Source organism: Sodalis sp. RH19 (assembly GCF_047324215.1).
Lineage (GTDB): Bacteria > Pseudomonadota > Gammaproteobacteria > Enterobacterales > Enterobacteriaceae > Acerihabitans.
This window is the reverse complement of sequence record NZ_CP178734.1, coordinates 4,489,398-4,547,068: the sequence shown is the minus strand read 5'-3', so window position 1 is coordinate 4,547,068 and position 57,671 is coordinate 4,489,398. Positions and strand designations below refer to the sequence as shown.

Below are 57,671 nucleotides of genomic sequence, written 5' to 3'. Positions count from 1 at the left end.
TTCGACCAGGATCACATCGATAAGCCCGCTGTCCATTTGACCGGCCAGCCAGGGTAATGTCGGCATCGCCAGGTCCGGCGTTTCGGTCATCAACGCCCAGCGCGCCTCGCTTGCCACCATGGTTTGCCTCGCGCCTGCCTTACGCAGTTCATAGCTGTCTTTCCCGGGTGTATCGACATCCACGTTATGATGGGTGTGCTTGATGATGCCCACGCGTATGCCGGCCTGGTTAAGCCGGGGAATGAGTTGGGTCAGCAAGGTGGTCTTTCCAGTGCCGCTGAAGGCGGTAAACGCCAACAAAGGGGGAACGGCATGCGACATAAAATAGTCCTTAGGTTTTTACCCAGTTCTGCACGTCAAGGGGGGTATTGAGATTATGGAAATTCGGGTTTTTCACCGGGAATATCACTCTTTCGGCGGCGATGCGGTTAAAAAACAACATTACCTTGCGTTCTCCCTGCGCCAGGAAGGCCTCCAGCTGAGAAATCAATACCCGGTGGAGCAGCGCAAAAGCCGGATGTTCCCGCCCTCCTGCGCTGGCAAAGGCGGCAAGAGCTTCCCGCTTACCATCCCATAACCGTTGCACTAAATCCCCCGGGAAAACCGGCACATCGCAAGGGGCGAACACCACCCATTGGGTCGGCGCTGCTTGTAACCCCGCCAGCATGCCGGCAAGCGGTCCGGGATAACCGGGCATGCTATCGCTCACAACCCGCAACCCGCTTTGCCGGTAGAGAGCGATATTGCGGTTGGCGTTAAGCAGCACGGTACCGACCTGGGGCGCCAGGCCGTCCAGGACATAGCGATAAAGGGGGATTTGATTGACCATAACCAACCCTTTGTCTTTGCCGGCCATACGTGTTGCTTGGCCGCCGGCCAGGATTACGCCTGTGATGTCCGCTTTTATAATAACTCTCCTCCAAAGCCTAATCATTGATAGGCAGGCTCACATATTAAGATACAATGTTTCACATGTTACAGAACAATCATGTTTATCCTGCCTGGTGGATCTTGATACATTAACACTGGGACCTATAGAGAGGGATTGCGTTATGAAATATCACCGCCTTAATGAGCTTATCGAACTGCTGCATCCGGCATGGCAAAAAGAGCCGGATTTGAATTTGCTGCAATTCCTGCATAAATTGGCGCAAGAGGCCGGTTATGACGGTGATTTAACCGCTTTGTCGGATGATACGTTAATTTATCACTTAAAAATGCGCGGTGCCGACAAAACGCAAGCTATCCCGGGTCTGCAAAAGGATTATGAAGAGGATTTCAAAACCGCGATTCTGCGGGCGCGCGGCATCATTAAAGACTAGGCAAGGGCGACGAAATGAGCGTTTTATGAATATAACCGCATTTAATTTCAAGACGTTGATGCCGGAGCTTATAATGGATGCCCTGGAAAACGTCGGTTTACGCATAGATTCTGGGCTTACCGCCCTCAATAGCTACGAAAACCGCGTTTACCAATTCCTGGATGAAGACAGAAAACGCTACGTGGTGAAATTTTATCGACCTGAGCGCTGGTCGGTTGAGCAGATCCTTGAGGAACATGAGCTTTCATTGGGATTGAACGAGGCGGAAATCCCGGTGGTGCCGCCGATGCTTATCAATGGATCCACGCTTTTGCAGCATGAAGGCTTTCATTTTGCCGTATTTCCAAGCGTCGGCGGCAGGCAATTTGAACAGGATAATGACGAACAGCTTGAATGGGTGGGGCGTTTTATCGGACGTATCCATCGCAATAACGGCGATAAATGCTTCACTACCCGTCCGACTATCGGCCTGGATGAGTATCTGTATGAGCCAAGGCGTGAATTTGAACGCAGCACGCTTATCGCGGGCAAACAAAAAACCGCTTTTTTACAATCCGTTGACACCCTAATAGCCGAAGTTAAGTTATGTTGGACGACGCAATGGCGTCCGCTGCGTCTGCATGGCGATCTGCATGCGGGTAATATTATGTGGCGGGACGGTCCGATGTTTGTTGACCTGGATGATGCCAGAAACGGACCCGCGGTTCAGGATCTTTGGATGCTGCTTAATGGCGATCGTATCGAACAGCAATATCAGCTGTCGCTTTTGCTTGAGGCTTATAGTGAATTCATGGATTTTAATCCGCGCGAATTGGCGTTGATAGAACCATTACGCGCGATGCGGATGATCTATTACCTGGCCTGGATTAGTCGGCGGTGGGGCGATCCCGCATTTCCCTATAGTTTCCCCTGGATGGTGGAAGCTGAGTTCTGGTCACAGCAAACACTCATCTTTACAGAGCAGGTGAAGCTATTGCATGAACCACCTTTACAGCTTATGCCTACGTATTAAACATTTGGAGAATAACTTAATGAAGAAGATTTGGTTGGCGCTTATGGGGCTCGCGTTGGCGTTTAGCGTTTCGGCCGCGCAATTTACCGAAGGGCAGCAATATATCCAACTTGATAAGCCAGCGACCGGTGAGCCGCAGGTATTGGAATTTTTCTCGTTTTATTGCCCGCACTGCTATGAATTTGAACAAAACTTCCATGTTTCCAGTACCGTAAAACAGGCTTTGCCCGCAGGAACCAAAATGATCAAATATCATGTGGATTTCCTGGGCGGCGATATGGGCAAGCAGGTTACCCAGGCCTGGGCCGTTGCCATGGCGTTGGGCGTGGAGGACAAAGTCAGTCCGCTGTTGTTTGACGGTATTCAAAAAACTCAGACGGTGCAAACACCCGCCGATCTGCGTAATGTCTTTATCCAGGCCGGTGTGAGCGGCGAGGAATATGACGGCGCCTGGAATAGCTTTGTGGTCAAATCCCTGGTGGTCCAGCAGGAAAAAGCCGCGTCCGATTTGCAATTACGCGGTGTTCCAGCCATGTTCGTGAATGGCAAATATATGGTCAAGAACGATGGTCTGGATATGTCGTCAAAGGATGTCTACGTCAAACAATTTGCCGACGTGGTAAAATTCCTGCTAACGCAGAATTAAATACTTTAATGTATTACTTCAAAACGCCGGCCATGTCCGGCGTTTTTTATGCAATTGATTAACCTGCCTCACTAAGTTATTTCCCGCGTTGCGCCTGTCGGTCTGGAGGATTTGTGTATATCCTTTTTTAGCCAAAAGCGCTTATCATTTTATGCAGGACTTTAAGCGGCGGGTTATATCCACAAACGCGAAATGCTACTGATAAATATGGGATTAGTGAAAAAATACCCATAACGCACTGATAAAAAAAGGTTTTTTTGTAAATCTCAACGTTATTAAAGATATAAACATATTAGCGGTTTTTTTTACTCACAAAGTTATCCACAGCACGATCGCGCGGATCAAGTCCAATCGCCAGTTTTTTTATCGTCCTTTTGCTACGCAAACATTCGTCTCAGGCGGCCAGCTGTGGCATGCTACCCCCTATGATGGCTGACTAAAAAGATCGAATTACGCTATGGCTCATATTGCAGACAATCCGTTAATCCTGGTTGATGGTTCCTCCTATCTCTATCGTGCCTACCACGCCTTTCCGCCGTTAACCAATAGCGCGGGAGAACCGACCGGCGCCATGTACGGCGTGTTGAATATGCTGAAAAGCCTGCTCACGCAGTATAAGCCCAGTCATGTGGCGGTGGTGTTCGACGCCAAGGGTAAAACTTTTCGCGACGAATTGTTCGAACACTACAAAGCTCACCGCCCCTCGATGCCGGATGATTTGCGCAGCCAAATCGAGCCGCTGCACAGCATGGTCAAGGCGATGGGATTACCCTTGCTGGCGGTATCCGGCGTCGAGGCGGACGATGTGATTGGCACGCTGGCGCTCGAGGCGGCGCGTACCGGCCGCGAAGTTCTGATCAGCACCGGCGATAAAGATATGGCGCAGCTGGTATCGCCGACGATTACGCTTATCAATACTATGTCCAACACCATTCTCGGGCCGGAGGAAGTGCGGGAAAAATTCGGTGTTCCACCGGAACTGATAATTGATTACCTGGCGTTAATGGGCGACAGTTCGGATAACATTCCGGGTGTGCCGGGCGTAGGCGAGAAAACCGCCCAGGCGCTGCTGCAGGGACTGGGTAGCCTGGATAATATTTACAGCGACCTGGCAAGCGTGGGCGGGTTGCCATTTCGCGGCGCCAAGACGTTGGCGCCAAAGCTGGAACAAAATAAAGAGCTGGCGTATTTATCTTATCAATTGGCGACGATTAAGACCGATGTGCCGCTTGATTTGCCTTTCGATAAGCTCATCGTGACCGAACCCGACGCGGCGGCATTGCTGCTGCTGTTCAAGAAATACGAATTCAAACGCTGGCTGGCGGATTTGGAAGCGGGCAAATGGCTGCAAGGCCGCATCAGCTCGGCTCCCGTCGCGCGCACCCCGTTTAATGCCCCGCCGGCCCAGGCCGATGAGGATGTTGAGGAGGCGGTGCAGCTTTCCCAGGAGGGTTACCAGGTCATCTACGCGCTGGCGGACCTCAACAGCTGGATAGAGCGGATAAAACAGGCGGGGCAGTTCACCTTCGATACCGAAACCGACAGTCTGGATACCCTGAGCGCCAACCTGATCGGGCTTTCTTTCGCCATTGTCCCCGGCGACGCCGCTTATTTGCCGGTGGGCCACGATTATCTCGACGCGCCGGACCAGCTAAATCGCGACGACGTGCTCAGGCTGCTGAAACCGGTGCTTGAAGACCCGGCCATTCGCAAAATCGGCCAGAACCTGAAATTCGATCGCGGCGTGTTGCAACGTTATGATATCGAACTGGCCGGCATCGCCTTTGACACCATGCTTGAATCCTATGTGCTTAACAGCGTGTCGGGCCGTCATGATATGGATAGCATGGCCGATCGTTTCCTGAAACACACCACGGTGACCTTTGAAGACATTGCCGGCAAAGGCAAAAACCAGCTGACCTTCAATCAAATCGCTCTGGAGCAGGCGGGCCCCTATGCCGCTGAGGATGTGGACGTGACGCTGCGGCTGCATGAAAAACTCTGGCCGCAGATTGAGCGCGAGGACGGCCTGAAAAAGGTCTTCGAGGAAATCGAAATGCCGCTGGTGCCGGTGCTGTCGCGCATTGAGCGTACCGGGGTATTGATCGACGAGAAGATCCTGGCTGCACATTCGGTTGAGCTGACGAAACGGTTGGGCGAGCTGGAAACCGAGGCGCATGAACTGGCGGGGGAAGCCTTTAATCTCTCCTCCACCAAGCAGTTGCAGGCGATTTTATATGATAAGCAGAAACTGCCGATCTTGAAAAAAACGCCGGGCGGCGCGCCGTCGACCAACGAGGAGGTGCTGGCGGAGCTGGCGCTGGATTACCCGCTGCCGAAGCTTCTCCTCGAATATCGCGGCCTGGCCAAGCTGAAATCGACCTATACCGATAAATTGCCGCTGATGATTAACCCGCACTCAAAACGCGTGCATACGTCTTATCAGCAGGCGGTTACCGCCACCGGCCGGCTGTCCTCAACCGATCCGAACCTGCAAAATATCCCGGTGCGCAATGAGGAAGGACGGCGGATCAGGCAGGCATTTATCGCGCCGAAAGATGCCGTTATCGTGGCGGCGGACTATTCGCAAATCGAACTGCGCATCATGGCGCATCTCTCGCGCGACCAGGGCCTGCTCAAGGCCTTCGCCGAGGGCAAGGATATACATCGGGCCACCGCCGCCGAAGTCTTCGGCCTGGCGCTTGAGAAGGTGTCTAATGAGCAGCGCCGCAGCGCCAAGGCGATTAACTTCGGCCTGATTTACGGCATGAGCGCGTTTGGTCTGGCGCGCCAGCTTTCGGTTGGCCGCGCGGAGGCGCAGCGTTATATGAACCTTTACTTCGAGCGGTATCCGGGCGTGCTGGAATATATGGAGCGTACCCGCAGGCAGGCAGAGGAACAGGGCTATGTTTCCACCCTCGACGGCCGCCGGTTGTATCTGCCAGATATCCATTCCCGTAACGGGACGCGCAAAAAAGCCGCCGAGCGCGCGGCGATAAACGCCCCCATGCAGGGCACCGCCGCCGATATCATCAAACGCGCGATGATCGCCATTGACGCCTGGCTGCAAAAAGACCGGCCGGAGGTGCGCATGATTATGCAGGTCCACGATGAACTGGTGTTCGAGGTGCGGCGTGACGCCGTGGAGTCGGCCACGCCGCGCATCAAATCCCTGATGGAAGGCTGTTTCGCCCTGGATGTGCCGTTGCGGGTCGATGTGGGTATGGGGGAAAATTGGGATCAAGCGCACTAAGTGGCGATACACTAAGCATTTTTCGTAATTAAGCTACATAAAAAGGTGATTTGGGCTGGGATTATGGCGCTGGGAACACCAAAAAAGTGAAATTAAACTACAAAAAATTCTTTTGCACAGCGATAATTTGATGTAAAGTTACAGATGTAGGGTACAGAGGTAAGATGTTCTATCTTTCAGACCTTTTACTTCACGTAATCGGATTTGGCTAAATATTAGCCGCCCCAGTCATTATTGGCTGGGGCGTTTTTTATTGTGCGCCATCCCGGCGCCGCGGGTTATTCCGTATACGGCGGTTCTTCATCCGTCGCCGGCGGGGTTTCACTGAACCAGGTGTCCAGCTTAAGGCGCAGCTTGTCGACGCCGGTTTTTTTCAGCGACGAAAACGCTTCCACCTGTATATCTCCCTCAAAAGCCGCCGCGGCTTCCCGCACCAGGTTCAACTGGGCTTTGCACGCGCCGGAAGCCAGTTTATCGGATTTGGTCAGCAGCACCAGGACCGGGATATCCACCCCAACGGCCCACTGCACCATTTGCTGATCCAGGTCTTTCATCGGATGGCGGATATCCATCAGTACCACCAACCCTTTTAAACTATGGCGCTTTTGCAGGTATTCGCCCAGGGCGCGCTGCCACTTACGTTTCATTTCTTCAGGCACTTCGGCGTAGCCATAGCCCGGCAGATCCACCAGGCGTATTTCCGGCTCGACCTCGAACAGATTGATGAGCTGTGTGCGTCCGGGCGTTTTACTGGTCCTGGCCAGGCTTTTTTGATTGGTCAGGGTATTCAGGGCGCTGGACTTGCCGGCGTTGGAGCGCCCGGCAAACGCGACTTCGATGCCGGTATCCGCGGGCAAATGGCGGATATCGGGAGCGCTCATGACAAAATGCGTCATATGGTAGTTGTATGAGGTGATCAAATTTTCCTCTCCCTCGGGATGACTTATTGCCGCCAATTATACGGGGTAAACGCTAAAAAGCGGTTTTTATCTTTATCCGCAACCGCGCCGCCGCCATTGTTATGGCCCGATGTGAACAACCAGGCCGGTTCACGTGAGTAATCGGCATTTTGTCTTTGTAAGAGATCGGCTCGCTACTCACTAAGCATTCTCGTTTAAATTAGAATTAATTAATTATAAATCATAACGTTAAATAATCATCGCGTTAACAAGAGCCCGTTGGCGCGCGCGGAGCGTATTGCGGGTAAAGCTCATTAGGCTACATTAGCAGACAAGGCATGGAGCGCCTGAAAGTGGCACTTTGCAGAGCGCAAAGCGCCATACTTGGCCCAGTGCTCCGCTTTAGCCCGGCACAAAGCCCTTTTCCTACCTTTCCCAGGGATGAATTCTGCTCAGGATGAGCGCGTAAGGGAATACACCCTAACCAATCCGCTTCGTATAGCGTAGAATAAAACATCATCGCAGCGACGACCCGATACACAGGATGTGGACCGTCAGGTTCATTGCCGTGGGGACTGTTTTTCTCGCGAAGCACCTTTACTTTATGGTGGCAGATTAACTGCCACCTTTTTTATTGGCAGGGTTTCTGATAGATTTCGCCGCAATTCCATACTTAATGACACTTACGACAGAGCAGACAACATGAATCCATCAGCAAAAGGCGGGCGCGGTAAACCCGTCGTCGCCAAGAACAAGCGCAAAAGCCGCGAAGAGTTGAATACCGAAGGGCGCGCCCGCCAGCGTCAGAAAAAACGGCGCGGCCTGGCTTCCGGCTCGCGGGCGCAGGAAGGTAATAAAAGCGGGAGCCGTAATACTCAGGCGCACGCCCCCGATCGCCGCATCGGCAGCAAAAAACCCGTGCCGCTTCTCGCCGACGGCCCCACGGTAAAAAAACCGGTGGCGCCGGACATCGTTATTCCCGTCACCACCGCTATCCTGCCGGAAGTGGAACTGGAGAATCTGGAAAACGACGAACGCCTGGATGAATTATTGCAACGTTTGGAGCAAGGCAAAGAACTGTCGGCGCCCGAACAGGCCTATGTGGATAAGACGCTGGATCGCATCGATGAGCTGATGACCCAACTGGGCATTGAGATTGAAGATGATGAAGACGACGACGCCAAAAATGAAGATATGCTGCAATTGCTCAAGCGCGGCCAGAAAGATTCCTTTTAATCTTTGAACCCGCTGCTGCTGCTGATCGCGACGCCGTTGACATGTTATTTAGTGTGGTTATTGGGTAAACTATGGCGGCTCTCGCGACGTAAAGAACGGTTACGTTTGGCCCGGGTCGCCAGGCGAAAACCGGCCGCGCCCGTAAAACGGCGGGGACGGCGTAAATTTGGTAAGGAGTAAGCAGCCATGTCAGTGCCAGCGATAGAATGGGATTCGGCCCTCATTCAAAAATATAACCAATCCGGGCCGCGCTACACGTCCTACCCCACTGCCCTGGAGTTTAGCGAAGGGTATGGCGAGCCGGCTTTCCTCCAGGCGGTGGCGCGCTATCCCGCCCGGCCGCTGTCGCTGTATCTGCATCTGCCTTTTTGCCATAAGATCTGTTACTTCTGCGGCTGTAATAAAATCGTGACCCGCCAGCCGGAAAAAGTCGATCGTTACCTGGATGTGCTCGAGCAGGAAATCCGGCGCCGGGCGCCGTTGTTCCAGGACCGGCTGGTTACCCAGATGCACTGGGGCGGCGGCACGCCTACCTTTTTGTCGCCGGCGCAAATATCGCGCCTGGTGGCGGTGGTGCGCGCGCAATTCCGCTTTGCCCCCGGCGCGGAAATGTCCATTGAAATCGACCCGCGCGATATCGCGCTGGACATGATGGATCATCTGCATGGCGAAGGGTTTAACCGCATCAGCATGGGCGTGCAGGATTTTAACCCTGAGGTCCAGCGGCTGGTTAACCGCGAGCAGGACGAGCAGCTGATTTTCGACCTGATCGGCCGCGCCAAGGCGCTGGGTTTCCTTTCCACCAATATCGACCTGATTTACGGGTTGCCGCGCCAGACGCTGGCAAGCTTCCGGCATACCCTGGAACGGGTGATAACGCTTAACCCCCAGCGCCTGAGCGTATTCAATTATGCGCATATGCCGGCGCTGTTTGCCGCCCAGCGAAAAATTAACACCGCTGATTTACCCGATGCCGCGCAGAAAATGGACATTTTACAGTATTCCATTGCTGCGTTATGCGACGCGGGCTACCAGTTTATCGGCATGGATCACTTTGCGCGCCCCGACGACGAATTAGCCCTGGCGCAGCGCGCCGGCAAGCTGCATCGCAATTTCCAGGGCTATACCACCCAGGGCGACTGTGATTTGTTGGGGCTGGGTATCTCGGCGATAAGTATGATCGGGGATAGTTATGCGCAGAACCAGAAAGAGATGAAAAGCTATGTGGCAAGCGTTGCGCGCCAGGGCAACGGCTTATGGCGCGGCGTGGCGCTGTCGGAAGACGACTGTCTGCGGCGTGATGTGATCAAAGCGTTGATTTGTCAGTTTTATATCGATTTTAATGTGCTGGAAAGCCGCTATGGCATCGTTTTTAACGAGTATTTCGCCGATGACATCGCCCTGCTGCGGCCCCTGGAGCGCGACGGGCTGGTGGCTGTGGCCGACCGGGCGATTACGGTCACGGCCAAAGGTCGCCTGCTGATCCGCAACATTTGCATGTGCTTTGACGTTTACCTGCGCACTAAATCGCGCCAGCACCAGTTCTCGCGGGTGATTTGATCAGCTGAAAAAGTTAAGCAGCGCGGCGCAAAGAATGGCGGCCAGCGCGGTTTGCGGTGCATGGCCCACCGCGGCGGTCATATCCGCGCCCTGGGACAGCAAATTGATTAATGAATCTAACATGGTCTTCCTCCCGGTCAGCGACAAGATCATACTGTCTGCAATCGGGATGTAAAGGGCAAAATAACGCCGTTTTGCACGTTATTTTGCTTTTTTCTACGCCGCTATTCCGCCAGGTTATAAAACCTGGACTTTTATTCCATGCCCAGCTCTTTTAGCTTACGCGTCAGGGTATTGCGGCCCCAGCCGAGCAGCCTGGCCGCTTCCTGTTTATGACCTTGGGTGTGGCGCAGGGCGGTGGTCAGCAGGGTTCTTTCCATCTCCGGCTGGGCTTCGGAAAGCAGGTTCTGGTGACCGGAACGCAGGGCGCGGTCCGCCCATTGCGCCAGCAGGGTGGCCCAACTGTCCGGCAATGATTGAACCGTGGCGTCCGGCGCCGTGCTTTCAAATAACTCCGGCGGCAGATCCTGGATCAACACTTCCTGGCCGGCGGCCATGACGGTTAGCCAGCGGCAGGTATTTTCCAACTGACGGACATTGCCTTGCCATGGCAGGCGGGTCAGCGCGGTTTCGGTTTCCGGATGCAGGTTTTTCGGTTCAACGCCCAGCTCCTTGGCCGCCACCTGCAGGAAATAGCGCGCCAGGCGGGGAATATCCTCCCGCCGTTCCCGCAGCGGCGGTAAATGCACCCGGATAACGTTCAGGCGATGGAACAAATCCTCGCGGAATTTGCCCTCTTGCACCCGTACCTCCAGATTCTGATGGGTGGCGGCGATAATCCTGACGTCGACTTTGACCGGCGCATAACCGCCGACCCGGTAAAACTGGCCGTCCGCCAATACGCGCAGCAGGCGGGTCTGGACATCCAGCGGCATATCGCCGATTTCGTCCAGGAATAGGGTACCGCCGTCCGCTTGCTCAAAACGTCCCTGGCGTACCTGATTGGCGCCGGTAAAGGCGCCTTTCTCATGGCCGAACAGTTCCGATTCAATCAAATCCTTCGGAATCGCCGCCATATTCAGCGCGATAAACGACGCCTTGGCGCGCGGGCTATGGCGGTGCAGGGCATGGGCAACCAGTTCCTTACCGGTACCGGATTCACCGTTAATCAAGACGCTGATGGAGGAGCGGGACAGGCGTCCGATAATGCGGAAGACGTCCTGCATGGCCGGCGCTTCACCAATGATATCGGTAGTCGGGCCATTAGGCGGCTGCGCGCGCGCCGGCTGCTGCTGTTCCAGATAGTGGCTGACCGCGCGCTCAACCAGCGCCACCGCCTCATCGATATCGAATGGCTTGGGCAGGTAGTCAAACGCGCCCTGCTGGTAAGCGCTGACCGCGGCGTCCAAATCGGAGTGTGCGGTCATGATGATGACCGGCAGCATCGGATGGCGCTGTTTAATCTGTTTGAGTAATGCCAGGCCGTCCATGCCTGGCATGCGGATATCTGATAACAATACGTCCGGAGTTTGGGTGGAGAGCGCTTCCAGCACTTCATTGCCGCCTTCAAAAGTGGCGCAAGTCAGTCCGGCTCCAGTGAGGGCGCGTTCAAGCACCCAGCGGATGGAGCTATCGTCGTCGACGATCCAGACTATCCCTCGTTGCATAGTGACCTCACTGGCGAATAGGCAGGAACACCGAAAATTCGGTATGCCCCGGCCAACTGTTGAATTCAATTTTACCCGAATTTTGATCGATAAGACTGCGGGCAATGGATAACCCTAAACCGGTCCCGCCCTCACGGCCGCTGACCATGGGGTAGAACAGCGTATCCTGTAATTGCGCCGGTACGCCCGGGCCGTCGTCTTCTATATCAATTCGCGCTACCAAACGATAACGAACGCCGTGCAACGTTAACTGGAACGCGGTACGGGTGCGTATCGTGATCGTGCCACCGTCTTCACCCAGCGCCTGCAGCGAATTACGGGTAATATTCAGCAATACCTGTTCCATTTGATCGGGATCGTGAGCCAGTTCAGGCAGGCTGGGATCGTAATCCCGCAGGAGAGTGACGTTATCCGGCTTTTCCAGCGAGACCAGTTGGAAAACCCGCTCGGCCACCTGGTGAATGCTTTGCGTAACGTGCATGCCGGGCTGCTGCGGCCCGAGCAATCGGTCGACCAGGTTGCGCAGGCGGTCGGCCTGTTCAATGATCACCTTGGTGTATTCCAACAGCGAGGGATCGGGCAATGCTTTGGCCAGCAGTTGCGCCGCGCCGCGCAGACCGCCCAGCGGGTTCTTGATTTCATGGGCCAGGCCGCGCACCAGATCCCGTGCCGCCACCTGCTGGGCATGCTGAATCTGTTCCTGGCTGAGGCGGCGCTGATTATCCATCGGCGCCAGCTCCATCAGGAAAAAATCCTCGGGCAGGCGTTGCACGGTAAGGGAAAGGATATGCGCCCGCCCGTCAACCACCAACGTGACCTCGTTATCGGTAAACCCCTGGCCGGCGTTAAGGCTTTCGCGCATCAGTTCGACGTTGAGCGAAAAATAGCCCAGCAGCTCAGGCAACGGCGTGCCAAAAAGCTTGCGCGAGCTTTGCGCTAAAAGTTGTTGCGCCGCCGGATTGGCGTAATGAACGGCAAGGTCATTATCCAGCAGCAATATGCTGTTGATCAGGGAATTAAGGATCTGCCCAGCATCGGGCAATGAGCCTGTAGCCATAAAGCAGTCTCCCGCACTCTACCAGTGCATTTAGTCCGTTATGTCGTCATGCGCATGGCTGCGCGCAAGCTTTGCTGGAGAAAAAAGCCCATCCGAAGATGGGCTGAAAGTTTCCACGGCAACAAAAAAACGTCAAGTTATACGCTGTAATACAGCTCGAATTCCACCGGATGCGGCGTCATGCGAATACGGTCTACTTCTTCCGTGCGTAAGGTGATATACGCGTCGATGGAGTCGTCGGTGAAAACACCGCCACGGGTCAGGAACTCGCGATCCGCGTCCAGCGCCTTAAGGGCTTCTTCCAGCGAACCGGCCACCTGTGGGATTTCTTTCGCTTCTTCCGGCGGCAGATCGTAGAGGTTTTTGTCCATGGCATCACCAGGATGGATTTTGTTGATAACCCCGTCCAGACCGGCCATCAGCAGGGCGGCAAACGCCAGGTATGGGTTGGCGGCCGGATCCGGGAAGCGCACTTCGATACGACGGGCTTTCGGGCTGGCGACCACCGGGATACGGATGGAGGCTGAGCGGTTGCGGGCGGAGTAGGCCAGCATAACCGGCGCTTCATATCCCGGGACCAGACGCTTGTAGGAGTTGGTGGTCGGGTTGGTCAGGGCGTTGATGGCCTTGGCATGTTTGATGACGCCGCCAATGTAGAACAAGGCGGTTTCGGACAGGCCGCCGTACTTGTCGCCGGAGAACAGGTTATTGCCGTCTTTGGTCAACGACATATGGCAGTGCATGCCCGAGCCGTTATCGCCGAACATCGGTTTCGGCATAAAGGTCGCCGTTTTGCCGAAGGCATGGGCAACGTTATGCACGACATATTTATAAATTTGGATCTCGTCGGCTTTTTTCGTCAGGCTGTTGAAGCGGGTGGCGATTTCGTTCTGGCCGGCGGTGGCGACTTCATGGTGATGAGCTTCAACCACCAGGCCCATTTCTTCCAGGGTCAAACACATGGCGGAACGCAGATCCTGTGATGAATCCACCGGGGGAACCGGGAAATAACCGCCTTTGATGCCGGGACGATGGCCTTTATTGCCGCCTTCGTAAACTTTATCGGTATTCCATGCGGCTTCAACGTCGTCAATAGCGACATGGGAACCGGAAATTGACGAACCAAAGCGGATATCGTCAAACAGGAAAAATTCAGGTTCCGGCCCAAACAGCACGGTATCGGCAATGCCGGAGGTTTTCAGAAACTCTTCGGCGCGTTTGGCGATGGAACGCGGGTCGCGATCGTAGCCTTGCATGGTGGCAGGCTCAAGGATGTCGCAACGGATAATCAGGGTGGTTTCTTCATAGAAGGGGTCGAGCATCGCCGTGCTGGCATCGGGCATCAGCACCATGTCGGACTCGTTAATGCCTTTCCAGCCGCCAATGGAGGAGCCGTCAAACATTTTTCCATCTTCAAAGAAGTCGGCATCTACCTGATGGGCTGGTATAGTGACGTGCTGTTCTTTACCTTTCGTATCAGTGAAACGCAGGTCGACGAATTTTACTTCGTGCTCGTTAAGCATCGTCAAAACGTGTTCAGCGGACATAACTTGTATTCTCCCGGATGTGCCATTGTCGTCGTGGAACGAAATCGTATGGATCGAATTTTATTTAACTTAGCTGGGCTAGGCTAAACTGGACTGGTATAAACAGTAGCTAAAAGTGTGCCAACATTGCCAAAATGATGAGAAGGGCCGCGTTTCCGGCCTTATTAACCAAAGTCCGCCTGCACCAGATTGGTGGGATAGCGCTATATTAGTGCATTTGGGCAGTAAGTGGGCACTATTTTGGTGCAATAAATGGGGCGAGGTGAAATAATGCACTGAGAAAGGGATGACGAAGCGTCAAAAATGACGCAAATGCAGAGATCGTCGCGATCTTGTTTAGTCCCTCGCTTATTACGTGTACAATAACGCGCTATTTCTAATGCCTGAGGCAAAGTTGTGATCGAAAATTTGCGTAACATCGCCATCATCGCGCACGTCGACCATGGTAAAACTACCCTGGTCGATAAGCTGTTGCAACAATCCGGAACATTGGGTGACCGCAACGACGCCACCGAGCGCGTCATGGACTCCAACGATTTGGAGAAAGAGCGCGGGATTACCATCCTCGCTAAAAATACCGCTATTAACTGGCACGACTACCGTATCAACATCGTTGATACCCCCGGACATGCCGATTTCGGCGGCGAGGTTGAGCGCGTGATGTCCATGGTTGACTCGGTATTGCTGCTGGTCGACGCCATGGACGGACCCATGCCGCAAACCCGGTTCGTGACCCAGAAAGCCTTTGCTTACGGTCTCAAACCCATTGTGGTCATCAATAAAGTCGACCGTCCCGGCGCCCGCCCTGATTGGGTAGTGGACCAGGTGTTTGATTTATTTGTCAACCTCGGCGCAACCGATGAGCAACTGGATTTTCCGATCATATATGCCTCCGCGTTAAACGGTGTTGCGGGCTATGAGCACGAGAACATGGCCAGCGACATGACCCCGCTGTTTGAATCCATCGTCAAGAACGTCGAAGCGCCGAACGTCGACAGCGACGGCGCGTTCCAGATGCAGATTTCGCAGCTTGACTACAACAGCTATGTTGGCGTCATCGGTATCGGCCGCATCAAACGCGGCTCGGTTAAACCGAACCAGTCTGTTACCATCATCGACCATGAAGGTAAGCGTCGCAACGGCAAAGTGGGCCAGGTGCTGGGCCATATGGGCCTGCTGCGCATCGAGTCCAAGCTGGCGGAAGCGGGTGATATCATCGCCGTTACCGGCCTTGGCGAGCTGAATATCTCCGATACCATTTGCGATCAGGCCCTGGTCGAAGCGTTGCCGCCGCTGACGGTGGACGAACCTACCGTTTCCATGTCGTTCGGCGTCAACACCTCGCCGTTCTGCGGCAAGGAAGGCAAATACGTCACCTCCCGCCAGATCCTTGAGCGCCTGAACAAAGAGCTGGTGCACAACGTGGCCCTGCGCGTGGAAGAAACCGTCGATCCGGATACCTTCCTGGTCTCGGGCCGCGGCGAGCTGCATTTGTCGGTGCTGATCGAAAACATGCGGCGTGAAGGTTTTGAAATCGCCGTATCGCGCCCGAAAGTTATCTATCGTACCGTCGACGGCAAGAAACAAGAGCCGTTCGAACAGGTTACCCTGGATATCGAAGAACAGAACCAGGGCCCGGTTATGGAAGCCATGGGCATCCGTAAAGGTGAAATGCGCGATATGCTGCCGGATGGCAAAGGACGCATCCGTCTTGATTACATCATCCCCAGCCGCGGCTTGATTGGTTTTCGCACCGACTTTTTAACCATGACGTCCGGCACCGGCCTGCTGTATTCGTCGTTCAGTCATTATGACGATGTCCGTCCGGGTGAAATCGGCCAACGCCAGAACGGCGTGATGATTTCCAACGGCCAGGGCAAAGCGGTAGCCTATGCCTTGTACAGCCTGCAGGATCGCGGCCGTTTGTTCCTGGGCCACGGCGCGGAAGTGTACGAAGGCCAGATTATCGGCATCCACACCCGTTCCAACGACCTGACGGTAAACTGCCTGACAGGTAAAAAACTGACCAACATGCGTGCTTCCGGCACCGATGAGGCCACGACGCTGGTGACACCGATCAAGATGTCGCTGGAACAGGCCCTGGAGTTTATCGATGATGATGAACTGGTGGAAGTGACACCGCTGTCCGTGCGTTTACGTAAACGTCATTTGACCGAAAATGACCGTAAACGCGCTAACCGTTCGGGTAAAGAAGCTTAAACCCGTCGGCCCAGGCGGCGATAACGTAACAATGCCGGTCTGCGTAAGCAGCCCGGCATTTTTTTGCCCGCCGTTCAGCTATTCCCGGCGATAAAGCAGCCTGATGTCATGCTGTTGGCAATACTCATGAAATTTCGGCGGCGGCGATTGGTCGGTTATCAGGGTATGAAACAAGGATAAAGCACCGATAAAGGCGGGTTTGATGTTGTCGAATTTACTGTGATCGGCCACCAGGATCGCCTGCTGCGACATGGACAACGCGCGATGCTTCATGGTGAGTTCGTCAAAGTTAAAGCAGGTGGCGCCGAAACCGATATCAATACCCGCCGCGGAGATAAACGCTTTATCGGGGCGGATATTATCCAGGATGGAATATTGGGTCAGCGGCGTAAAGATGCAGTTGGCGGGGTGGAACTCGCCGCCGCATAAAATAACTTTGCAATTAGGATGATCCTGTAACGCCAGGAAAGTATTCAGGGAATAGCAGACGGCGGTAAACGCCAGGTCATCGTCAATCGCATCGATGATAAACGGGGTGGTGGTGCCGCAGTCGAAAAAAACCGTGTCGTCCGGCTCGATCAGCGCCGCCGCCAGGCGGCCGGTAAGGGTTTTTTCCTCAACGTGCTTGGCTTTTTGATCCGAAACAAAATAGTGGGTAACGTTATTATTGCGCGGATCGTTAACCACGTAACCGCCCAGCAGTACGACCTGCGCGGGTTCGGCGCTGAGATCGCGGCGGATGGTCATCTCCGAGACGCCCAGCAGGACGGCGGCATCTTTCAAATGAAGCTTATCTTCCCGCTTCAGGGCGAGTATCAGTTTATTAATCCTTTCTTCGCGCCGCGTTTCCATATGACATCCTGCGTTATCAGACCCGATTTCCGCCGGGTTCTCAGAAATTAATAGTCGCTGGCGGACGCCTTGCCCGATACGATCGCGACACCTGAACTGGTGCCGATTCGGGTGGCGCCGGCCAGGATCATGGCGGTGGCGGTCTGGCGATCGCGTACGGCGCCGGAGGCCTTTACGCCCAGCTCCCCGCCGACGGTTTCGCGCATCAGCCTGACATGTTCTTCTTTTGCGCCGCCGGTGCTGAAGCCGGTGGATGTTTTCACAAACGCCACCTTCAGTTCGCGGCATATCCGGCAAACCGCGACAATTTGTGGTGAACTCAACAAACAGGTTTCCAATATTACCTTCAACGGAATAGCCGCGCAAACCTCGCGGACCGCGCGGATATCGGCGGTTACCGCGTCAATATTGCCGCTTTTGAGCCAACCGACGTTAATCACCATATCTATTTCCTGCGCACCCGCCGCAATCGCCGCCTGCGCCTCGAACGCCTTGGCGGAGGTCAGGCCGGCGCCCAACGGAAAGCCGATCACCGAGCAGACCTTTACCGGGCTGTCGCGCAGCAAGCGCGCCGCAAGCGGCACATACCCGGAATTGACGCAAACCGCATAAAATCCGCACTGTTTAGCCTCGCCGCATAACGTGGTGATCTGCGCTTCGGTGGCATCCTGCGCCAGCAGGGTATGGTCGATGTAAGGGGCAAAATCGATTTCAGGGGAAGTCATGTTAATGTCCTTTATGTGGATTATCACGATAATAATGTGAGAATAATAACATTACAGAAGCCTCTTACAATAGGCATGTGGCAATTTAATTTTCATTAAACGATGTGATCATTGTCATGTTACTAACATTTTTGTCTTGTTAGTGTTAATAAAATAACATTGAATAAGGTTAAAAATATGAGGGCTAATAATTATGGATATCGCAGTTATCGGTTCCAACATGGTGGATTTAATCACCTATATCAAAGAGATGCCTAAAACCGGGGAAACGCTGGAAGCCCCCGGTTTTGAAATCGGCTGCGGCGGCAAGGGCGCCAATCAGGCGGTAGCCGCCGCCAAGCTAGGGGCGGAGGTGATGATGGTCAGTAAAGTCGGCGAGGATCTCTTTGCGGACAATACCGTTAACAACCTGGTGCGCCATGGGGTCGATACCCGCTATGTGGAAACGGTGGCGGGCGTATCCAGCGGCGTAGCGCCGATTTTTGTCGATCCAGATTCACATAATCGCATCCTGATTATCAAAGGCGCCAACGATCACCTCGGCGCGCAGGACATCGATCGGGCGGCGGAACAGCTCAAGGGCTGCCGGCTGATTATCCTGCAGCTGGAAATTCCGCTCGCCACCGTCTATCACGCCATTGATTTTGCCGCCCGGCATCAGGTTCCCGTAATCCTTAATCCGGCGCCCGCCACCCGGGAACTGGATATCGCGTATGCCTGCCGGTGCGACTTTTTTATGCCTAACGAGACAGAGCTGGAAATTCTGACCGGCATGCCGGTGGACAGCGAGGAGCATATCCTGCTGGCCGGCCGTTCGCTGCTGGCCAAAGGATTGAAGAACCTGATTATTACCATGGGGCATCGCGGCTCGATGTGGCTAAGCGGCAACGAGGTGTACCGGGTCGATCCGGTACCGGTCGACGCCGTGGATACCAGCGGCGCCGGCGATGCGTTTATCGGCTGTTTTGCGCATTATTTTGTCGCGCGCGGCGATATCAAACAGGCCATGCGCTACGCGTCCGCCTATGCCGCCTACAGCGTCCGGGGTAAAGGCACCCAGCGTTCCTATGCCGAGGCTTCCCAGTTCCATGATTTCCTTGCCACCCTTCATCAGGAATAACATCATGCGCCACAATACGGTACAAATGCCTGACGGCTATTTAAACAAAACACCGTTGTTTCAATTTATCCTGCTGTCCTGCCTGTTTCCGCTATGGGGCTGCGCCGCCAGCCTTAACGATATCCTGATCACCCAGTTCAAAACGGTGTTCGCATTGAGCGATTTTGCCAGCGCCCTGGTGCAAAGCGCCTTTTACGGCGGTTATTTCCTGATTGCCATCCCGGCGTCGATGGTTATCCGCAAAAGCAGCTACAAAATGGCCATTATGATCGGCCTGTCGCTTTATATCATCGGCTGCGTACTGTTCTATCCCGCCTCCCATATGGCCACCTATACCATGTTCCTGGCGGCCATTTTTGCCATCGCCATCGGCTTAAGCTTTCTTGAGACCGCGGCCAATACCTACAGCTCGATGATCGGTCATCGCGATTACGCGACCCTGCGGCTGAACATCAGCCAGACGTTTTATCCCATCGGCGCGCTGATGGGTATTGTGCTGGGGAAATACCTGGTGTTTCAGGAAGGCGGCAGTTTAAGCAGCCAAATGGCCGCCATGACGCCGGAGCAGGTGCATCAGTTCCGTCTCAATATGCTGGAACTGACCCTGGAACCCTATAAATACCTGATTATGGTGCTGGTGGTGGTGATGGTGCTGTTTATGCTCACCCGGTATCCCCACTGCAAACCGCAGCCCGATAAGCAAAACCGCCGCGCCGCGCCCGGCATGGGCGAAACGCTGCGTTATCTTGCCGGCAATGCGCGCTTTCGCAAGGGCATCGCGGCGCAGTTTCTCTATGTGGGCATGCAGGTGGCCGTATGGTCGTTTACCATCCGTTTGGCGCTGAACCTGGGGGCGGTAAATGAGCGTGACGCGTCCAACTTTATGATTTACAGCTTTATTTGTTTTTTTATCGGTAAATTTGTCGCCAATTTCCTGATGACGCGCTTTAACCCGCAAAAAGTCCTTATCGCCTATTCTATCCTGGGCGTGGCGACGTTGGCCTATGTGGTGCTGGTGCCGAACTTCACCGCCGTCTATGCCGCGGTATTTGTCAGCGTACTGTTCGGACCCTGCTGGGCCACCATTTATGCCGGCACGCTCGATACGGTGGATAATAAATATACCGAAGTGGCCGGCGCGGTGATCGTTATGGCCATCGTCGGCGCCGCCGTGGTGCCGGCAATCCAGGGGTATGTCTCCGATCATCTCGGGTCGATGAAACAGGCGTTCGGCGTGTCATTATTGTGCTTTGCCTATGTCGGTTACTATTTCTGGGGCGAACTGCGCAATAAACAACCGCGAATCGCGACCGCGGAATCGATGATGGATAACCAACTTTAAGCAAGGAGTCGATATTATGGCCGCTGTTATTCATCTTACGCGCCAGCAATTCACCGGACAGCCGTTTCGTCTGGTGGAGAATGGTGAACTTAGCGTCACGTTATTTACCTATCCTTCGGGTATCGAAGCCGTGACCCTGCGCAATAGCCGGGGGTTTATCACCCTGCTGCCCTTTTACGGGCAGATGGTATGGGACGCGCAGTTCGACGGCCATAGCCTGCGCATGGAGAACCCCTTTAGCGAACCCAAATGGGGCGAGTCGGTGGTGGATACCTATGGCTGCTTTGCGTTCCACTCCGGCCTGCTGAGCAACGGCTGCCCGGCGCCGGAAGATACCCATCCCCTGCATGGCGAAATGCCCTGCGCACGTATGGATAGCGCTTTCCTGCTGGTGGATGGCGACAGCGTAACCCTGGGCGGCGGCTATGAATATGTTAAAGGCTTTGGTGATCATTACCTGGCGTCGCCCTCGGTCAGGCTGGGCGCCGGCGCGACACTGATGACCATCGCCATGCGGGTCACCAATCTGGCCAGCGTGCCGATGCCGCTCCAGTATATGTGCCATATGAACTACGCCTATGTTCCCCTGGCGACCTTCAGCCAGAATATTCCTGCCGCGGCGTTTGCGCTGCGTACCTCGATTCCAGGCCATGTGCACCCCACGCCGCAATGGCTGGAATATACCGCCGGGCTGGCCCGCGATCCGTCGGCGCTTAAGGCGCTGGACCAACCGCAGTTCTACGATCCGGAAATTGTCTTTTTTGCCGACAACCTGGCAACCTATACCGATCGGGTGGAATGTGTTATGCAGGCGCCGGGGACGGGGCCGCGCTTTGTCACCCGTTTCGATACGGCGCAGTTTAACCATGCCACGCGCTGGATACTCCATAACGGCGATCAAAAAGTGGCGGCGTTTATCCTGCCGGCCACCTGCCGTCCCGAAGGCCATATCGCCGCCAGCCGGGCCGGCACACTGATTGCGCTGGAGCCGGGCGCGACGCGGGAATTCAGCGTGGAGACCGGACTGGCCGGTTAGCCTTCAGGACGCGGCACAACCGAATCAGCATGGCTGAGGTCAACGGCCGGCCGGCGAAAGCATCCGAATGCGTGTTCATGGCTGTTCAGTTGGCCCTTTTCCCGCTACAGTGGGAACATGAGTAAAGATCGGGAGGGAGCCATGCTTTATATCTTTGATTTAGGTAATGTCGTGATAGATATCGATTTTAACCGCGTTTTGGGTGTATGGAGTAATCTCAGCGGTGTGCCCCTGGCCCGTCTGAAGAAACAGTTCGTCATGGGCGATGCTTTCGAGCAGCACGAAAGGGGCGATATTACCGATGAGGCGTTTGCCGCCCTGATCTGCAATGAATTGGGCATCGCCCTGAGTTTTGAGCAGTTTACCGCCGGCTGGCAGGCGGTGTTCGTCGGCGTGCGTCCCGAGGTCATCGACATCATCCATCGCCTGCGCGAACAGGGCCACCGGGTAGTGATATTGTCCAATACCAACCGTTTGCACTGCGACTATTGGCCGAGCCAGTATCCCGAGATCCAGCAGTGCGTGGATAAGCTCTATTTATCGCAGGACCTGGGCATGCGCAAACCCGACCCGGCGATTTATCGCGCCGTGCTCGAGCAGGAAGGGGTAAGCGCCCAGGACGCGGTTTTCTTCGATGATAACGCCGAGAATATCAAGGGCGCGCAAAGCATTGGCTTACAGTCGGTTCATGTAACGGATCCGGGCGTAATACCCGCTTATTTTGCGTAAGTGGCGTATTCATCGGGGAGGCTGTGGCGATGAGAGCTGCTTATCGGAAAAAATTTATCCGTTTTTTCTCGTTCTGTTCCCTGTTATATAAACGTATCGACCATGACGGGATGACGGTGCTGGCCGGCCATCTGGCCTATGTATCCCTGCTTTCGCTGGTGCCGCTGGTTACCGTCGTATTTGCGCTTATCGCCGCTTTTCCGGTCTTTTCCGGCGCCAGCGTCCAGCTGAAGTCGTTTATCTTCCATAACTTCATGCCGGCCACCGGCGACGTTATCCAGCGCTATCTCGAGCAGTTTATCCTTAATACCAGCCAGATGACGGCGGTGGGAACCTGCGGGCTTATCGTGACCGCGCTGTTGCTGATTTATTCGGTCGATACGGTGCTGAACACCATCTGGCGCAGCAAAAACAAGCGGCCGATCATTTTCTCTTTCGCGGTTTACTGGATGGTGTTGACGCTGGGGCCGATACTGACCGGCGCCAGTATGGTGATAAGCTCATATTTAATCTCCCTGACCTGGCTTAACAATACCGGCACCACGACATTCGTCACCCTGGTGCTGCGGATATTCCCGTTGGTGCTTTCCTGCGCCTCATTCTGGTTATTGTATTGCGTCGTGCCCACGGTGCGCGTTCCCGGCCGGGATGCCCTGATCGGCGCGGTGGTGGCGGGCGCGCTGTTCGAACTGGGTAAAAAGGCCTTCGGCTTATATGTCACCATGTTCCCATCGTATCAGCTGATTTACGGCGTGCTGGCGGTGATACCCATCTTATTTCTTTGGGTCTATTGGAGCTGGTGTATTGTATTACTGGGGGCGGAGATCACCGCCTCGCTGACGGAGCACCGGCGGTTGCGGCAAGAGGAGCGGTTATCGCGATGATTGCCTTGATACAACGGGTGTTGCGCGCGGATGTCGCCATCGGGGGCTTAAGCGTGGGCGCCATCGGCCCCGGTTTGCTGATCCTGCTCGGCGTCGAACGGGATGACGACAGGCAAAAGGCGGCAACGTTATGCGAGCGCGTTTTGGCCTACCGCATCTTCGGCGACGGGCAGGGTAAAATGAATCTTAATGTCCGCCAGGCCGGCGGCGACGTGCTGGTAGTATCCCAGTTCACGCTGGCGGCGCAAACCGATAAGGGGCTGCGCCCCGGCTTTTCGCACGCCGCCCCGCCCGCCCTGGCCGAAGAACTGTATGAGTATTTTAACGACTGCTGCCGTAAGAAGGATATCAGGACCGAGACCGGCCGCTTCGGCGCTGATATGCAGGTCTCGCTGGTGAATGACGGCCCGGTGACCTTCTGGCTTCAGGTATAAGACGTTAAAGCCCTTTATAGAGAGAACATGGCATGTATCACCTGCGCGTTCCACACACCGAACAAGAACTCAGCGACTACTATCAGTTCCGCTGGGAAATGCTACGCAAGCCGTTGCATCAGCCGCAAGGTTCCGAAAGGGACGCCTATGACGCGACGGCGCATCACCAGATGGTGGTCGACGAAAACGGCAAGCCGGTGGCCATCGGCCGGCTGTACATCAATGCCGACAATGAAGCCTCCATCCGGTTCCTGGCGGTCGACCCTCAGGTACAGGATAAAGGCCTGGGCACGCTGGTGGCCATGACGCTGGAGTCCGTGGCGCGCCAGGAAGGGGTCAAACGGGTGGTCTGCAGCGCGCGCGAGGACGCGGTGGACTTCTTCGCCAAGCTGGGGTTTATCAACCAGGGCGAAATCACGGTGCCGTCCACCACGCCGATACGCCATTTTTTAATGATCAAGCCCATCGTGACACTGGATGATATTTTGCACCGGCCGGACTGGTGCGGCCAATTGCAGCAGGCTTGGTACCAGCATATTCCGCTCAGCGAAAAGATGGGCGTGCGCATCAGCCAGTACACCGGCCAGAAGTTTATGACCACCATGCCTGAAACCGGTAACCAGAATCCCCACCATACCCTGTTTGCCGGCAGCCTGTTTTCGCTGGCGACCCTGACCGGCTGGGGGCTGATATGGCTATTGCTGCGTGAGCGCCAATTGGGCGGCACTATTATCCTGGCCGATGCCCATATCCGCTATCTCACCCCGGTGACCGGCCGGCCCTGCGCCGTGGCGGATCTGGGGTCGCTGAGCGGCGATCTCGATCGCCTGGCGCGCGGACGCAAGGCGCGGGTACAGCTTGAGGTCGAGTTGTTCGGCAATGAAGATAAAGGCGCCATATTCAAAGGCGTTTACCTGGTATTGCCGCCAGCGCCGGACAAGCCGCTGGAGCGCGGCGGCTCCCAGGCCGGCTAATATGGGCAAAAAGTGGGCATGAGGGACAAGTCATGCCGTTTACGGCGCTGCCGGCGCCAGTTCTCCGTTGACCATGGTTTGATCCACCGTTTGGCCCTGTACGTTCAGCGCATGCAGCCTGCCGTTCAGGGTGGGTTTAAACGGCGCGTTGGCGGGCATTTTCCCGGCCAGCGTGAGCTGCGTATTGCCGTTGCCCGGCAAGGGCGCCACGGGCCAGCCCCAGCGCTGCAGTATGTTTAACGGCACCGCCCGTCCGTTAAGATTCAGGGTAAATCCCCGTTCGCCCTGCTGGTTGATCACCGCCGTGGCCTCAAACAGCCCCTCGCCGGCAAAGGCGCTCAGTTCGGTGACGGCGATCCTGCCCTGGTCGGCGGTTAACGCCAGCGACGGGCGCCGGACATCGATTTTGTTAAAGGTGGCGTCGCTGCCGTTAAGGGTCAGGCTGCCGGACCAGATGCCCCATTGATGATCCCGCGCCAATACCAGGTTTTTGCCATAGCCGTCCAGCGCGGTGATTTGAAATGGAAACGCGGGATTAATATCTATCAGCAGATTGCGGTTGGCGGTAAATTTGTTCACCTGCACGTCGGCCAGCCACGAGGGCAGGGGTTGCAGCCAACTGTCCAGCCATTGCCCGGGCAAGGTATATTCCAGCCCAGCCACCATAAATTCGTCCAATTCCAGACGCTGGCCGTCCCGCAGCCAGCGACCCGAGGTGCGCATCAGTCCCCCCTGCCAGCGCCCGCTGAACTGGCGTATTTCGATGCCCTGCGGCGACAGGGTCATATTGGCTATGGGATCGTTTAAATGCACGGCGCCGTTAATCAGGTCGCTGGCGTTAAACGACAGGCTACCGTCATCCGACGACCAGTCGCCATCCTGAAAGGTAATATTGCGCAGGGTTAAATCCAGATCGCTAAAGGCCCAGTTCTTGCCTTCCATACGCGCATCAATCAAATCGAAGCGATGGATGGTGATTTTAGGCACCTCCGATAGCTGGCGCAGAAACTCATCCAGGCTTTGCGTGGTCTGCATGCGTACATTGCTCAGGCGCAGGTTATCCACCTGCCAGGCGCCGTCTTCGTCCCGCCGCGCATTGCCGGTTAATTCCCCCTGGGATAAATCGGCGCCCAGATTATCCAGCCGCAGCTGGTTATTATTGATTTCGCCCTGCACCAGGACGTTTTCCGCCGGGATGCCGTTAAGGGTGAGGGAACGGGCGCTGATCTGGAAACGGGCGTTACGCCCCAAGGGAAAGCCGGTCTGCGGTTGCCAGGGAGTGATGCCGGCATTGACGTTTTGACCGTTCAGCTCCCAGCCGCCGTAAGGGGACTGGATGGCCATGCCATTGAGCTGCAGCACATCCGCCTGCAGCGGGAATGCCAGCGAGGCGGGGTCCAGGTTTAGGGTGCCGTCCTGCAGCTGGATGCGGTAGAAGTGATAGGGATCGGTGAATTGGCGGATGCTGAATCCGGCCACCAGCCGTTTGGCCACAAGCGTAGCCCGGCGTTCTTTTTGCCCGAAAGAGATGTTGTCGAAATAAATGTCGCCCGGATCGGACCAGTTGTGGGTGATCTTATTAAACGATAATTGGTAGCCGGTATGCTGGGTGACTAACCGGCTAACCCAGCCGGCGCCCCAGGTGGTTTGCAGCAACACGTAGATCAGGATAATTATCAATAGCACTATCAAAAGTATTGATAATAAGAGTTTCCCAATAAATTTCATTGCTCAAATCCATCGCTGTCATAAAGGTTACCCAGTTTATGCCGTAATTAACGGGGCTTCTCAATAGCCAATGTGCTTCAGACAAAAAAAAGCCGCCGTATTGATACGGCGACCGCAAAAAAATGATAGCTAACTAATTAATTATGTTCCGGCGGGAACAATAAATTCAAGATGATGGCGGTAATGCCGCCGGCGGCAATGCCGGAGGACATCAGGGTCTTCAGCCACTGCGGCGCGAACTGCAAAATCAGCGGCTGCTGCGACACGCCCAGCCCTACCGCCAACGATAGGGCGATAATCATAATGGCGCGGCGATTAAGCCGTTCACGGGATACGATACGTACGCCGGACGCGGCGATGGTGCCGAACATGACGATAGTCGCGCCGCCCAGCACCGGCTCGGGAATATGCTGTACAAAGCCGCTGACCACCGGAAACAGCCCCAGCGCAATCAGCATCAGCGACACCACAAAACCGACATAACGGCTGGCGACGCCGGTCAGTTGGATGACGCCGTTATTTTGACCGAAACAGGAGTTTGGGAAAGTGTTGAACACGGCCGACAGCATTGAATTCAGGCCGTTGGCCAGCACGCCGCCTTTCAGGCGCCGCATATAGATGGGGCCGCGTACCGGCTGTTCCGAGACGTCGGAGGTGGCGGTAATATCGCCGATGGTCTCCAGCGAAGTGACCATAAATACCAGCATCAGCGGGATAAGCAGATCCCAGTCAAAACCCAGGCCGTAATACAGCGGGGTCGGCACCATGATTATGGATTGCGCCGGCGCGGGAGCGGTCTGCGGCAACATGCCCATCATCCAGGCCGCCAGATAGCCCACCGCCATGGCGATCACCAGCGAGGCGACCCGCAGATAGGGATTGCGCTGACGATTGAGCAGGATGATGACCAGCAGCACCACGCCCGCCAGCATCAGGTTTTTCGGCGCGCCGAAGGTATGATCGCCCATGGCGGCGAAACCGCCGCCGATGGAAGTCAGGCCGACCTGGATCAGGGAAATGCCGATAATCATCACCACGATACCCGATACCAGCGGCGTAATGATGCGCCGGGCCAGGTGCAGTACGCGGGATAATAAAATTTCCGTGCAGGACGCCACCATCAGCGTGCCGAACAGGGCCGCCATCATCGTGGGCACATCGGCGCCGCCGTTTTTCAGCGCCAGGCCGCCCATGATAAGCGGCGTGACAAAGTTAAAGCTGGTGCCCTGGATGGACAGCAGGCCCGATCCCACCGGTCCCCAGGTCTTGATTTGCAGCAGCGAGGCCAGGCCGGAGGCAAACAGCGACATGCTGATAATATGCTGCGTGTCCTGCGCCGGGAGCCCCAGCGCCTGGCAGATTAACAGGCCGGGCGTAATCACGGCGACAAACATGGCCAGCAGATGCTGGCAGGCGGCAAACAGGGTTTCCGCCAGCGGCGGACGATCGTCGAGGTGATAAATCAGCTCGCTTTTGGCAACGGGAATCGGCGCGTCATCAACGTCAGTGGCTGGCATGGTCATGGGGGGAAACATTCCTGGGCGGCAAAGGAGGCATTTTAATCATCCTGTTTTTAAAAGCAAACGATTGCTCGCGACCTGCGCCCGCGCCGGTTGATATAGGTCAATGCCGGCGCAGATTTCAGGCCGGCGCCCCGGGAGCCGATGCCGGCGGGAGGGAACAAGAGGGAATACTTATGGCTCAGGCGTTGGTATAGCGCACGCGCTCCGGCATCCAGCGCTCAATCAGCGCCTGGGCGGCGGCGGGATAGTGTTGGTGGATATGGCGCGCCAGCCGCTGGACTTCCGGGATCATGGCCTGGTCGCGCAGCAGATCGGCCACTTTGAATTCCGCGTTGCCGGTCTGGCGCGTGCCCAGCAATTCCCCGGGGCCGCGGATCTCCAGATCTTGTTGCGCGATGATAAAACCGTCGTTGGTATCCCGCAGCACCTGTAGACGCCGCTGCGCGGTTTTGCTCAGGGGCGATTTATAGAGCAGCACACAGTGCGAGGCCACCGCGCCGCGTCCCACGCGGCCGCGCAGCTGATGCAGCTGCGCCAGTCCCAGGCGTTCCGGGTTCTCGATAATCATCAGGCTGGCGTTGGGCACATCGACGCCAACCTCAATAACGGTGGTCGCCACCAGCAAGTGAACCTCACCGGCCTTGAATGCCTGCATAATCTGCTGTTTTTCCTGTGATTTCATGCGCCCATGCACCATCCCGACGGTCAGTTCCGGCAGGGCGGCGGCGAGCCCCTCCCAGGTGGCCTGCGCCGCCTGGGCTTCCAGCAGATCGGATTCCTCGATGATGGTGCAGACCCAATAGGCCTGGCGCTGCTCCTGTAAGCAGGCTTGGCGCACCCGCTGGATGACATCTTCGCGCCGGGTGTCGGGAATGGCCACCGTGGTCACGGGCGTGCGGCCGGGGGGCAGCTCATCGATAACCGAGGTATCCAGATCGGCGTAGGCGGTCATGGCGAGCGTGCGCGGGATGGGGGTGGCGGTCATGATGAGCTGGTGGGGATGGAACCCCTGCGCCAGGCCCTTCTCCCATAATGCCAGGCGCTGATGCACGCCAAAGCGGTGCTGCTCGTCGATAATCACCAGCGCCAGCCCCGAGAATTGCACCTGTTCCTGGAAAATGGCATGGGTACCCACCACCATCGCCACCCTGCCGGCGGCGATGGCATCTTGCTGGGCAATACGCGCCTTGCCTTTTTGTTTGCCGGCCAGCCAGCCCACCTCAATGCCCAATGGCTCAAACCAGTTGCGAAACGTTTGCGCATGCTGCTCGGCCAGCAGTTCGGTGGGCGCCATCAAGGCCACCTGCTTGCCCTGGGCAATGGCTCGCAGCGCCGCCAGGGCCGCCACCAGGGTTTTACCCGAGCCGACGTCGCCCTGCACCAGACGCATCATCGGCACGGGTAGAGCCAGGTCGCTCTCGATTTCCGTCGCCACCCGTTGCTGGGCGCCGGTGGGCGCGAAGGGCAGCCGGCCGAGGAATTGCTGCTTGAGATGATGATCGGCGGTCAGCGCCAGCGCCAGCTCCTTGCGTACCCCAGCCCGCACCGCCAGCATACTGAGATTATGGGCCAGCAGCTCCTCCAGGATCAGCCGCCGTTGCGCCGGGTGTTTGCCCAGCTCCAGATCGGCGAGCGAAATGTCCGGCGCCGGACGGTGCAGAGTGCGCAGGGCGTCGGGCAGGCTTATCAGGCCCCGGCTCAGCTCCGGCGGCAGCAGCTCGGCAATCGGACAGGTATCAAGCAGGGTCAGCGCCTGGTCTGTCAGGCTGCGCAACGTCGCCTGGCGCACGCCTTCGGTGGTGGGATAGACGGGAGTTAACGACGGCGCGAGGGTGACGTCGTCATGATCGCCGAGCACATGATATTCAGGATGGATAATTTCGGCGCCCTGCTGGCCGCGGCGGATTTCGCCATAGGCGGTAACGCGCCGGCCGGGAGCCAGGCTATTTTTCATCGCGGCGTTAAAGTTGAAAAACCGCAGGGTCATCATGCCGCTGTCGTCGCGCATGCGGCAGGTCAACATGCGCCGCCGGCCAAAGCTGATATCGCAGGCCAGCACCTCGCCCTGCACGGTGACAAACATGCCGGGCAGCGCATCGCCAATGGGGTAGAGACGGGTGCGATCCTCGTAGCGCGAGGGCAGATGCAGCAGCAGGTCCTGCAGGTTTTCCAGGCCAAGCCGCGCAAGCCTTGCCGACTGGGCGGGGCCGACCCCTGAAAGCGAACTCAGCGGTATGGCATTCAGCAGACGGCCTTCCATCATTCAGCACTCCGTGGCAGGTAAACTGGCCCGCAATGGCGGAACGGCCATGATGTCGCGCCGGTTGGCGGCCAGGTTGTTAGTTGCGGTTACGGGTGACCCGGATGACATCCGGCATAACGCGTATTTTACGCATAATATTCGCCAGATGGACACGGTCGCGCACGGTCAGGCGGATAAACGCGCTATAGACCCGCCCGTCTTTCTCTTCGGTGTTCAGGCTTTGGATATTGGAATCGGCGGCATTGATAGCCGCGGTCAGGTTGGCCAGCGCGCCCTGGTGATTAAACATATCCGCTTTAATCTCGGCGATAAACTCCTGCTCGGTATCCAGATCCCATTCCACCGCCATGAATTTTTCCGCTTCTTTCTGGTAGCCGCGGATATTGCGGCAGGATTCATGATGAACCACCAGCCCTTTACCCGGGCTGACATGGGCGATAATCGGATCGCCGGGAATAGGGCGGCAGCATTTGGCAAAGGTGATAAGCACGCCTTCCGCGCCTTTGATCGGCAGGGTTTTGGGACCGGAAACGGAGGCGCCGGACGGCGCCATATTGGACTGGTCGCCCTGCAGATTACGGGCAATCACCACGCTCATGGCGTTGCCCAGGCCGATTTCCGCCAGCAGATCGTCCAGGGAGGCCAGTTTCATCCGGTCCAGTTCATGCTGGATATTTTCCGCCGGCACCTCGGCCAGTTTACGGCTGCCGCCAAGGGCGTGGTTCAATAAACGCCGGCCCAAACTGACGGAATCGTCGCGTTTGAGGTTTTTCAGCATCTGGCGAATTTTGGCCCGCGCCTTGGAACTGACGACAAAATTCAGCCAGGCGGCGTTGGGACGGGCGCCGGGGGCGGTAATAATTTCCACCGCCTGTCCGCTGGTCAGGGCCTGGGACAAGGGGTAAGGCTGGCGATCGACCCTGGCGCCGACGCAGGCATGGCCGATATCGGTATGCACCGCGTAGGCAAAGTCCACCGGCGTGGCGCCCGCCGGCAGTTCGACGATGCGTCCTTCCGGGGTAAAGACGTAAATTTCGTCCGGAAACAGATCGGACTTAACGCTTTCAATAAATTCAAACGAGCTGCCGGCGCTTTGCTGCAGCTCCAGCAGGCTTTGCATCCAGCGCTGCGCGCGGATCTGCGCCGTGGTGCCGGTTTCACCCTGTTCTTTATAAGCCCAGTGCGCCGCCACGCCCATTTCCGCCATCTGGTCCATGTCCTCGGTGCGGATTTGTACTTCCACCGGTACGCCGTGGGGGCCGATCATCGAGGTATGCAGGGATTGATAGCCATTGGCCTTGGGAATGGCGATATAGTCCTTCACCCGTCCCGGGCGCGGTTTATACAGGCTGTGCATCTGTCCCAGTACCCGGTAGCAGGTATCCACTTCGCCGACGATGACCCGGAAGGCGTAGATATCCATGATGGAGTGAAAGCGCTGCTCTTTGAGATGCATTTTGCAATAAATGGAGTACAGATGTTTTTCGCGTCCGCTGACGCGACAGGGAATGCCCGCTTCGGTCAGCCGTCCTTCAATTTCCGCCAGGATTTTCTGGATCATCTCTTTGCGGTTGCCGCGCGCCGACTTGACCACTTCCTTGATCACCCGGTAGCGGTTGGGATACAGCGCCTCGAAGCCCAGTTCCTCAAGTTCGGTCTTAAGGTGATGGATACCCAGCCGGTGGGCCAGCGGGCTATAGATTTCCAGGGTTTCGCGGGCGATGCGGCGGCGTTTATCAGGACGCAGCGCGCCAAGGGTGCGCATATTGTGGGTCCGGTCGGCCAGCTTTATCAGCACCACCCGGATATCCTGCACCATGGCCATGATCATTTTGCGGAAATTTTCCGCCTGGGCTTCTTTTTTGTCGCGAAACTTAAGCTTATCGAGTTTCGACACGCCTTCGACCAACTCGGCCACGGTTTTACCGAACAACTGCTCCATGTCCTGGTAGGTGGCCGGGGTATCCTCAATCACATCATGCAGCAGCGCCGCCATCAGCGTCTCATGGTCAAGACGCATTTCGGCCAGAATACAGGCCACGGCCACCGGATGGGTGATATAAGGCTCGCCGCTGGAGCGTGACTGTCCCTCGTGAGCATCACGGGCGACAAGGTATGCCTGCCGGAGGAGTTTAATCTGATCCTCGGGCAGGTATCGTTGAATCAGCAGATTCAGGCTTTCAAACAGATACAATTGTGAACCGTTGTCCGAATTTAGCGACGACCTTCAGCAATAGCGGTTACCGCCTGGATTTCCGCGGCTTCCTGCTCCTGCTGTTCCTGGCGATCCCGCAAGTCGAGGATCTGATTGGTAATCAGGCCTTCTTCTATTTCACGCAGGGCGATAACGGTGAATTTGTCGTTTTCTTCCGCCACCAGGGGATCTTTACCGCCGACCTGAAGTTGGCGAGCGCGACGGGCAGCGACCAGCACCAGGTCAAAACGATTACCAATTTTTTCAACGGCGTCTTGTACAGTTACGCGTGCCATATGTGAGCTACTCCGCAAATAGAGAAATGACTGGGCATCATACTGAAAGTTGTTTCAGTCCGCCAACAGTTTGGTGATTAAAGCGTCATGCCGTAATTTTTGCCGGCCCAGACGCAGACGTTCGGCACGAATAATGGTTTTTAAATCCATCAGGGCCGTATTGAACTCGTCATTCACAATCAGGTAATCATACTCGGCATAATGCGACATTTCCGCCACCGCCTGCGCCATACGGCGGGCAATGACCTCTTCGCTATCCTGCCCGCGGCCGCGCAGGCGCCGATCCAGCTCTTCCCTGGACGGCGGCAGCACAAAGATGCTGCGGGCCTGGGGCATGCGCTCGCGAATTTGCTGCGCGCCCTGCCAGTCGATATCCAAAAACACGTCCACGCCGGTGGACAACACCTGTTCGATGGCCTCGCGCGACGTGCCGTAATAATTGCCGAAGACGTTGGCGTATTCGAGGAAGCACTCCTCCCCGATCATGCGCTTGAACTCAGCCTCCGAAATAAAAAAATAATGTTCCCCGTCTTTTTCCCCCGGACGTATGGGCCGCGTGGTGTGGGAGATCGATACCTGGGTGTCGTAAAGCGGTTGTGTTTTAAGCAACGCCTGGATCAGGCTTGATTTTCCCGCGCCGCTGGGAGCGGAAACAATGTAAAGCGTACCATGAACCATAGTGGGAATTTTTCGGCTGTAGTTGATGTCTTTAGTGGATAACCGTCGTTGATGAATCGACGCGTGAAGACGATATCGTCACACATTATACACGGCATTGATGCAGGTTGCAGCTTCCCTTGCTGTTTAGCGCCGGGCTTTTGCGCCCTTGGCGCCAGGGTGACGGCGGCGGCAAGCATAGCGGGCGCTCAAATAATGGATGTGGTTTACGCTTTTTCGATTATTACATAAAGGAAACTTAAGTGATGAGCCGCTAACTATTTCAGAATCATAGGGGGATGGGATGTCATGGCCAACGTTGCCCCGATAGTAGTCGCATATATCCAGCGAGGTTGGGCTTTATTAACGGCCAGTTTTCCATTCAACCCGGTGTGGCCGAAAAAGCAATAGACATGCATTTATCAAGAATTGCTTATACTTTTGCTACCCGAAGGCGTTCCCTCATCGACAAATAACGCCCTGTGGATGAGGGAAATTTGATACTGCTTATATTTTAGAGCGGCATGGTTTATGCCGCCCATTAAATAGGATATGCAGCGGTCTAAACCGACAATTAACGCTGGCCTGCTTCGAGGGTATTGCAAATTTCACCGAATTTTTCCAATTGCGCTTCAGATAAAGGCGCCAGAATACGCTCAAGGATAGTACGATGAGTCTGCTGGGCAATTTCCAGTTTATCGCGTCCTTTTTCTGTAATATAAACATGTTTAACCCGGCGGTCGGTCGGGCTTTGCTGGCGCTGCAGCATTTCGTCTTTCTCCAGGGCGTCCAGCACCGTCACTACCGTACGGGAAGAAAATCCCATATAATTTTTGATATCCGTGGCGCTGGTCTTGCCATGGGTAATCAATTGCAGGATCTTCATTTTGGACAATGAAAGTCCTTCATTGACCAATTGGCCGTTCACTTCTTTTCTCAGGCGATGATAGATGCGAGATAAAGATTCTACGGTAACTGACATGTCTATTTTTTTGTCCATTGTCGTTCCTCTCTGTAAATTAAGACGATTTACTCGCCGCGATGGCAGGTTAAAAGCTGTTATATTGATACAGGGATTAATTTATCCCTCCGGCATTGAGTTAGTGAAAAACGCCTTGCACAGCAATAACGTTCTACCCGCAATCCACCGGTAGCAAAGAAACCGTCAATATAGTTCGCGCAAAGCGCTACAAGAATCATGAATTGCCCTTCCCTAAGAAGAGCCATTTACAATATTGATTGTTAAAGCCAGTGCAGTTTATATGAATATTTTCTATTTTGAAACATGGCTAATAGAAAAATACGCATGTAATATTGAAATATCACGGCAGTGATATTTTATTTTATTTTATTACTTTTATATTAACTTTATAGCCTGCTATCTTTATATTTTTACAAAAAGTAAAAAATAATAACTTCATGATATATATAGGTATTTTACAAATAACATCAATTAAAAAAGTGACTCACTTATATTGTTAAGTAATAAAATAATAAAGATTTAAAAAAATTAATTTAAATAAATTCCTCACAAAAACATCACCGCGGAATAATTTCCGGGAAATTTTCATTTAAATAACTGATTTATAATCATAATTTTTTCGTTTTACCAAAACCCGGCTAAGACGTCGACGAATAACCGTGAAGTATCAAGGCGTTATTATTTTATACTCCAGCGCCAGGCTGTAAATGCGTCGGGGATAAATCTATTGTCGCGCCGCGAATAGGGGTGGGTAGGGCCGGGACACCTATAATCAATACGTATCTGTTCATTTCGGAGGATAGCCGATGTTTAGCCATATCCAACTGGGCGCACGGGAGCTGCCGCGCATGATTGCCTTTTATGATCGCGTTCTCGCCGAGCTGGACTTAGTAAGGATGACGCCGCAGGAGCTGGACTGCCCCGCCGGCATTATCTGGAGCAAAGCCGGTCAGCGCTGGCCGCAGTTTGTGGTCCGGCGTCCCATCAACGGCCTGCCCGCCACCTGGGGCAACGGTTGCCAGGTGAGTTTTGCCGCGCCATCGCAGGACGCGGTGGCCTCAGCCTGGTCGGTGGCCCTCAGCCAGGGCGGAATCGACGAGGGCGAGCCCGGTGTCCGCGCCATCTATGCCGATGATTTTTACGCCGCCTACTGCCGCGATCCCGAAGGCAATAAACTCTGCTTCGTCCATGCCGGCGGGGTAAATCCCTAGCGGGAAGCGCGGCGAGGCATACGGCGTTCTTATATGTCGTTTTTTTGCTAAAACGCGTCGTAATAACGACGTTCAATGGGTGTAAACACTGGCAAGCTTGCTTACGTTTCCTGCTGCCATCAAGCAGAATCCGGCCTGTCCACCGCGGCCTTACCGGTGTGCCGGCGGATGTTCCTTAGCGAAAACTTAAACAGGCTGGGCTTATGTTTTTTTACCTGCTTCGGCGGCTTATGCTGGCGGCGTCAGTGATGTTGCTCGCCATCTCGTTACTTTTTTGCCTGGTGTTCCTGGTGCCGGGCGATCCGGCGTCGGTGGCGCTGGGGCCGCGCGCCAGCGAAGCGCAAAAACAGGCGCTGCGCGAACATATGGGGCTGGACCGGCCGGCCGTCGTGCAGATCGCCCGCTTTATCGCTAACGTGGCCACCGGCGATCTGGGCGAAGACGTCCTCACCCACCGGCCGGTGGCCCAATTGATTGCCCGCGCCCTGCCCAATACCCTGATTCTGGCGCTGTCGGCCATCGCCTGGGCCGTTCTCCTGGGCATCCCGCTGGGCTGCTGGGCGGCGCTGCGCCAGAACAGCCTGGCCGACCGCCTTATCGGCCTGATGTCCACCAGCGTTATCGCCCTGCCGGCCTTTGTGGTGGCTATCTATGCCCTGCTGATTTTCGCGGTCACCCTGAAATGGTTTCCCGCCATTGGCGCGGGACAGCGGGACGATCCCGTTTCCCAGCTGAATGCCCTGGTACTGCCGTCGCTGACGGTGGGCCTGAGCTGGATCGGTTATCTATCGCGGCTGGTGCGGGCGTCCATGCTGGACGTGCTTAAGGAGAACCATATCCGCACCTATCGGGCGTTCGGCATCGGCGAGCGGCTTATCGCCATGCGTTATGCGCTGCCGATTGCGGTAGTGCCGGTGGTATCTGTGCTGGGGGTCGGCATCGGCTCGCTGTTATCCGGCGCGGTGCTGACTGAAATCGTTTTTGCCCGTCCCGGCCTGGGCAAGCTGGCCTTTGATTCGGTGATTTCACGTAATTTTCCGGTGGTGATGGGCACGGTGGTGGTGACCTCCGGCTTTTATGTGCTGGCCAACCTGATTGCCGATTTGATTAACACTTTTCTCGATCCGCGCGTGCGGCAGGAGCTTTGACCATGGCTCTTATCACCACCAATACCCCGGTCGCGGCCACCCCGGTTTCCGCCGCCGCGCCGCGTCCCGGCGCCTTTCGCGTGCTGCGCCAGGTCTGGTCGGGCGGGATGGGCCGTTTTGCCCTGATCTGCGTCGCCGCGCTGCTGGCCTGTGCCGTTTTCGCCCCGTGGCTGGCCCCGCACGATCCCATCGCCATCAAGGCGGCGCTCAGGCTGAAGGGGCCAAGCATGGAATATTGGCTGGGCAACGATCAGCTGGGGCGCGATATTCTCTCGCGCCTGATTTATGGCAGCCGTATCGCCATGACGGTGGCGTTTATCGGCACCGGCGGCGCGCTGTTGATCGGGTCCATGCTGGGGCTGCTGGCCGGGTATGGCCCACGGCAAGTCGATACGCTGCTGATGTTGTTTTGCGACGCGCTGATGTCGATTCCGATGATTTTATTCGCGCTGGCGGTGGTGACGCTTATCGGCTCAAGCGTCGTCACCATCATCATGATCATCGTCACCTTTATGGTGCCGGGGTATTTCCGGGTCGTGCGCAGCCAGACGCGGGTGCTGAAACGTATGGAATATATTGTCGCCGCCCGCGCCATGGGCGCCTCTCCCCTGAGCGTGGTATTCCGCCACCTGATCCCCAATCTGGTGGGTACCCTGCTGGTACTGGTGGCCATGGATATCCCGGCGGTGATCGCCATCGAATCCGGCCTGAGTTTCCTCGGCCAGGGCGTGCAGCCTCCCGACGCCAGCTGGGGCACGGTGCTCAACGACGGTTATTCCTATATCCGCCAGGCGCCGCATATCGTTATCGCCGCCGGCATCCCCATTATCCTGGCCACCCTGGGGTTCACCTTTCTTGGCGAGGCGCTGCGCGACGCGCTTGACCCGCGCACCGCCCGGCAATCCAGAGGAGAGAGCTGATGGCCCTGCTGGACATCCACGATCTGTCGGTCACCTATGACTCGGCCAAAGGTCCGCTGAAAGCGGTGCGTAATATTTCCCTGTCCGTGGACAAGGGCGAGGTATTGGGATTGGTGGGGGAGAGCGGCTCGGGCAAATCGACGCTGGTCGGCGCCATGCTGACCCTGCTGCCGGCCAACGCCCATGCGAGCGGTCAACTGCGCTACAAGGACCAAAACCTGCTCGACCTGCCGGAATACGCCAAGCGACGGCTGCGCGGCAACGGCATCGCCACGGTTTCCCAGGACCCATTTACGGCCCTGAATCCGGTGATTACCATCGGCAGGCAACTACTGGCGTTTCAGCACCATAAATCGGGATCTAAAGCGGAAAAGCTGGCGCGCGCCCTGGTAATGCTTGAGCGCGTCGGAATTTCCGACCCCAAAGGGCGGTTAAAGCAATACCCGCATGAGCTGAGCGGCGGCATTCGCCAGCGCATCGCCATCGCCGCCGCCCTGCTGACCGAACCGGAACTGCTGATCGCCGACGAACCCACCACCGCGCTGGACGCCACCACCGAAATGCAGGTGGTGGAGGTGCTCAGGGCCAGCCGGAAGCTGGTGGACGGCGCCATTATTTTTGTCACCCACGATTTACATCTGGTCAGCGCCCTGTGCGACAAGGTGGCGGTGATGTACGCCGGGGAAATTGTCGAAGCCGGGCCGATAAAGCAGATTTTTTCCGCGCCGTCCCATCCTTATACCCAGGCGTTGCTGGCCTGTGATCCTGAACGTATCGAGGTGGCGACGCGGGAACTGCCGTTTATCGCCGGCTCGGTGCCCATGCCCAGCATCAATCGCGTCGGCTGTCCTTTCCAGCCCCGCTGCGGTGTGGCCTTTGCTCCGTGCGGAGTGCAAAACCCGCCCGACACCCTGCTTGACGCCGACGGTTGGGTGGTTCGTTGCCATAAGGTGAATGCCCATGCTTGAGATCCGGGATTTAGTCGTCCGCTACAAGACGGGCACCCTGCTGAGCCGCCTGCGGCCCGGCGCGGTCCGCCATGTCGATGTGTTGGCGGGCGTCAGCCTGCATGTGCCGCCGGGCAAGACGTTGGGCCTTATCGGTGAAAGCGGCAGCGGCAAAACCACCCTCGGTCGCGCGGTTATCGGCCTGGCGCCTACGGCGCGCGGCAGCATTCAGGTCAACGGCCGCGAACCGCATGACGCCAGCGATTTGTCCTGGCGCGCCATTCGACGGGAAACCGGGCTGATATTCCAGGACCCGATGGCCGCGCTCGACCCGCGCATGACCGTCGAACATCTGGTTACTGAGCCGTTTACCGTCAACGGCCGGGAGATTAAACGCCGGGTGGAGGCCTCCCGGCTGCTCGACCTGGTGGGGTTGCCGTCGCTGTTCCTCGACCGCTATCCCCATCAGCTGTCCGGCGGCCAGGCGCGGCGGGTGGCGGTGGCGCGGGCGCTGGCACTGCGTCCGAAGCTTATCATCGCCGACGAACCCACGGCGGGGCTGGATCTGTCGGTGCAGGGCGAGTTGCTGAACCTGTTGACCGCCCTGCAGCGCGAGCTGGGCATGAGTTACCTGATCATTACCCATAACCTGGCCATCACCCGCCACGTTACCGACCGTATCGCCATTATGTATCTAGGGCGCATCGTGGAAACCGGTCCGACCGACGTGGTGTTCCGCCAGCCGGCCCATCCCTATACCCGGGCGCTGCTGAGCGCGAAAAGCAAACATAATCCGCCCAATGCCGGCGTGCTGACCGGCGAGGTGCCCACCCTGGCGCGCCGGCCTTCCGGCTGTGAATTCCATACCCGTTGTCCCCTGGCGACCCTGCTGTGCCGGACCGCCGCACCCGTATTACGTCCCCTCAGCGGGGAGCACCAGGTTTCCTGTCATACCCCTTTGATTAACGCGCAACCCCAACAGGCTCAGCCCAGCCGCATCATAGTTAAGGAGATGCATCCATGAAAGGCCCCTCGATGAACAGACGTTCCCTTCTCAAGACGATGGCGATTCTCGCCGCGGGGGCTTCCAGCTCGCTGATGATCGGCGGCCAGAGGCTGGCCTTTGCCGCGGATAATAAAAATAAGATCCTGCGGGTGCAAAACGACCTGGATATTACCAACCTCGATCCGGCCAACCGCAGCGGCTGGTATGACGAAATGGTGATGTTCGCGGTGTACTCCGGCCTGTGCCAGTACAAGGCGGGCACCGAGTGGGGCTGGCAGTTGGATGCGGCTGAATCGCTGGAGCAGGTGGACCCGCTGACGGTGCATTTCAAGCTGAAGCCGGGCATAAAATGGACCGGCGACTTCGGCGAGATGACGGCGGAGGATGTTAAATACTCTTATGAACGTTTCCTTGACCCAAAACTGTCCGCCATCTATGCCTCCGACTGGGAGGCGTTGGATCACGTGGAAATCAAGGGCACCTATGAGGGCGTTATCCATCTCAAGCACCCGTTTGCGCCGTTGTTCACCAGCACTCTGCCGCACGCCTCAGGCCTGATCGTCTGTAAAAAAGCGGTGGAAGCCGCCAAGGACAAAAAAATCGCCACCGATCCGCTGGCGTCTTCCGGCCCGTATAAGATTGGCGAATGGCTGCCGCGCGAGCGGCTGACCCTGGTGCGCAATGAAAAATGGAGCGGCCCGCACAGTTTTTATGATCAGATTCAACTGGTGCCGATTGGCGATTTGAACACGGCGGAAATCGCCTTTGAAGCCGGCGATCTGGATATGACCAAAATCAACATCAGCGCCATACCCAAGTACCAGGGCGGCGTTGAAGGCACCACGCTTACCGTGCGGCCGGCGCTGGCCTATACTTGGCTCGGCATGAACGTTGATCATCCGCTGCTGAAAGACCTGCGGGTGCGCCGGGCCATCCAGCAGGCGATCGACGTGCCGTCCATCCTGGATGCCGCCTTCGGCGGCGCGGTGAAACCGGCGTTTGGCCTGGTGCCGCCGCCGCTGCCCGGCGCGCGCGGCAAAAATATCTATCCGTACTCCCCGGAGGCCGCCAAAAAGCTGCTCAAGGAAGCGGGCGTGTCCAATCTGCAACTGCGGCTGGACTTAACCACCTCCACCGACGGCGGCACCGTGGCGCAGGTGATCCAGGCGCAGCTGGCCGAAGTGGGCATCACGCTTAAAATCAATCAGATGGATGGCGCCGCTTTTGTCGCCGCGGGCCAGGAGTCCGAAGGCACCGCCTGGAAGGACGCGCAGCTGCGCATGACCACATTCACCACCGCGCCGGACGCCAGCTGGGTTACCGCGTGGTTTACCTGCAGCCAGGTGGGCATCTGGAACACCCAGCGCACCTGCGACAAGGCATGGGATCAGTTGAATCTTGAGGCGGCCAATGAGCTGGATCAGGCTAAACGGGCCGCCATGTACGTCAAGCTGCAGGATCAGCTGGAAGAGACCGGCGCCTATGTCTTTTTATATCACGGCAGTAACGCCTGGGTGACACCCGCCGCTATCCATGGCGCCTGGACGCCCGACGGCCAGTGGCCGTTGTTCCGCGAAATCAAAAGCGTCTGATCGGCCGGTTTTACCGCCCGGGCGGGTAGCGCCGGGCTTTATCACTGAAAAAAAGAATATCGGCCCGGGCTGTTGAGTGCGCCCGGCGCCGGATGTGGGAGCTTCCTTGACTACTGCCCGTATTCCCCTCGCCCCGAAAAAAAGCGTACGCACCGCCGCCAGCGCACTGAGACATCCCAACTACCGACGGTTTTTCGGCGGTCAGCTGTTATCGGTGATTGGCAGCTGGATTCATACCATCGCCCTGGGCTGGCTGATTTGGCGGCTGGGCGTGTCGTCGCCGGTGATGCTCGGGCTGCTGGCGTTTTGCAGCCAGGGACCCATTCTGCTGTTTGGTTTGTTTACCGGCGTTATCGTCGATCGCTGCGATCGGCGCCGTCTGGTGCTGGCCACGCAAATCGGCCTGACGCTGCTGGTGGCGCTGCTGTCGATACTGACGTTAAACCATTGGATTACCGGGGAAATCGCTATTGTCATCGCCCTCGGCCTGGGCCTTATCAGCGCGTTTGATCTGCCGGGCCGGCAGTCACTGGTGGTCGACCTGGTGGAATATAACGACCTGGGCAACGCGCTGGCGCTGAACTCGGTTATTTTTAACGGCGCCCGCCTGATTGGACCGGCGCTGGGCGGCGTGCTGGTGGATACCGTCGGGGAAGGGTGGTGTTTCGCCTTTATCGCCGCCTCTTATGTGCCGCTGATTCTGTTTTTATCCACCATGCGTATTCCTCAGCGTCCACCGGTAACGCGCGACGGCAACCTGCTGACGGAAATGGCGGAAGGGTTGGCCTTTCTGCGCCAGGATCCCGACGCCCTGCGCATCCTGCTGCTGGTCGGGCTGTGCAGCCTGACCAGCGTGCCCTATTTTTCCTTTCTGCCCATGCTGGCGGATACGGTGTTGCAAGGGGGCCCCGCCGGGTCGGGCATTTTAATGAGCATTACCGGCGTTGGCGCGCTTATGGCCGCCCTGCGCCTGGCATGGAGCAGCGATATCGGCAAGATGCGCCCCTGGCCGATGTGGGCGGCGCTGATGCTGGGCATCTCGCAGATATGCCTGGGCCTGTCGCATCTGTTCTGGCTCAGCGCCCTGATAGCCGCGCCGATAGGCTATGCCATATTGACCCAGAACCTCAGCTCGAACTCGCTGCTCCAGCACCGGGTGCCCGACGCCCTGCGCGGCCGGCTGATGTCGTTTTATTCCATGATGCTGATAGGCACCGTGCCCATCGGCGCCATCATCTGCGGCGGCGCGGCCGAACTGCTCGGCCTGCCGCTGACCATGATCATCGGCGGCCTGGCATGCCTGGCGGGAGTCGCCGCCATTGCCGGCTGGGACCATTTCGGCGCCCGGCGCAACGCATGATTTCCCCTTTTCAGCCCTTATCGCCGGGAGGCACCCGCATGTCTGACATCGTTGAACCATCACTCGTGGTACCGCCATATCGCCAAATCGTTATTCCGCTGTCGGATGGCGTGCAGCTCGCCGCCCGGCTATGGCTGCCGGAAGGCGCGGCGCGAGTCCCCCTGGTGCTGGAATGGATCCCGTACCGCCAGTCCGATAATACGGCGGTGGGGGATGCGATGATCCATGGTTTTTTTGCCGCCCACGGCATGGCCGCCATGCGTATTGACCTGCGCGGCAGCGGCAACTCCACCGGGTTGCTGCAAGACGAGTATCTGGCCCGTGAGCAGGACGACGCGGTGGAAGTTATCGCCTGGATTGCCGCCCAGGAATGGAGCAACGGCAGTGTCGGCATGATCGGCATCTCCTGGGGCGGTTTTGCCGCGCTGCAAATCGCCGCCCGCCGCCCGCCGGCGTTGAAGGCCATTATTACCTGCTGCTCCACCGACGATCGTTATGCCGACGACGTGCATTTTATGGGCGGGGCGCTGCTGACCGACGGGCTGCAATGGGGCAGCGGCTTGTTTACCCAACTGGGACGGCCGCTGGACCCGGCCCATGTGGGCGAAAGCTGGCGCGATCTGTGGCTGGAACGCCTTAACGGCATGGAGCCGCCGCTTGGCCGGTGGCTGGCGCATATGGAGCGCGACGATTTCTGGCGGCATGGTTCGGTGTGCGAAAACTACGATGATATCCAATGCGCGGTCTATGCGGTGGGCGGCTGGACCGACGGTTATTCAGACGCCATTCTGCGCCTGATGGCTAATCTGAAGGTGCCGCGCAAAGGGCTAATCGGTCCCTGGACCCATATCTATCCCAACTGGGGCACGCCGGGGCCGGCTATCGACTTCCTCGGCGTTTGCCTGCGCTTCTGGCGGCAATGGCTGCTGGGGGAGGAGACCGGCATCATGGACGAGCCGATGCTGGATCTCTGGCAGGGGGAAAACCTGCGTTCCGAACCGTCGTCGCTGACCCTGGACGGTCATTGGATCAGCGCGCCGGGCTGGCCGGTGGGATCGCAACCCCGGGATTTCTACCTGTCCGGCGGCGGGCTAGCCGACAGCGCGCCCGCGCCCGCCTCACCGCGGGTGATAGCCACGCCCATGCACTGCGGCCTGATGGGCGGCGAATGGTGCCCGCTGGACGGCGGCGGCAATGCCCCTGAATTCCAGGCCGATCAGCGCCAGGACGACGGCCTGTCGGTCTGTTTTGATACGCCGGTCCTCGGCGAACCGCTGACCCTGTGCGGCAAAGCCGGGCTGGAGGTGGATATCGCCTTTGACAGCCCCTCCGCCATGCTGATATTGCGCCTTAACGAGGTCGCGGCCGACGGCCGCTCAGCCCGCATAACCTTTGGCATTCACCGGCTGGTGCGTCCCGATGTGCCGGCGGGGCAGGCTTTCCGCGTGGTTTTGCCGTTGAAAGGCGTGGCCTACCGTTTCTCCGCCGGTTGCCGGATACGTCTGGCGCTCTCCACCACCTATTGGCCGATGGCCTGGGCGGAACCGGGGCAGGGGCCGGTTACGCTGTGGCCGCACGGCGCGGTGTTGCGCCTGCCGTCCCGGCCTGCCGGCGTAGTGGATCGCGCGCGGCCGTTTGGCCCCGCCCGCTCGGCACCCGCGCTTGCGCATGAAGTGCTGGCCCCGGAAATCACGTCGCGCCAGGCGCTGTGGGACGCGGCCAGCGGCACGCACCGCCTGACCATGGATGCCCAGCGACAGCAAACCCGCATCGGCGAGCTGAGTTTTGACGGCGAGGGCCATGAGTCTTACGTCATTGGCGCCACCCCTGAAAGCGCCCGCTGGGAGGCGGTGCGGATGCAGCGTTACACCCGGCCCGGCTGGCATATCGCGCTACGCAGTGAAACCTCCCTGGCCTGGAAGGACGGCGGCCTGATCCTGACCTCGGCTTATGAGGCGCAGGAAAACGGGCAGGTGGTGTTCGAGCGGCGGTGGGAACAACACTTCGCCGCCAGAATTAGCGGCAAACGCGGCTGATTACGTTACTATGGTGAACATGACGGGCTTATTGGTGCGTAACCGGATTCAGTAATATGCAGTCAAACGACCCCATCGTGTTCACTTTCCTGCTGGGTCATGATTTTTCCATGATGAGCCTGGCATCGGCTATCGAGCCGCTGCGCTCCTATAACCGGCTCTACGAGGCGAAAACCTTCGCCTGGCACCTGGCCAGCCTGGCCGGGGAGCCGGTCGAGGCGGCCAACGGCATTCCCTTTCCTACCGTACCGGTTAACGATGTGCTGCCGGTGTCCCACTATCTGTTTATCTGCGGCGGCGAACGCGTGGTGGCGCCCAGGTTCGAGCGCGGCTACCTTAAGGCGGTGCGGCAGGCGGCCCGGGCCGGACTGTTTATCGGCTCGCTGTCCACCGGCACCTTTCTGTTGGCCAAATGCGGCCTGCTGAAGGGATATCGCTGTACTATTCATTGGGAAAGCCGCACGGCGTTCGGGGAAAGTTATCCGGAGATTAACTGTACCCGCAAAATCTTCGAGATCGATCGCAACCGGCTGACCTGCTCCGGCGGAACGGCGGCAATGGATATGATGCTGACCCTGATTGCCGAGCGTTATGGCGACGATCGCGCCACCGCCGTCGCCAATCAGTTCCATCATGAACGGATCCGCAGCGCCGCCGACGATCAGCGGGGCGGCCGCCCCACCCAGGGACCGATCCCGGCGACGCTCGCATCGGCCATCGCCATTATGCAAACCCATATCGAAGATCCCCTGCCGCTGCCGGATATCTCGGCACGGGTGGGGATCGGCAGCCGCCAGCTGGAACGCCTCTTCGCCCGGTATTTCGCCAGGACGCCGCAGCGCTATTATCTGGAGCTGCGCCTGGAGCAGGCGCGGGAAATGCTGATCTATTCCGACCTGTCGATTATCGATATCGCGGTATCCGTCGGCTTCAGTTCCACATCGCACTTCGCCGGCGGCTTCAGGCGCGCGTTCGGCGTCCTGCCGTCGGATATGCGGCGCGCCAGGCATGCCCGAAACCGCTGATGCCGCTCAATACCGCGGCGGACCTGCCGCTGTGGCGCCAGCCCGCATCCCGCGGCAACGCTTGGCCGGCGCTCGGCCGGTCATATCGAAAGTCAAATCCGGACGGATTTAATAAAGATCGGCCCTGCGGTCCGCCAGATAAGGATGGTCGCGCCGCCAGGCTTTTAACGTTTCCAGGCTGATTTGCGCCGTGATAAACGCCGCTGCGCCGGAGGACGCCGTCGCGATAATGGCGCCGTCCGGGCCGGCTACGCGGCTTTGCCCGACGCAGGGGAACGCGCCGCTGTCGTCGCCGCGATTGGCAAACGCGACAAAACAGCCGTTTTCATAGGCGCGGGCGGGCACCGTATGGCGCGGCACCACGTCATAACCGACGCTGGTGGCGCTGACGCACAGCAGGCAATCCATGCCGTTTGCCGCCAGAAAACGCGCCGCTTCGGGAAAATCCAGGTCGTAGCAGATAAGCAAACCAAAGTTCACCCCCTCAAGCACCACGTTGACCAGGCGTCCGCCGGGACGGAACAGCGTGGTTTCATAACCGGACCACAGATGGACCTTACGGTAATTCGCCAGCACCCGGCCATGGCGATCGATCAGGCGCAGCGCATTGTACAGTCCGTCGGCGCCCTGCTCGGCATAACCGAAGGCCAAGGCCTGCCGTTTTTCCCGCGCCAGCTCCGCCAGCGCCCGCAGTATGGCGTCGCCCTGCGCCAACGCCATACTGCGGATGCGTCCGGGTTCGTCATAACCGCACAGGGCCAGCTCCGGCAGCATCACCAGATCGGCCTGCGGCAGGGCCTCCATCGCCGCGCGTACCCAGGCCACGATCTCCTCCCGCCCGCCGGGCGCGCCGGCGACCTGGGCGATACCGATGTTCATGGCGTCTCTCCGTCAGGAAGGGCGGCGGGGAAAAAGGGGAAATACTCATCCCAGCGGCGCGAAAAGAAGGGGCGGTCATGATCAAACGCGTCCAGGCTGGATTCGAGCCGCCATCCGTCGTTATCCGCGCTCAGGCGGTGGGTCACCTCCAGCCTGGCATGCCAGTCGCCGCGCTGGAAACCGGCGCTGCGCACCGCCTGCGAGGTGGCGGATAACGGGTCGAGGGCATTCACTTTATAGGTTTCCCGGCCCAGGGCATCCAGGCGCAGGCCGGTTTCTTCCAGCAGCAGCGCCCCCAGGTTGCGCACCACTTCCAGGGTAGTGTCGCCGTCATCCATATCCCGGATCAGGCGCAGGCGCCCCCGCTGCGGCGGCACCAGAACCCGTGCGGGCACGGCCGGCGGCGACCAGGGCGCGCCCAAATCCGGCGCGGCGCAGGGGGCCGTGGCCTCGCTGCGCAGCGGCAGGTCAATAGCGCCGCCGTGCAGCGTCAGGACCGCGCGCGCCGGGAGAGGCGCGGCCAGCGGCCAGTAGGCGGTTGAAACGGCCACGCGCAGGCGAAAGCCGGCGGGCAGCTCAAACGCGACGGCCTTAAGCGGCAGCCGGACGGTATAACGCTCGCCGGGCACCAGCGGCTCGCAGCGATCGTGGCCGTTACGCTGGGTCAGGTTAAGCAGACCGTAGGTGATACGGATAGAGACGCCGTCCGGGCCCACCGCGTTCAGGCGTACCGCAATCATGGCCTGCCGTCGATCGGCGGCCAACTGAATATTGATGACCGGCCGGCCCACGATTTGCAGCGCCGCCGCCGTTGCCGGGCCGTCAAAACAGGCGGAGCCGGCATCATCCCCGCGCTGGTCGCCGGGCATATCCGGGCCCCACCCATAGGGGCACCATTCGCCCGAGGCGATACCGGTGGTGGCCGGCGAGCAGACGCTGACGGCAAACGGCTCCGGCGCGTCCTCGCGCAACCCCCCGGGAGAGAGGTGCAAGCGCCGCGGGACTGTAGCGCCGGCGGGCCATTGACGCTCGGCGGCCCACCGGCCACGCCGCACGGTATAACGGGCGCGGGGAGGTTCCGCCTCCTGCAGCCAGTAGGTCAGCATCGGTTCGTCCATGATGCCGGTCGGTTTATTGCCGAGCCAGTGATCGAACCAGCGGGTGACATAACCGATAAAATCAATTTGCGGCCCCGGCGTGGCGATATGGGGGAAGGCGTGTCCCCAGGGGCCGATCAGCCCTTTACGCGGTCCGGACAGGTTTTCCAGCAGGCGCAGTACGGTATTGGTATAGCCGTCCGCCCAGACCGCCGATCGCCAGTACCGGTATCTGGATAGCGGAATAGTCCTCGCACACCGATCCGCTGCGCCAATAGTCATCACGCACCGCATGTCGCATCCAGCGCGCGGCGGGCGGCGGGTCCATGGCCTGGAGCCGTTCCAGCCACATCTCCCGCCAGCGTTCACCGACGATGGCGGGATCGGGCGGTGTCGGCGTCCAGGTAAACAGCGTGGCGCCGTATTGCAGGTTATCGTTAAGCAGCACGCCGCCCATATAATGCATATCGTCGGCATAGCGGTCATCGGTCGAGCAGGCGGTGACAATTGCCTTCAGCGCAGGCGGGCGCAGGGCGGCGATTTGCAGCGCGTTAAAGCCGCTCCAGGAAATGCCTATCATACCCACCGCGCCCGCGCACCAAGGCTGCGCGGCAATCCAGGCAATCACTTCACAGGCATCCGCCCATTCCTGCGCCGTATATTCGTCGTTCATCAGGCCGTCGGAATCGCCCGCGCCGCGCATATCGACCCTGATCGCGGCATAACCGGCGCCGGCCAGCGCCGGATGCAGGATGGCATCGTCGCCGCGATGGCGATCCCGCCGCCGGTAGGGCAGGTATTCCAGTATCGCCGGCACCGGTTCCGGGCTGTCCGGCAGCCAGAGGCGCGCCGCCAGCCGGCAGCCGTCCGCCAGGGTAATCCATACCGTTTCCTCTATCCGCATGGGCATTTTTCCGCGCTGGTCGTCATGGTTCTATCTTTACACAGCGGCAGGCGCGGGCCATGATGAATACGACAAGATTTGCCATAAATACGACATATTTTCCAGCCGGGGCCGGGCCGGGGGGGAGGTCGTCCCCGCCGCGTGCGCGGCCTGGTAAGCATACCCTATTGTCCCGCGGGGAATTGACGTACTATATCCGGCGGGACACATCGCGCCTTAGGGACGGCATGCCCTGCCAAGCGAGTGCGCGCCGGATTTGCGGCCATCTCAAACAGCGCCGGCGTTAATGACACCGCGCCGGCATCTCTTCAAGCCCGACCCTTGCTGTAGGAATCCGATGAACCTGGACTGGTATGACTGGCACCAAAGCGAACTGACGCCACAGAGACTGTATGACATCCTGGCCTTGCGTAACGCGGTGTTTATTATCGAGCAAAATTGCATTTACCAGGATGTGGACGGCCGGGATCTGGTGGGCGACAACCGCCATGTGGCGGGTTATCTGGACGGTGAGCTTAGCGCGTATGCCCGTATTCTGGATGAGGGTGACCAATTGGCCATCGGCCGCGTCATCGTGGCGGCCAAGGCCCGCGGCATGAACCTGGGCCTGCAGTTGATGGCGCGTGCGCTGTCGGCATGCGCGGCGCATTGGCCTGAACGGACAGTTCATCTGTCCGCCCAGGCGCATTTGCAGCCGTTTTATGCCCGGTTAGGTTTCCGCGCGGTAACGGAGGTGTATGACGAAGACGGCATACCCCATATCGGCATGGATAATTACCGGCCGCCGTCAGCGTAAGCAGGGTCCCGCTAAACCAGCAGCCCGCGGTGCAGGCTTCTCGATGACAGCCTTATCATCGTCGGGCCGCGCCGCCGGCCCGGGATAAATATATCGGCATTATTCCCATTGCGATAAGCTCATTTCAGCGACGATGCCCGGCCCGAAACCCGCGATTATTGCTTTGCCCCCTGCGCTGAATACGCTGGATTCATGCATTCGCCGGTAGGCTTCGAATACCACGGAACTGGCGATATTGCCGCAATTCACCAGCGTGTCGCGGCTAAATGAAAATTGCTCCCTTTGTACGCCCAGATATTTACACAAATCATCCAGTATTCTTGGTCCGCCCGCATGGATAATATAATAATCAAGCTTGTCGATCTCCCAGCCATGCTTCTGGGCAAACTCCGTCATCACCGGCGCCAGGTGTTTCATCGTACCCGGCACGCGTTTATCCAGCCGGAAATGGAAGCCGGTATCTTTTACGGCGTAGCGGATCCATTCATCGGTCTGCGCAATGAGATAACTGCAGTTGCGCTGTAGCTCCAGCCCGTGGCCGGAATGGGAGGTGACCGCCGCCGCGGTTATCGCATCGCCAAACAGGCCGTCGGAAAGAAGACTGCCGATATCATCGTCGGTAGGCTGGTAGCTTAGCGAACAGAATTCGCAGCTGACGATCAACACATTGCTGCCGGGATGCGCGCTGATAAAATCAAGCGCCCGGTTTATCGCAGCGCCGCCCGCGGCACAGCCCATTTGTGATATAGGGATTTGCACGGTATCAAGCGGCATGCCCATTTTATTGATAAGCCATGCGGTCAAGGACGGCATCAAAAAGCCCGAGCAGGAAACATAAATTATCGCTGAAACATCCCTGGCGGAAATATCCGCATGGCTCAGGGCTTCTTCAATCACACCCGGAACAAGCCGTTTTGATTGATATTCAAAAATCGCATTCCTGTAACCAAAGCCAGGATGAAGGGATGCAAGCTCAATGGGTTGAATGATATGTCTTTTTTTAACTCCGGTGTGGGTGATGAGTTCGATTGCCTTGTCCAGGTTGGGACTGTCCTTGAATTCCCTTTTCGCTAATTCAATCGTATCTTCCAAGGTAATAACATATTCCGGAAGGTAAATGGCTGGTTTGTGCAGTGTAGGCATTTTTTGTATGGCTCCATAATATCTTTATAATAAGTTAATGCGCTGAATGACATCTCTAATTAATAAAAATTAACCGCTTTAAGATTGGTTGTCCGCAATCAGTTTGTCAATCCTGATAATCCATTGCAGATGGAAAAAATGTTATTTTAAAAATGGCACAATTTTTATTAAATGAGTTGTGTTGACCTGTTTTTTCAGGAGAGGGCTGATTAAGGATCGGGAATAAATATCGGCTTAACTCGTCAGAAATAATTCTTTGCACATAATATTTTCTTATGGAATATGCCTTATTTTTATATATCGGCATTATGTGTTAAATAAACTCATTAGCAATGATATTGGCAATAATAACAGAGGTTAACCAGTCGAATATACCATTGCCGATATGAAAAATAGGGTAAAATATAGGCTCTGTTAGGCGAGAAATGGCGTGCATGGTGTGGCGATATTATAAAAAATATATATTGATATTTTCATGATAAGTTAATTAATTATTAATATGTCATGGTGTGAAACCCGCTACCGTTGCCTGAAAAAGGGTGAAAACCACCACCGCCAACACGCCAACACGCCAACACGCCAACAAAGGCGGATGGCGGTGGCTTAATCGTTACCCAGGCGAAGCAGCGCGATCAGGCCCATCAGGACGATGGTAAACGTAATGGCCAGGCTGGCGTCGGCATTGCGGGTCAGCCAAAAAATAGCCTGAGTGCCGCCTTCACCCAGCGCGCCGGAAAATGATAATAATCCGAGGTAAAATGTCTTGCGCTGGGTAAATCGGGTCCGCATGGCCAGACCGTACAACTGCCCGAAGGCGAGATAGCCGCCGAAGGCCAAGACCGACAGCGCAAACAGCAGAATATAAAAATTATGCTGACACAGTACGAATAACAGCAATGCCGCCAGAATCGCCATCAAGCCGATACCGGCATTAAACGTCGTGTTATGCTGGAATAGATTGATATGTTTGAGCAGGAAGAACAGCGCCACAACGACGACGGCATCAAACGATAGCCAGATATTTACACCGTCCCGCCCCAGGAAATGTGCATCAAGCGAGGGCAAAATGATATAAACAACAGAACAGGCCGCCCATACGGAAAGCACCGCGACCCAAATAAGGAAAAACCTTTTATCAAAACTTGGCAGCTTATCGCATCCCATGATGCGATGCTCCTGTGAGCCAACCTGGCCGAGACGGAAAAAATTACCAATAAACATCATTAAAATTAATAGAATAACCGTCATCATGCCCTGGTAGAACCGGGTGGGAAAAAAAGCGAAAAATGGACTAATAAATGCCGACGCATTTATCAGCATTAAGTGAATATTGAAAATATCATGATTGACGCTATTCCCCGCCAGCATTTTGGCATCCCGATCGGCTGATTCAATCAAGCTCACCATCATCGTGGCGGCGGCCCCGCCGCCAATGCCCGCCAGCAGCGCGAAGCCATATGACCAATGCGGAACCTGGACGTAGGCCATAAACAGTAAGGATGCCGATTCAATTATTATCCCAGTGATAAAGATCAGTTCCCGCCGGATAAACCGGCTCAGGTAACTGAACAGTAGCGGCGTGCAGCGGTACATAAATAGGAGAAATGAGTAAAATAATCCCGTTTGTGCAATACTCATTTGTCCGGCGCCTGTCATTTTCAACGGTAAAACAATCGCGACGCCGAGAAAGAGCAGGCGTTCTAGAAAATGCGCGGATAGCAAATTTAACAAACGGTATCCCGCAAGCCTGATGGCCCTTTCATTTTTTCCGGCAACATTTTCTTTGTTTAATAAGTTTAACATCAGTAATTATACACTCTTCTCAGGTCGTTTTTTTGGCTATAAAAATCGACTATCTGCCTATCCTCCTCATTGAGCATTTCAATGAGGCTGCAAATATGTACTAATATCACATTCTGCTCTTCAGCGGAGATGACCGGGATCTCCTTCAGCAGGTTCAGCGTTATAAGGCCATGCTCTCCTTCTTCATTGATATCAGAATGTTTTATTATTGGCGTATAGAAATTTTCCGGAAGGCCATTTTTAATGCAGGCGTTAATGAATGCTTCATTAAAAATATGGCTTGGCGTTTCAAACAACAACAGCGCACAAATGAAGCTTAATAAATGCTGCCTGGCATAGACGCCAAGGCTGGCATTGGCCATAAAAGTAGCAGGTAACGGCTGGCGGGCTGATAAAACCGATTCATCAATGCCAACCGTATCAAGGCAGGCTATTAGCATTTTATCATGATCATATTCCTCGACAAACAGGTTTAACAGCCGGCTGCGGATAGGGTTATTGACGTTATGGCTTAAGGCGGGCGCAATAATCGCCGGGGACATGTGTACCAGATGATAGTACTCCATGGCAAAACCTATTATTTCATTATTGGTAATTTTACCAGAAAGCATTCTGCTATAAAATGGTGAATCACCAGCATTGTATTGCCACTTTCTGATGACGGGTATCAGGCGAGAGTAATAAAAATCATCCCCGCTGAGCGCTCCGGAGGGTTGTGTTTGCATACCGTCGTCTATCAACCCCAGTTGGTCGAGGTGTTTGATAACGTCATTGCAGCTGAAACTTTCTTCTTCAGGGAATTTTTCTATCAATTGCAAGATATTGTATTTACCTTTGGCTAAGGTTTTCAGAAAGGCAAGCAGGCTGTTTTTGGCCTGCGTTTCTACGGTAATGTCGCAACCCTGCTCATGGTAGTGCAACGAAATCCCGCTATCAATAACCGTAATGGCGACCCCTTTCCTGAGCCGTGGTAAACAGAAAAAATTGTTCATAAGAGATATCCTCCCTTGCTGGGTTATATCGATCGCACAAGGCTGGTGGCATCAGAATAATGCTCCCAAATGGCACGATAATAGGCGTCGTATAATTCTACAAAAAGGTGGGTTTGCCTTTTCATCCTGATCAAATTTTCTCTAGATACTACGGGGATGGTTGATAGTAACTGTCGGCCAAAGCTGGCATGGTTATGTTCAATATTTATCAGCGAATGAGATTTTATTTTTTCGATAAATTGAGCATCCATCTTGCCGGATTTTTCCATGGCAATGACATAGCTGTCTACCGCGCAGTCTTTACCCTCCAGTACTTCCATGGTGCTAAAGAAGAACAGCGGATCGCTGGCCGACCAATAGGCGAGGGAATTGGCCAGACCCAGCGTTTCCGGCAGCGGGACCGACGCGATGATGTTGTTTTCGTCAATACCGAGTAACGCCAACGCTGAAAGGATAATCTCAGCATGGCCATGCTCGCTGCAAAAGACGGCGTTCATTGCCTGCCGGGTCTTCCTGCATCCGTGGAAATAAAGGGCATGGGCATCGAACGAGCTGCCACGGGCAAGCAAATGATAATTTTCAATCGCCATACCGATAAAGACATTTTCCGGCACGTCATCGGGTTCATTACATTTTTGCCAGAATATGTTGTTATATAATGATTTATCCATCAGACGATTTTGGAGATCTTCTATTTCGAGTATGGCCTGTTTTCCGGTGATAAACTCTGTTGGAATGTTTCTGGTGAGCAACCCAGATTCAGACAGGCATTCTATCAGCAAGGTGGCGTCTTCACAGGTCAGGTGGGTTTTGTTTTTCTTAATGATGTCAGGAATGGATGTTTTTCCATCTAATAATAACAAGAATTCATAGGCTTCGTTTGGCGTCACCGGTAATACGTTAATGGTGAACTCATCTTCATCAGTGATCGCCAATAAATGATTGTTAGACAATGAAAGCGTACAATTTAAATGGGGACAGTAGTTTAAGTCGCTCATGACAATGACTCCATGAAGAAAGGCATCTCATGGAGATGCCTTATTGGTTTGGGTTATCATAGGTGCGATGGCATCAGGACAGGACGGGTTTTTTTAGCCACAATGATAATTTTGCGTTTAGTCATATTCATGATTGCTTCTCCTTTGGGTTAAAATGCGTGCCGGCTATCAACACGCACGTGATATTTAATTTATTTTGCAATGTAAAGTGGTAAAATATCTATTTAAATTATTATTATTGAAGTCAATATGCGCGTAAAAATACACAGTTATTTATAAAGATAATAATAAATAAGTAATAATGATAGTATTTATTTTATTGTAATAAACTTTGCTTTTGTAATGACTTATGATGGATAACCCTTAAATGTGGCCAATGACTTTACCCTAAATCATAGGAATGAAGATTGCAATATCAAAATTAAATTAACTGCTCTGATAGAGGAAGTGTTAATTTTTACCCTTTCTTCCGCGAGTATTCTAAAATCAAGTGAAACATAATTTATGTGATTATATAATTTGCTAATTGAATAGAGTGCTGTTGCAGGCCGGATTAATTTTCTTGCAGCGCGAGATGAATCATCTCATTATTCACTGTGTGGTACGCTTGTTACGCTGCCTGTAATTATGCACGATAAACAACCCATCAGCTGCTGCCATGGCCTTGTCGTGGGCACGCCGCGGGCGGCATTTCACCGTATGAAGGTTTTTGCGCGCCACCCGCCGGCTATCTACCCTTTTTGGAACAGTTCGAACCGGCCCAAGGCCTCGTCGATGGCAATGCGCAGATCCGGCCGCGGCTCCGTGAACCAGGTCCACTTTTGTACCATTAGCCTGCCCGCCGGACGATCCATCTTGAGATCGAGCGCGGCCACGATCTCATCCCCTACCAGCACCGGCAGCGCAAAATAACCCAGTACCCTTTTGTCGGCGGGCACATAGGCCTCGAACCGATGTTCATACCCAAAAAACAGGTGTAGCCGCTTGCGCTGGATGATCAGGGGATCGAAGGGTGACAGAATGGCGGTACGGGGAGTCACTAACGGTTCAATGCTATTTTCCAGCGCCGCCGGAACGACCCAATGCTGGCTTTTCGCGTGGTTCTCGATATGGACCGGCACCAATTGCTTTTTCTTTACCGCCGCGTCAATCAGCGTACGCACCGCCGCCTTGGCCCCGGCATTGCCGAAACAAATGGAATCCAGGCTGACCATGCCCTGGGAACGCACGGCGCGCGCCAAAAGATAGTGGGCGAACTGCTGGGCGGTTGCCGGGCGGGGACGGCGGGGCCAAGCGAAATGACGGGCGGATAAATCATAGCTTTTTAGCATGCCGGTGCGTTTACTCACCGTCAGGTCGCCGCTGAAAAAGCCGTAACGCAGCGCGCGCCGTGACGGCTTGCGGTTGCCCCACGGATGCGTCTTCTCAACCAGCACGTCATCGTTGATATCCCGGATCGACAGCGCCCCGTCGTCACGGATGCGTTTTAGCAGCGCGGCGTAATGCTGTGCGTCCATGTCGGCATACGACGCATGAGGCCTGGCGCGAAACTGATTCATGGCCGGCAGGTACATGCGGTAATCCGATGTCGGCACGTAGGCCAGGGCATGTGTCCAGTATTCAAAGACCGATTTAGCCTCCGACTGGGACTGCTCAAGGTCGACGCGTCGATAGGCGGGAATACGGGTATGGAGAATATGATGGTGGCTGCGCTCGATGACGTTGATGGTATCGATCTGCACATACCCGAGATGTTCGGTGGCTAAACGTACGGCGTCAGGCCCTTCGCCGAAAGGGGCGGGGATATCGAGCCGCTGCGCCCGCAGCCAGATCGCGCGGGCCTGCCGTGCGGTTACCGGGATAGAAGATAGGGTCATAATGTTAGCTTTTCACCATGATGGGAAAAATGCCGGGCATGGTTCACCTGAGCGTGATTGACGGGTTAAACAGGTTATGCGGGTCAGCATCAGGCGGTTTTATTTCGCCGACTGTATGACGGTATATTACTGGCCTATTTTATGCTTGTCTGCACCCTCCGCGCTTTTCACCACGGTGGTGCGTCCGTCCCTTTTTAGTGCAGACATCCCTTTTGTCGCGCGTTTTAAAGAGGTTAATAACCCGAGGGTACCCCGATAAAAACCAGCATTCCCGTGTAATGGGATTCTATTCCCATACTGTGGCATGGATCCTGCTTGCCAAGGTTACGTCTATGCTCAATACGAAGCCGCCGATGTCCATTAACTCAGTATCCATGCCGGTCCAGGGTCGGGAAAATATTTCCTCCCATGAACGTGTTTTAATGATTTTAAAAGTGCTGGCGCAATTTGGCCGTCCGGTCAACGCGGCGGAGTTAATGAAGGCGACCGGCCTGGCCAAGAGTACGCTTTACCGCCAGTTGGTGATGTTGAAGCGTTGGGGGTTTGTTTTTGAATCAGGCAATCTATATGCCCCCGGCCCGGTCAGCCTGCAGCTCGCCCTGGGCTTTAACACCGTGTCGCTGCTGACGCACCATGGCCGGCCGGAAATGCAATGGCTCTCGGATCTTGCACGTGAAACGGTGGCCATCACAGTTGCCGTGGATGCCCAGGCGGTCTGCGTCGATATGATCGAGGCGCCCCAGTCTCTGCGCTGCTCTTTCGAAAAAGGACGCAGCCTGCCGTTAAGGGATGGCGCCACCGCTAAATGTCTGTTGGCCCACCTGCCTGACCTGCAACAGCAATCTATCCTGCAGGCGGAATTTCCCGATCCGGCCGAGAGAAACGACAGGCTGGCGCAATTACAGGACATCCGTACCCAAGGTTATGCCTGCAGCCAGGGTGAGGTTGACGACGGCGTCTGGGGGATTAGCGCACCCTTGTTTGCCTCCGGCGCGTTTGTGCTGGGCGTGTTATCGCTGATGGCGCCTTGGCAACGGGCCGTTGACCGGCAGTCGCAATTGATAAGCATCGCCATCGAGGCCGCGGGACGTATCAATAAGCGCCTGCGGACAAGCTGATTTTTACTCTTTTATTCATTCAAAAGGAAAGAACCATGTCCATTATCCGTCCCGTTTTAGCCCGCCTGTTTGTCGCCGGCATGTTATGCCTGTCCGCAACGTCTTTTACCCAGGCCGCCGAACCGATTAAAGCGGTAACAGACGCCACTTTCCCGCCCATGGAATATATGGAAAACGGAAAGTTTGCCGGGTTTGATATCGAGCTGGTCGAGGCGATTGGCAAGGTACTTAACCGGCCCATCGCCTGGACCAATGTGGATTTTAAAGGACTGGTGCCCAGCGTGACCGCCAACCGGGCCGATATCGCCGTCTCCGCTATCTATATCACCCCGGCGCGCGCGGAAGTCGTCGACTTTACCCACGCTTACCTGAGCGGCGGCCTGGTGGCGATGGTCAAAGAGGACAACACGACGATCAAAACCCTGGATGACCTGAAAGGCAAAAAAATAAGCGTCCAGGTGGGGACCAAATCGGTGCAATGGCTACACGACAATATTCCGTCGGCCCAATTGGTCGAGGTGGAGAAAAACCAGCAGATGTTCAGCCTGGTGGATATCGGACGTGTCGATGCCGCGGTCACCGGCAAACCGGCGGCGTTCCAATATGCGCGCACCAAAGGCGGCGTCCGGATATTGGCCGATCAGCTGACATCCGAAGAATA

At 56.3% G+C, this 57,671-nt stretch carries 50 protein-coding genes (2 of these 50 cut by a window edge); 26 read left to right on the top strand and 24 right to left on the bottom strand.

Going from position 1 to position 57,671, the window contains the following annotated elements:
- Window positions 1-321, bottom strand: partial view of a molybdopterin-guanine dinucleotide biosynthesis protein MobB gene (gene mobB / locus ACL2XF_RS20480; protein ID WP_410012828.1) — the 5' portion only. Its footprint begins 213 nt before the window's first position; the window shows 321 of its 534 coding nt (coding positions 1-321); its start codon is at window positions 319-321; its stop codon lies off the left edge, out of view.
- 10 nt (window positions 322-331) lie between these two features.
- On the bottom strand, window positions 332-907 hold the full coding sequence (gene mobA, locus ACL2XF_RS20475; protein WP_410016671.1) for a molybdenum cofactor guanylyltransferase MobA: 576 nt from the start codon (window positions 905-907) through the stop codon (window positions 332-334).
- Window positions 908-1,052: 145 nt separating this feature from the next.
- Between mobA and ACL2XF_RS20470 the strand changes: the two genes are divergently transcribed.
- From ACL2XF_RS20470 to polA, 4 genes are all read left to right on the top strand, one after another.
- Window positions 1,053-1,322 carry a YihD family protein gene (locus ACL2XF_RS20470; RefSeq protein WP_410016670.1) on the top strand — a complete coding sequence of 90 codons (270 nt, stop codon included), beginning with the start codon at window positions 1,053-1,055 and terminating at the stop codon, window positions 1,320-1,322.
- 25 nt (window positions 1,323-1,347) lie between these two features.
- Window positions 1,348-2,334: a serine/threonine protein kinase gene (locus ACL2XF_RS20465; RefSeq protein ID WP_410016669.1), complete on the top strand. Its 987-nt coding sequence runs from the start codon at window positions 1,348-1,350 to the stop codon at window positions 2,332-2,334.
- Window positions 2,335-2,353: 19 nt separating this feature from the next.
- A complete protein-coding gene (dsbA, locus tag ACL2XF_RS20460) occupies window positions 2,354-2,980 on the top strand; it encodes a thiol:disulfide interchange protein DsbA (RefSeq protein ID WP_410012827.1) in 627 nt (208 codons plus the stop codon).
- Window positions 2,981-3,437: 457 nt separating this feature from the next.
- Window positions 3,438-6,233, top strand: coding sequence for a DNA polymerase I (gene polA / locus ACL2XF_RS20455; protein ID WP_410012826.1), 2,796 nt, complete (start codon window positions 3,438-3,440; stop codon window positions 6,231-6,233).
- Between the two features lie 278 nt (window positions 6,234-6,511).
- Here the strand turns inward: polA and yihA are convergent, their stop codons facing one another.
- Complete coding sequence (gene yihA, locus ACL2XF_RS20450; protein ID WP_410016668.1) at window positions 6,512-7,129, bottom strand: ribosome biogenesis GTP-binding protein YihA/YsxC; 618 nt, start codon at window positions 7,127-7,129, stop codon at window positions 6,512-6,514.
- A 705-nt stretch (window positions 7,130-7,834) separates the two neighbouring features.
- Between yihA and yihI the strand changes: the two genes are divergently transcribed.
- Complete coding sequence (gene yihI, locus ACL2XF_RS20445) at window positions 7,835-8,368, top strand: Der GTPase-activating protein YihI (RefSeq protein WP_410012825.1); 534 nt, start codon at window positions 7,835-7,837, stop codon at window positions 8,366-8,368.
- A gap of 186 nt (window positions 8,369-8,554) precedes the next feature.
- Window positions 8,555-9,928 carry an oxygen-independent coproporphyrinogen III oxidase gene (hemN, locus tag ACL2XF_RS20440; protein WP_413727440.1) on the top strand — a complete coding sequence of 458 codons (1,374 nt, stop codon included), beginning with the start codon at window positions 8,555-8,557 and terminating at the stop codon, window positions 9,926-9,928.
- Here the strand turns inward: hemN and ACL2XF_RS20435 are convergent, their stop codons facing one another.
- From ACL2XF_RS20435 to glnA, 4 genes are all read right to left on the bottom strand, one after another.
- Window positions 9,929-10,051: a YshB family small membrane protein gene (locus ACL2XF_RS20435; RefSeq protein ID WP_410012823.1), complete on the bottom strand. Its 123-nt coding sequence runs from the start codon at window positions 10,049-10,051 to the stop codon at window positions 9,929-9,931. It abuts the gene before it with no gap.
- A gap of 131 nt (window positions 10,052-10,182) precedes the next feature.
- On the bottom strand, window positions 10,183-11,595 hold the full coding sequence (gene glnG, locus ACL2XF_RS20430; RefSeq protein WP_410012822.1) for a nitrogen regulation protein NR(I): 1,413 nt from the start codon (window positions 11,593-11,595) through the stop codon (window positions 10,183-10,185).
- Window positions 11,596-11,602: 7 nt separating this feature from the next.
- The gene (glnL, locus tag ACL2XF_RS20425; RefSeq protein WP_410012821.1) at window positions 11,603-12,652 is read right to left on the bottom strand and encodes a nitrogen regulation protein NR(II); all 1,050 of its coding nucleotides are present in this window, start codon (window positions 12,650-12,652) and stop codon (window positions 11,603-11,605) included.
- 137 nt (window positions 12,653-12,789) lie between these two features.
- Window positions 12,790-14,199: a glutamate--ammonia ligase gene (glnA, locus tag ACL2XF_RS20420; RefSeq protein ID WP_410012820.1), complete on the bottom strand. Its 1,410-nt coding sequence runs from the start codon at window positions 14,197-14,199 to the stop codon at window positions 12,790-12,792.
- 396 nt (window positions 14,200-14,595) lie between these two features.
- On the opposite strand from glnA, the gene typA reads away from it, so the two are divergent.
- The gene (gene typA, locus ACL2XF_RS20415) at window positions 14,596-16,419 is read left to right on the top strand and encodes a translational GTPase TypA (RefSeq protein WP_410012819.1); all 1,824 of its coding nucleotides are present in this window, start codon (window positions 14,596-14,598) and stop codon (window positions 16,417-16,419) included.
- A 78-nt stretch (window positions 16,420-16,497) separates the two neighbouring features.
- Here typA and deoR read toward each other — a convergent pair whose 3' ends face one another.
- Both deoR and deoC read right to left on the bottom strand, forming a co-directional pair.
- Complete coding sequence (deoR, locus tag ACL2XF_RS20410; RefSeq protein WP_410012818.1) at window positions 16,498-17,271, bottom strand: DNA-binding transcriptional repressor DeoR; 774 nt, start codon at window positions 17,269-17,271, stop codon at window positions 16,498-16,500.
- A 47-nt stretch (window positions 17,272-17,318) separates the two neighbouring features.
- Complete coding sequence (deoC, locus tag ACL2XF_RS20405) at window positions 17,319-17,996, bottom strand: deoxyribose-phosphate aldolase (RefSeq protein WP_413727439.1); 678 nt, start codon at window positions 17,994-17,996, stop codon at window positions 17,319-17,321.
- Window positions 17,997-18,189: 193 nt separating this feature from the next.
- Here deoC and rbsK point away from each other — a divergent pair, with 193 nt between their 5' ends.
- From rbsK to fabY, 7 genes are all read left to right on the top strand, one after another.
- Window positions 18,190-19,116, top strand: a complete 927-nt coding sequence (rbsK, locus tag ACL2XF_RS20400) for a ribokinase (protein WP_413727438.1) — start codon at window positions 18,190-18,192, stop codon at window positions 19,114-19,116.
- A gap of 4 nt (window positions 19,117-19,120) precedes the next feature.
- A complete protein-coding gene (fucP, locus tag ACL2XF_RS20395; protein ID WP_413727437.1) occupies window positions 19,121-20,458 on the top strand; it encodes an L-fucose:H+ symporter permease in 1,338 nt (445 codons plus the stop codon).
- 16 nt (window positions 20,459-20,474) lie between these two features.
- Window positions 20,475-21,494, top strand: a complete 1,020-nt coding sequence (locus ACL2XF_RS20390; protein ID WP_410012814.1) for an aldose 1-epimerase family protein — start codon at window positions 20,475-20,477, stop codon at window positions 21,492-21,494.
- A 141-nt stretch (window positions 21,495-21,635) separates the two neighbouring features.
- Window positions 21,636-22,223: a glucose-1-phosphatase gene (gene yihX / locus ACL2XF_RS20385; RefSeq protein ID WP_410012813.1), complete on the top strand. Its 588-nt coding sequence runs from the start codon at window positions 21,636-21,638 to the stop codon at window positions 22,221-22,223.
- 29 nt (window positions 22,224-22,252) lie between these two features.
- Window positions 22,253-23,107, top strand: coding sequence for a virulence factor BrkB family protein (locus tag ACL2XF_RS20380; RefSeq protein WP_410012812.1), 855 nt, complete (start codon window positions 22,253-22,255; stop codon window positions 23,105-23,107).
- Window positions 23,104-23,541 carry a D-aminoacyl-tRNA deacylase gene (dtd, locus tag ACL2XF_RS20375; RefSeq protein WP_410012811.1) on the top strand — a complete coding sequence of 146 codons (438 nt, stop codon included), beginning with the start codon at window positions 23,104-23,106 and terminating at the stop codon, window positions 23,539-23,541. The genes ACL2XF_RS20380 and dtd overlap by 4 nt, the downstream gene beginning before the upstream one ends.
- A gap of 32 nt (window positions 23,542-23,573) precedes the next feature.
- Window positions 23,574-24,515 carry a fatty acid biosynthesis protein FabY gene (gene fabY, locus ACL2XF_RS20370; protein WP_410012810.1) on the top strand — a complete coding sequence of 314 codons (942 nt, stop codon included), beginning with the start codon at window positions 23,574-23,576 and terminating at the stop codon, window positions 24,513-24,515.
- Between the two features lie 39 nt (window positions 24,516-24,554).
- On the opposite strand, the gene ACL2XF_RS20365 is transcribed toward fabY, so the two are convergent.
- From ACL2XF_RS20365 to ACL2XF_RS20335, 7 genes are all read right to left on the bottom strand, one after another.
- Window positions 24,555-26,243, bottom strand: a complete 1,689-nt coding sequence (locus ACL2XF_RS20365; RefSeq protein ID WP_410012809.1) for an AsmA family protein — start codon at window positions 26,241-26,243, stop codon at window positions 24,555-24,557.
- Window positions 26,244-26,380: 137 nt separating this feature from the next.
- The gene (locus tag ACL2XF_RS20360; RefSeq protein ID WP_410016667.1) at window positions 26,381-27,760 is read right to left on the bottom strand and encodes a nucleobase:cation symporter-2 family protein; all 1,380 of its coding nucleotides are present in this window, start codon (window positions 27,758-27,760) and stop codon (window positions 26,381-26,383) included.
- Window positions 27,761-27,944: 184 nt separating this feature from the next.
- Entirely contained in the window at window positions 27,945-30,026 is a 2,082-nt protein-coding gene (gene recG / locus ACL2XF_RS20355; protein WP_410016666.1) for an ATP-dependent DNA helicase RecG, read from the bottom strand.
- A 79-nt stretch (window positions 30,027-30,105) separates the two neighbouring features.
- Entirely contained in the window at window positions 30,106-32,223 is a 2,118-nt protein-coding gene (spoT, locus tag ACL2XF_RS20350; protein ID WP_413727436.1) for a bifunctional GTP diphosphokinase/guanosine-3',5'-bis pyrophosphate 3'-pyrophosphohydrolase, read from the bottom strand.
- A 20-nt stretch (window positions 32,224-32,243) separates the two neighbouring features.
- Window positions 32,244-32,519, bottom strand: coding sequence for a DNA-directed RNA polymerase subunit omega (gene rpoZ, locus ACL2XF_RS20345; RefSeq protein ID WP_132924177.1), 276 nt, complete (start codon window positions 32,517-32,519; stop codon window positions 32,244-32,246).
- Between the two features lie 54 nt (window positions 32,520-32,573).
- Entirely contained in the window at window positions 32,574-33,197 is a 624-nt protein-coding gene (gmk, locus tag ACL2XF_RS20340; RefSeq protein WP_410012807.1) for a guanylate kinase, read from the bottom strand.
- Between the two features lie 553 nt (window positions 33,198-33,750).
- Entirely contained in the window at window positions 33,751-34,176 is a 426-nt protein-coding gene (locus tag ACL2XF_RS20335) for a MarR family winged helix-turn-helix transcriptional regulator (protein WP_410012806.1), read from the bottom strand.
- A gap of 788 nt (window positions 34,177-34,964) precedes the next feature.
- Between ACL2XF_RS20335 and ACL2XF_RS20330 the strand changes: the two genes are divergently transcribed.
- The 9 genes from ACL2XF_RS20330 to ACL2XF_RS20290 all read left to right on the top strand — a co-directional run bounded on the left by ACL2XF_RS20330 (window position 34,965) and on the right by ACL2XF_RS20290 (window position 45,403).
- Complete coding sequence (locus tag ACL2XF_RS20330) at window positions 34,965-35,369, top strand: VOC family protein (RefSeq protein ID WP_410012805.1); 405 nt, start codon at window positions 34,965-34,967, stop codon at window positions 35,367-35,369.
- A gap of 203 nt (window positions 35,370-35,572) precedes the next feature.
- Window positions 35,573-36,517 (top strand): ABC transporter permease, encoded by a 945-nt coding sequence (locus ACL2XF_RS20325; RefSeq protein ID WP_413727435.1) that lies wholly within the window; start codon window positions 35,573-35,575, stop codon window positions 36,515-36,517.
- A gap of 2 nt (window positions 36,518-36,519) precedes the next feature.
- The gene (locus tag ACL2XF_RS20320; protein WP_410012803.1) at window positions 36,520-37,437 is read left to right on the top strand and encodes an ABC transporter permease; all 918 of its coding nucleotides are present in this window, start codon (window positions 36,520-36,522) and stop codon (window positions 37,435-37,437) included.
- Window positions 37,437-38,405: an ABC transporter ATP-binding protein gene (locus ACL2XF_RS20315; protein ID WP_410012802.1), complete on the top strand. Its 969-nt coding sequence runs from the start codon at window positions 37,437-37,439 to the stop codon at window positions 38,403-38,405. The genes ACL2XF_RS20320 and ACL2XF_RS20315 overlap by 1 nt, the downstream gene beginning before the upstream one ends.
- Complete coding sequence (locus ACL2XF_RS20310; RefSeq protein ID WP_413721770.1) at window positions 38,398-39,408, top strand: oligopeptide/dipeptide ABC transporter ATP-binding protein; 1,011 nt, start codon at window positions 38,398-38,400, stop codon at window positions 39,406-39,408. The genes ACL2XF_RS20315 and ACL2XF_RS20310 overlap by 8 nt, the downstream gene beginning before the upstream one ends.
- 11 nt (window positions 39,409-39,419) lie before the next feature.
- Entirely contained in the window at window positions 39,420-40,982 is a 1,563-nt protein-coding gene (locus ACL2XF_RS20305; RefSeq protein ID WP_410012800.1) for an ABC transporter substrate-binding protein, read from the top strand.
- 106 nt (window positions 40,983-41,088) lie between these two features.
- A complete protein-coding gene (locus ACL2XF_RS20300) occupies window positions 41,089-42,342 on the top strand; it encodes an MFS transporter (protein WP_410012799.1) in 1,254 nt (417 codons plus the stop codon).
- A gap of 38 nt (window positions 42,343-42,380) precedes the next feature.
- Window positions 42,381-44,378 (top strand): CocE/NonD family hydrolase, encoded by a 1,998-nt coding sequence (locus ACL2XF_RS20295; RefSeq protein WP_413727434.1) that lies wholly within the window; start codon window positions 42,381-42,383, stop codon window positions 44,376-44,378.
- Between the two features lie 56 nt (window positions 44,379-44,434).
- On the top strand, window positions 44,435-45,403 hold the full coding sequence (locus tag ACL2XF_RS20290) for a GlxA family transcriptional regulator (protein ID WP_410012797.1): 969 nt from the start codon (window positions 44,435-44,437) through the stop codon (window positions 45,401-45,403).
- Between the two features lie 108 nt (window positions 45,404-45,511).
- Here the strand turns inward: ACL2XF_RS20290 and ACL2XF_RS20285 are convergent, their stop codons facing one another.
- The 3 genes from ACL2XF_RS20285 to ACL2XF_RS20275 all read right to left on the bottom strand — a co-directional run bounded on the left by ACL2XF_RS20285 (window position 45,512) and on the right by ACL2XF_RS20275 (window position 48,283).
- Window positions 45,512-46,282, bottom strand: a complete 771-nt coding sequence (locus ACL2XF_RS20285; RefSeq protein WP_413727433.1) for a nitrilase-related carbon-nitrogen hydrolase — start codon at window positions 46,280-46,282, stop codon at window positions 45,512-45,514.
- On the bottom strand, window positions 46,279-47,388 hold the full coding sequence (locus ACL2XF_RS20280) for a CocE/NonD family hydrolase C-terminal non-catalytic domain-containing protein (RefSeq protein WP_413728840.1): 1,110 nt from the start codon (window positions 47,386-47,388) through the stop codon (window positions 46,279-46,281). The genes ACL2XF_RS20285 and ACL2XF_RS20280 overlap by 4 nt, the downstream gene beginning before the upstream one ends.
- 136 nt (window positions 47,389-47,524) lie before the next feature.
- The gene (locus ACL2XF_RS20275) at window positions 47,525-48,283 is read right to left on the bottom strand and encodes a CocE/NonD family hydrolase (RefSeq protein WP_413727432.1); all 759 of its coding nucleotides are present in this window, start codon (window positions 48,281-48,283) and stop codon (window positions 47,525-47,527) included.
- Between the two features lie 337 nt (window positions 48,284-48,620).
- On the opposite strand from ACL2XF_RS20275, the gene ACL2XF_RS20270 reads away from it, so the two are divergent.
- A complete protein-coding gene (locus tag ACL2XF_RS20270; RefSeq protein WP_410012794.1) occupies window positions 48,621-49,079 on the top strand; it encodes a GNAT family N-acetyltransferase in 459 nt (152 codons plus the stop codon).
- 99 nt (window positions 49,080-49,178) lie between these two features.
- On the opposite strand, the gene ACL2XF_RS20265 is transcribed toward ACL2XF_RS20270, so the two are convergent.
- From ACL2XF_RS20265 to ACL2XF_RS20245, 5 genes are all read right to left on the bottom strand, one after another.
- On the bottom strand, window positions 49,179-50,222 hold the full coding sequence (locus tag ACL2XF_RS20265) for a type III polyketide synthase (RefSeq protein WP_413727431.1): 1,044 nt from the start codon (window positions 50,220-50,222) through the stop codon (window positions 49,179-49,181).
- Between the two features lie 603 nt (window positions 50,223-50,825).
- Entirely contained in the window at window positions 50,826-51,860 is a 1,035-nt protein-coding gene (locus tag ACL2XF_RS20260; RefSeq protein ID WP_410012792.1) for a hypothetical protein, read from the bottom strand.
- 164 nt (window positions 51,861-52,024) lie between these two features.
- Entirely contained in the window at window positions 52,025-53,017 is a 993-nt protein-coding gene (locus ACL2XF_RS20255; protein WP_413721774.1) for an iron-containing redox enzyme family protein, read from the bottom strand.
- A gap of 23 nt (window positions 53,018-53,040) precedes the next feature.
- The gene (locus ACL2XF_RS20250) at window positions 53,041-54,015 is read right to left on the bottom strand and encodes a hypothetical protein (protein ID WP_410012790.1); all 975 of its coding nucleotides are present in this window, start codon (window positions 54,013-54,015) and stop codon (window positions 53,041-53,043) included.
- A gap of 731 nt (window positions 54,016-54,746) precedes the next feature.
- Window positions 54,747-55,892 carry a winged helix-turn-helix domain-containing protein gene (locus ACL2XF_RS20245; protein ID WP_413727430.1) on the bottom strand — a complete coding sequence of 382 codons (1,146 nt, stop codon included), beginning with the start codon at window positions 55,890-55,892 and terminating at the stop codon, window positions 54,747-54,749.
- Between the two features lie 353 nt (window positions 55,893-56,245).
- Here ACL2XF_RS20245 and ACL2XF_RS20240 point away from each other — a divergent pair, with 353 nt between their 5' ends.
- Together ACL2XF_RS20240 and ACL2XF_RS20235 are read left to right on the top strand one after the other, a co-directional pair.
- Complete coding sequence (locus ACL2XF_RS20240) at window positions 56,246-57,010, top strand: IclR family transcriptional regulator (RefSeq protein WP_413727429.1); 765 nt, start codon at window positions 56,246-56,248, stop codon at window positions 57,008-57,010.
- A 35-nt stretch (window positions 57,011-57,045) separates the two neighbouring features.
- Window positions 57,046-57,671, top strand: the 5' portion of a protein-coding gene (locus ACL2XF_RS20235) for a transporter substrate-binding domain-containing protein (protein ID WP_413727428.1). 127 nt of this gene lie beyond the right edge of the window; 626 of the gene's 753 nt are visible here — the first part of the coding sequence; it begins with the start codon at window positions 57,046-57,048; its stop codon lies off the right edge, out of view.

Bases quoted from the DNA above. Each gene is read 5' to 3' on its own strand.
- deoR (WP_410012818.1), bottom strand. From the start codon at position 17,271: ATGGAAACGCGGCGCGAAGAAAGGATTAATAAACTGATACTCGCCCTG.
- ACL2XF_RS20255 (WP_413721774.1), bottom strand. From the start codon at position 53,017: ATGAACAATTTTTTCTGTTTACCACGGCTCAGGAAAGGGGTCGCCATT.
- ACL2XF_RS20245 (WP_413727430.1), bottom strand. From the start codon at position 55,892: ATGACCCTATCTTCTATCCCGGTAACCGCACGGCAGGCCCGCGCGATC.
- ACL2XF_RS20275 (WP_413727432.1), bottom strand. From the start codon at position 48,283: ATGCGGATAGAGGAAACGGTATGGATTACCCTGGCGGACGGCTGCCGG.
- polA (WP_410012826.1), top strand. From the start codon at position 3,438: ATGGCTCATATTGCAGACAATCCGTTAATCCTGGTTGATGGTTCCTCC.
- ACL2XF_RS20320 (WP_410012803.1), top strand. From the start codon at position 36,520: ATGGCTCTTATCACCACCAATACCCCGGTCGCGGCCACCCCGGTTTCC.
- ACL2XF_RS20270 (WP_410012794.1), top strand. From the start codon at position 48,621: ATGAACCTGGACTGGTATGACTGGCACCAAAGCGAACTGACGCCACAG.
- yihI (WP_410012825.1), top strand. From the start codon at position 7,835: ATGAATCCATCAGCAAAAGGCGGGCGCGGTAAACCCGTCGTCGCCAAG.
- gmk (WP_410012807.1), bottom strand. From the start codon at position 33,197: ATGGTTCATGGTACGCTTTACATTGTTTCCGCTCCCAGCGGCGCGGGA.
- dtd (WP_410012811.1), top strand. From the start codon at position 23,104: ATGATTGCCTTGATACAACGGGTGTTGCGCGCGGATGTCGCCATCGGG.
- hemN (WP_413727440.1), top strand. From the start codon at position 8,555: ATGTCAGTGCCAGCGATAGAATGGGATTCGGCCCTCATTCAAAAATAT.
- ACL2XF_RS20305 (WP_410012800.1), top strand. From the start codon at position 39,420: ATGAACAGACGTTCCCTTCTCAAGACGATGGCGATTCTCGCCGCGGGG.
- ACL2XF_RS20265 (WP_413727431.1), bottom strand. From the start codon at position 50,222: ATGCCTACACTGCACAAACCAGCCATTTACCTTCCGGAATATGTTATT.
- ACL2XF_RS20250 (WP_410012790.1), bottom strand. From the start codon at position 54,015: ATGAGCGACTTAAACTACTGTCCCCATTTAAATTGTACGCTTTCATTG.
- glnG (WP_410012822.1), bottom strand. From the start codon at position 11,595: ATGCAACGAGGGATAGTCTGGATCGTCGACGACGATAGCTCCATCCGC.
- ACL2XF_RS20315 (WP_410012802.1), top strand. From the start codon at position 37,437: ATGGCCCTGCTGGACATCCACGATCTGTCGGTCACCTATGACTCGGCC.
- ACL2XF_RS20335 (WP_410012806.1), bottom strand. From the start codon at position 34,176: ATGGACAAAAAAATAGACATGTCAGTTACCGTAGAATCTTTATCTCGC.
- ACL2XF_RS20365 (WP_410012809.1), bottom strand. From the start codon at position 26,243: ATGAAATTTATTGGGAAACTCTTATTATCAATACTTTTGATAGTGCTA.
- rpoZ (WP_132924177.1), bottom strand. From the start codon at position 32,519: ATGGCACGCGTAACTGTACAAGACGCCGTTGAAAAAATTGGTAATCGT.
- glnA (WP_410012820.1), bottom strand. From the start codon at position 14,199: ATGTCCGCTGAACACGTTTTGACGATGCTTAACGAGCACGAAGTAAAA.
- deoC (WP_413727439.1), bottom strand. From the start codon at position 17,996: ATGACTTCCCCTGAAATCGATTTTGCCCCTTACATCGACCATACCCTG.
- ACL2XF_RS20240 (WP_413727429.1), top strand. From the start codon at position 56,246: ATGTCCATTAACTCAGTATCCATGCCGGTCCAGGGTCGGGAAAATATT.
- recG (WP_410016666.1), bottom strand. From the start codon at position 30,026: ATGGAAGGCCGTCTGCTGAATGCCATACCGCTGAGTTCGCTTTCAGGG.
- ACL2XF_RS20290 (WP_410012797.1), top strand. From the start codon at position 44,435: ATGCAGTCAAACGACCCCATCGTGTTCACTTTCCTGCTGGGTCATGAT.
- ACL2XF_RS20330 (WP_410012805.1), top strand. From the start codon at position 34,965: ATGTTTAGCCATATCCAACTGGGCGCACGGGAGCTGCCGCGCATGATT.
- ACL2XF_RS20260 (WP_410012792.1), bottom strand. From the start codon at position 51,860: ATGAGTATTGCACAAACGGGATTATTTTACTCATTTCTCCTATTTATG.
- ACL2XF_RS20390 (WP_410012814.1), top strand. From the start codon at position 20,475: ATGGCCGCTGTTATTCATCTTACGCGCCAGCAATTCACCGGACAGCCG.
- ACL2XF_RS20435 (WP_410012823.1), bottom strand. From the start codon at position 10,051: ATGTTAGATTCATTAATCAATTTGCTGTCCCAGGGCGCGGATATGACC.
- yihX (WP_410012813.1), top strand. From the start codon at position 21,636: ATGCTTTATATCTTTGATTTAGGTAATGTCGTGATAGATATCGATTTT.
- ACL2XF_RS20465 (WP_410016669.1), top strand. From the start codon at position 1,348: ATGAATATAACCGCATTTAATTTCAAGACGTTGATGCCGGAGCTTATA.
- ACL2XF_RS20380 (WP_410012812.1), top strand. From the start codon at position 22,253: ATGAGAGCTGCTTATCGGAAAAAATTTATCCGTTTTTTCTCGTTCTGT.
- fabY (WP_410012810.1), top strand. From the start codon at position 23,574: ATGTATCACCTGCGCGTTCCACACACCGAACAAGAACTCAGCGACTAC.
- ACL2XF_RS20295 (WP_413727434.1), top strand. From the start codon at position 42,381: ATGTCTGACATCGTTGAACCATCACTCGTGGTACCGCCATATCGCCAA.
- ACL2XF_RS20280 (WP_413728840.1), bottom strand. From the start codon at position 47,388: ATGCTGACCTACTGGCTGCAGGAGGCGGAACCTCCCCGCGCCCGTTAT.
- ACL2XF_RS20285 (WP_413727433.1), bottom strand. From the start codon at position 46,282: ATGAACATCGGTATCGCCCAGGTCGCCGGCGCGCCCGGCGGGCGGGAG.
- ACL2XF_RS20310 (WP_413721770.1), top strand. From the start codon at position 38,398: ATGCTTGAGATCCGGGATTTAGTCGTCCGCTACAAGACGGGCACCCTG.
- ACL2XF_RS20325 (WP_413727435.1), top strand. From the start codon at position 35,573: ATGTTTTTTTACCTGCTTCGGCGGCTTATGCTGGCGGCGTCAGTGATG.
- rbsK (WP_413727438.1), top strand. From the start codon at position 18,190: ATGGATATCGCAGTTATCGGTTCCAACATGGTGGATTTAATCACCTAT.
- ACL2XF_RS20470 (WP_410016670.1), top strand. From the start codon at position 1,053: ATGAAATATCACCGCCTTAATGAGCTTATCGAACTGCTGCATCCGGCA.
- glnL (WP_410012821.1), bottom strand. From the start codon at position 12,652: ATGGCTACAGGCTCATTGCCCGATGCTGGGCAGATCCTTAATTCCCTG.
- fucP (WP_413727437.1), top strand. From the start codon at position 19,121: ATGCGCCACAATACGGTACAAATGCCTGACGGCTATTTAAACAAAACA.
- ACL2XF_RS20360 (WP_410016667.1), bottom strand. From the start codon at position 27,760: ATGCCAGCCACTGACGTTGATGACGCGCCGATTCCCGTTGCCAAAAGC.
- dsbA (WP_410012827.1), top strand. From the start codon at position 2,354: ATGAAGAAGATTTGGTTGGCGCTTATGGGGCTCGCGTTGGCGTTTAGC.
- yihA (WP_410016668.1), bottom strand. From the start codon at position 7,129: ATGACGCATTTTGTCATGAGCGCTCCCGATATCCGCCATTTGCCCGCG.